The organism is Pleomorphomonas diazotrophica, from assembly GCF_002844595.1.
Classification (GTDB): domain Bacteria; phylum Pseudomonadota; class Alphaproteobacteria; order Rhizobiales; family Pleomorphomonadaceae; genus Pleomorphomonas; species Pleomorphomonas diazotrophica.
In genome coordinates, this window is sequence record NZ_PJNW01000009.1 from 280,289 (window position 1) to 335,296 (window position 55,008).

At 65.5% G+C, this 55,008-nt stretch carries 54 protein-coding genes, 3 tRNA genes, 1 pseudogene and 1 riboswitch (2 of these 59 only partly in view); of the genes and pseudogenes, 38 read left to right on the top strand and 20 right to left on the bottom strand.

Annotated elements, in window-relative coordinates; all coding sequences use genetic code 11:
• Positions 1–821 carry the 5' portion of a glycine--tRNA ligase subunit beta gene (gene glyS / locus CXZ10_RS12845; RefSeq protein ID WP_101289735.1) on the bottom strand. The gene continues 1,219 nt to the left of window position 1, outside the view, so only the first 821 of its 2,040 coding nucleotides appear in the window; it begins with the start codon at positions 819–821; its stop codon lies off the left edge, out of view.
• Between the two features lie 153 nt (positions 822–974).
• Positions 975–2,210: a cell wall hydrolase gene (locus CXZ10_RS21555; protein WP_180335977.1), complete on the bottom strand. Its 1,236-nt coding sequence runs from the start codon at positions 2,208–2,210 to the stop codon at positions 975–977.
• Between the two features lie 228 nt (positions 2,211–2,438).
• On the opposite strand from CXZ10_RS21555, the gene CXZ10_RS12855 reads away from it, so the two are divergent.
• Positions 2,439–3,434, top strand: a complete 996-nt coding sequence (locus tag CXZ10_RS12855) for an MDR family oxidoreductase (protein WP_101289736.1) — start codon at positions 2,439–2,441, stop codon at positions 3,432–3,434.
• Between the two features lie 103 nt (positions 3,435–3,537).
• Positions 3,538–4,437 (top strand): DMT family transporter, encoded by a 900-nt coding sequence (locus CXZ10_RS12860; RefSeq protein ID WP_188129111.1) that lies wholly within the window; start codon positions 3,538–3,540, stop codon positions 4,435–4,437.
• 62 nt (positions 4,438–4,499) lie between these two features.
• Here CXZ10_RS12860 and apbC read toward each other — a convergent pair whose 3' ends face one another.
• Positions 4,500–5,618 (bottom strand): iron-sulfur cluster carrier protein ApbC, encoded by a 1,119-nt coding sequence (apbC, locus tag CXZ10_RS12865; protein ID WP_101289738.1) that lies wholly within the window; start codon positions 5,616–5,618, stop codon positions 4,500–4,502.
• Between the two features lie 114 nt (positions 5,619–5,732).
• Between apbC and mobA the strand changes: the two genes are divergently transcribed.
• The 4 genes from mobA (at position 5,733) to CXZ10_RS12885 (ending at position 9,133) form a co-directional block, all read left to right on the top strand.
• The gene (gene mobA / locus CXZ10_RS12870; protein WP_101289739.1) at positions 5,733–6,380 is read left to right on the top strand and encodes a molybdenum cofactor guanylyltransferase MobA; all 648 of its coding nucleotides are present in this window, start codon (positions 5,733–5,735) and stop codon (positions 6,378–6,380) included.
• 285 nt (positions 6,381–6,665) lie between these two features.
• On the top strand, positions 6,666–7,445 hold the full coding sequence (locus tag CXZ10_RS12875; protein WP_101289740.1) for an ABC transporter substrate-binding protein: 780 nt from the start codon (positions 6,666–6,668) through the stop codon (positions 7,443–7,445).
• Positions 7,446–7,595: 150 nt separating this feature from the next.
• Entirely contained in the window at positions 7,596–8,306 is a 711-nt protein-coding gene (locus tag CXZ10_RS12880) for an ABC transporter permease (protein WP_101289741.1), read from the top strand.
• On the top strand, positions 8,306–9,133 hold the full coding sequence (locus tag CXZ10_RS12885) for an ABC transporter permease (protein WP_101289742.1): 828 nt from the start codon (positions 8,306–8,308) through the stop codon (positions 9,131–9,133). The genes CXZ10_RS12880 and CXZ10_RS12885 overlap by 1 nt, the downstream gene beginning before the upstream one ends.
• Positions 9,134–9,215: 82 nt before the next feature.
• On the opposite strand, the gene CXZ10_RS12890 is transcribed toward CXZ10_RS12885, so the two are convergent.
• Entirely contained in the window at positions 9,216–9,491 is a 276-nt protein-coding gene (locus CXZ10_RS12890) for a glycine zipper domain-containing protein (protein WP_101289743.1), read from the bottom strand.
• Positions 9,492–9,666: 175 nt separating this feature from the next.
• On the opposite strand from CXZ10_RS12890, the gene CXZ10_RS12895 reads away from it, so the two are divergent.
• Positions 9,667–10,536: an NAD(P)-dependent oxidoreductase gene (locus CXZ10_RS12895; RefSeq protein WP_101289806.1), complete on the top strand. Its 870-nt coding sequence runs from the start codon at positions 9,667–9,669 to the stop codon at positions 10,534–10,536.
• 345 nt (positions 10,537–10,881) lie between these two features.
• Positions 10,882–11,045, top strand: a riboswitch (yybP-ykoY riboswitch).
• 5 nt (positions 11,046–11,050) lie between these two features.
• Positions 11,051–11,620 (top strand): manganese efflux pump MntP, encoded by a 570-nt coding sequence (locus tag CXZ10_RS12900; protein ID WP_101289744.1) that lies wholly within the window; start codon positions 11,051–11,053, stop codon positions 11,618–11,620.
• Here CXZ10_RS12900 and CXZ10_RS12905 read toward each other — a convergent pair.
• From CXZ10_RS12905 to CXZ10_RS12920, 4 genes are all read right to left on the bottom strand, one after another.
• Positions 11,574–12,809: an MFS transporter gene (locus CXZ10_RS12905; RefSeq protein ID WP_101289745.1), complete on the bottom strand. Its 1,236-nt coding sequence runs from the start codon at positions 12,807–12,809 to the stop codon at positions 11,574–11,576. The genes CXZ10_RS12900 and CXZ10_RS12905 overlap by 47 nt on opposite strands.
• Positions 12,810–12,865: 56 nt before the next feature.
• Positions 12,866–13,411, bottom strand: coding sequence for a helix-turn-helix domain-containing protein (locus CXZ10_RS12910; protein WP_101289746.1), 546 nt, complete (start codon positions 13,409–13,411; stop codon positions 12,866–12,868).
• 42 nt (positions 13,412–13,453) lie between these two features.
• Complete coding sequence (locus tag CXZ10_RS12915) at positions 13,454–16,177, bottom strand: DUF2339 domain-containing protein (protein WP_101289747.1); 2,724 nt, start codon at positions 16,175–16,177, stop codon at positions 13,454–13,456.
• 64 nt (positions 16,178–16,241) lie between these two features.
• On the bottom strand, positions 16,242–17,783 hold the full coding sequence (locus tag CXZ10_RS12920; protein WP_101289748.1) for a sensor histidine kinase: 1,542 nt from the start codon (positions 17,781–17,783) through the stop codon (positions 16,242–16,244).
• A gap of 221 nt (positions 17,784–18,004) precedes the next feature.
• Between CXZ10_RS12920 and CXZ10_RS12925 the strand changes: the two genes are divergently transcribed.
• Positions 18,005–18,487: an Lrp/AsnC family transcriptional regulator gene (locus CXZ10_RS12925; RefSeq protein ID WP_201259491.1), complete on the top strand. Its 483-nt coding sequence runs from the start codon at positions 18,005–18,007 to the stop codon at positions 18,485–18,487.
• A 106-nt stretch (positions 18,488–18,593) separates the two neighbouring features.
• Positions 18,594–19,601, top strand: a complete 1,008-nt coding sequence (moaA, locus tag CXZ10_RS12930; protein ID WP_101289749.1) for a GTP 3',8-cyclase MoaA — start codon at positions 18,594–18,596, stop codon at positions 19,599–19,601.
• Positions 19,602–19,631: 30 nt separating this feature from the next.
• On the opposite strand, the gene CXZ10_RS12935 is transcribed toward moaA, so the two are convergent.
• Positions 19,632–21,236, bottom strand: coding sequence for an ABC transporter substrate-binding protein (locus CXZ10_RS12935; protein ID WP_101289750.1), 1,605 nt, complete (start codon positions 21,234–21,236; stop codon positions 19,632–19,634).
• Here CXZ10_RS12935 and CXZ10_RS21560 point away from each other — a divergent pair.
• The 5 genes from CXZ10_RS21560 to CXZ10_RS12955 all read left to right on the top strand — a co-directional run bounded on the left by CXZ10_RS21560 (position 21,235) and on the right by CXZ10_RS12955 (position 24,113).
• Positions 21,235–21,372, top strand: coding sequence for a hypothetical protein (locus CXZ10_RS21560; protein ID WP_180335979.1), 138 nt, complete (start codon positions 21,235–21,237; stop codon positions 21,370–21,372). The genes CXZ10_RS12935 and CXZ10_RS21560 overlap by 2 nt on opposite strands.
• 152 nt (positions 21,373–21,524) lie before the next feature.
• Entirely contained in the window at positions 21,525–22,202 is a 678-nt protein-coding gene (locus CXZ10_RS12940) for a phosphoribosyltransferase (RefSeq protein ID WP_101289751.1), read from the top strand.
• A 103-nt stretch (positions 22,203–22,305) separates the two neighbouring features.
• Complete coding sequence (locus tag CXZ10_RS12945) at positions 22,306–22,698, top strand: COG4315 family predicted lipoprotein (RefSeq protein ID WP_101289752.1); 393 nt, start codon at positions 22,306–22,308, stop codon at positions 22,696–22,698.
• 132 nt (positions 22,699–22,830) lie between these two features.
• Complete coding sequence (locus CXZ10_RS12950) at positions 22,831–23,337, top strand: sigma-70 family RNA polymerase sigma factor (protein WP_101289807.1); 507 nt, start codon at positions 22,831–22,833, stop codon at positions 23,335–23,337.
• The gene (locus tag CXZ10_RS12955; protein WP_101289753.1) at positions 23,334–24,113 is read left to right on the top strand and encodes an anti-sigma factor family protein; all 780 of its coding nucleotides are present in this window, start codon (positions 23,334–23,336) and stop codon (positions 24,111–24,113) included. The genes CXZ10_RS12950 and CXZ10_RS12955 overlap by 4 nt, the downstream gene beginning before the upstream one ends.
• A 185-nt stretch (positions 24,114–24,298) precedes the next feature.
• Here CXZ10_RS12955 and CXZ10_RS12960 read toward each other — a convergent pair whose 3' ends face one another.
• Positions 24,299–24,538, bottom strand: a complete 240-nt coding sequence (locus CXZ10_RS12960) for a hypothetical protein (protein ID WP_101289754.1) — start codon at positions 24,536–24,538, stop codon at positions 24,299–24,301.
• Positions 24,539–24,635: 97 nt separating this feature from the next.
• Positions 24,636–25,658, bottom strand: a complete 1,023-nt coding sequence (locus CXZ10_RS12965) for a LacI family DNA-binding transcriptional regulator (RefSeq protein WP_101289755.1) — start codon at positions 25,656–25,658, stop codon at positions 24,636–24,638.
• A 177-nt stretch (positions 25,659–25,835) separates the two neighbouring features.
• On the opposite strand from CXZ10_RS12965, the gene CXZ10_RS12970 reads away from it, so the two are divergent.
• The 7 genes from CXZ10_RS12970 to CXZ10_RS13000 all read left to right on the top strand — a co-directional run bounded on the left by CXZ10_RS12970 (position 25,836) and on the right by CXZ10_RS13000 (position 33,136).
• Positions 25,836–27,167: an ABC transporter substrate-binding protein gene (locus CXZ10_RS12970; RefSeq protein ID WP_101289756.1), complete on the top strand. Its 1,332-nt coding sequence runs from the start codon at positions 25,836–25,838 to the stop codon at positions 27,165–27,167.
• A 63-nt stretch (positions 27,168–27,230) separates the two neighbouring features.
• Positions 27,231–28,178: a carbohydrate ABC transporter permease gene (locus CXZ10_RS12975; RefSeq protein ID WP_101289757.1), complete on the top strand. Its 948-nt coding sequence runs from the start codon at positions 27,231–27,233 to the stop codon at positions 28,176–28,178.
• A complete protein-coding gene (locus tag CXZ10_RS12980) occupies positions 28,175–29,113 on the top strand; it encodes a carbohydrate ABC transporter permease (protein ID WP_101289758.1) in 939 nt (312 codons plus the stop codon). The genes CXZ10_RS12975 and CXZ10_RS12980 overlap by 4 nt, the downstream gene beginning before the upstream one ends.
• The gene (locus CXZ10_RS12985; protein WP_101289759.1) at positions 29,110–29,298 is read left to right on the top strand and encodes a hypothetical protein; all 189 of its coding nucleotides are present in this window, start codon (positions 29,110–29,112) and stop codon (positions 29,296–29,298) included. Before CXZ10_RS12980 ends, CXZ10_RS12985 begins: the two co-directional genes overlap by 4 nt.
• Positions 29,299–29,301: 3 nt before the next feature.
• A complete protein-coding gene (locus CXZ10_RS12990) occupies positions 29,302–30,396 on the top strand; it encodes an ABC transporter ATP-binding protein (protein WP_101289760.1) in 1,095 nt (364 codons plus the stop codon).
• Positions 30,389–31,384, top strand: coding sequence for an ABC transporter ATP-binding protein (locus CXZ10_RS12995; protein WP_101289761.1), 996 nt, complete (start codon positions 30,389–30,391; stop codon positions 31,382–31,384). The genes CXZ10_RS12990 and CXZ10_RS12995 overlap by 8 nt, the downstream gene beginning before the upstream one ends.
• A gap of 132 nt (positions 31,385–31,516) precedes the next feature.
• A complete protein-coding gene (locus CXZ10_RS13000; RefSeq protein ID WP_101289808.1) occupies positions 31,517–33,136 on the top strand; it encodes a dihydroxyacetone kinase subunit DhaK in 1,620 nt (539 codons plus the stop codon).
• Positions 33,137–33,476: 340 nt separating this feature from the next.
• On the opposite strand, the gene CXZ10_RS13005 is transcribed toward CXZ10_RS13000, so the two are convergent.
• Positions 33,477–33,956, bottom strand: coding sequence for a transglutaminase-like cysteine peptidase (locus CXZ10_RS13005; RefSeq protein WP_180335980.1), 480 nt, complete (start codon positions 33,954–33,956; stop codon positions 33,477–33,479).
• Between the two features lie 880 nt (positions 33,957–34,836).
• On the opposite strand from CXZ10_RS13005, the gene CXZ10_RS13010 reads away from it, so the two are divergent.
• Both CXZ10_RS13010 and CXZ10_RS13015 read left to right on the top strand, forming a co-directional pair.
• Positions 34,837–35,943, top strand: a complete 1,107-nt coding sequence (locus CXZ10_RS13010) for a helix-turn-helix transcriptional regulator (RefSeq protein ID WP_101289763.1) — start codon at positions 34,837–34,839, stop codon at positions 35,941–35,943.
• 688 nt (positions 35,944–36,631) lie between these two features.
• A complete protein-coding gene (locus tag CXZ10_RS13015) occupies positions 36,632–37,759 on the top strand; it encodes a helix-turn-helix transcriptional regulator (RefSeq protein WP_143741529.1) in 1,128 nt (375 codons plus the stop codon).
• Between the two features lie 59 nt (positions 37,760–37,818).
• On the opposite strand, the gene CXZ10_RS13020 is transcribed toward CXZ10_RS13015, so the two are convergent.
• Positions 37,819–37,903 (bottom strand) — tRNA-Tyr (locus tag CXZ10_RS13020).
• A 211-nt stretch (positions 37,904–38,114) separates the two neighbouring features.
• Here CXZ10_RS13020 and CXZ10_RS13025 point away from each other — a divergent pair.
• Both CXZ10_RS13025 and CXZ10_RS13030 read left to right on the top strand, forming a co-directional pair.
• Positions 38,115–38,951: a TrmH family RNA methyltransferase gene (locus CXZ10_RS13025; protein WP_244617283.1), complete on the top strand. Its 837-nt coding sequence runs from the start codon at positions 38,115–38,117 to the stop codon at positions 38,949–38,951.
• A 66-nt stretch (positions 38,952–39,017) separates the two neighbouring features.
• Positions 39,018–39,092: transfer RNA gene (locus tag CXZ10_RS13030), tRNA-Thr, on the top strand.
• 30 nt (positions 39,093–39,122) lie between these two features.
• Here CXZ10_RS13030 and CXZ10_RS13035 read toward each other — a convergent pair.
• A complete protein-coding gene (locus CXZ10_RS13035) occupies positions 39,123–39,539 on the bottom strand; it encodes a GNAT family N-acetyltransferase (protein WP_342212729.1) in 417 nt (138 codons plus the stop codon).
• A gap of 182 nt (positions 39,540–39,721) precedes the next feature.
• Between CXZ10_RS13035 and CXZ10_RS13040 the strand changes: the two genes are divergently transcribed.
• From CXZ10_RS13040 to CXZ10_RS13065, 6 genes are all read left to right on the top strand, one after another.
• Positions 39,722–40,711 carry an ABC transporter permease gene (locus CXZ10_RS13040; protein ID WP_101289766.1) on the top strand — a complete coding sequence of 330 codons (990 nt, stop codon included), beginning with the start codon at positions 39,722–39,724 and terminating at the stop codon, positions 40,709–40,711.
• The gene (locus CXZ10_RS13045) at positions 40,708–41,535 is read left to right on the top strand and encodes an ABC transporter permease (RefSeq protein WP_101289767.1); all 828 of its coding nucleotides are present in this window, start codon (positions 40,708–40,710) and stop codon (positions 41,533–41,535) included. Before CXZ10_RS13040 ends, CXZ10_RS13045 begins: the two co-directional genes overlap by 4 nt.
• Positions 41,532–42,314: an ABC transporter ATP-binding protein gene (locus CXZ10_RS13050; protein ID WP_101289768.1), complete on the top strand. Its 783-nt coding sequence runs from the start codon at positions 41,532–41,534 to the stop codon at positions 42,312–42,314. Before CXZ10_RS13045 ends, CXZ10_RS13050 begins: the two co-directional genes overlap by 4 nt.
• Positions 42,311–43,096: an ATP-binding cassette domain-containing protein gene (locus tag CXZ10_RS13055; protein ID WP_101289769.1), complete on the top strand. Its 786-nt coding sequence runs from the start codon at positions 42,311–42,313 to the stop codon at positions 43,094–43,096. Before CXZ10_RS13050 ends, CXZ10_RS13055 begins: the two co-directional genes overlap by 4 nt.
• A complete protein-coding gene (locus CXZ10_RS13060; protein WP_101289770.1) occupies positions 43,093–44,130 on the top strand; it encodes a pyridoxal-phosphate-dependent aminotransferase family protein in 1,038 nt (345 codons plus the stop codon). The genes CXZ10_RS13055 and CXZ10_RS13060 overlap by 4 nt, the downstream gene beginning before the upstream one ends.
• Before the next feature lie 44 nt (positions 44,131–44,174).
• Positions 44,175–44,248 (top strand) — tRNA-Gly (locus tag CXZ10_RS13065).
• 402 nt (positions 44,249–44,650) lie between these two features.
• Here CXZ10_RS13065 and CXZ10_RS13070 read toward each other — a convergent pair.
• Together CXZ10_RS13070 and CXZ10_RS13075 are read right to left on the bottom strand one after the other, a co-directional pair.
• Positions 44,651–45,061: a type II toxin-antitoxin system HicB family antitoxin gene (locus CXZ10_RS13070; RefSeq protein ID WP_101289771.1), complete on the bottom strand. Its 411-nt coding sequence runs from the start codon at positions 45,059–45,061 to the stop codon at positions 44,651–44,653.
• An 11-nt stretch (positions 45,062–45,072) separates the two neighbouring features.
• Positions 45,073–45,255 (bottom strand): type II toxin-antitoxin system HicA family toxin, encoded by a 183-nt coding sequence (locus CXZ10_RS13075; RefSeq protein WP_101289772.1) that lies wholly within the window; start codon positions 45,253–45,255, stop codon positions 45,073–45,075.
• Between the two features lie 207 nt (positions 45,256–45,462).
• Here CXZ10_RS13075 and CXZ10_RS13080 point away from each other — a divergent pair, with 207 nt between their 5' ends.
• Together CXZ10_RS13080 and CXZ10_RS13085 are read left to right on the top strand one after the other, a co-directional pair.
• Positions 45,463–46,275: a hypothetical protein gene (locus CXZ10_RS13080; RefSeq protein WP_101289773.1), complete on the top strand. Its 813-nt coding sequence runs from the start codon at positions 45,463–45,465 to the stop codon at positions 46,273–46,275.
• Between the two features lie 576 nt (positions 46,276–46,851).
• On the top strand, positions 46,852–47,010 hold the full coding sequence (locus CXZ10_RS13085; protein ID WP_101289774.1) for a DUF3563 domain-containing protein: 159 nt from the start codon (positions 46,852–46,854) through the stop codon (positions 47,008–47,010).
• 120 nt (positions 47,011–47,130) lie between these two features.
• Here CXZ10_RS13085 and CXZ10_RS13090 read toward each other — a convergent pair whose 3' ends face one another.
• Positions 47,131–47,442, bottom strand: a complete 312-nt coding sequence (locus CXZ10_RS13090) for a VHL beta domain-containing protein (RefSeq protein WP_180335981.1) — start codon at positions 47,440–47,442, stop codon at positions 47,131–47,133.
• 402 nt (positions 47,443–47,844) lie between these two features.
• On the opposite strand from CXZ10_RS13090, the gene CXZ10_RS13095 reads away from it, so the two are divergent.
• A complete protein-coding gene (locus CXZ10_RS13095; protein WP_101289776.1) occupies positions 47,845–47,997 on the top strand; it encodes a DUF3563 domain-containing protein in 153 nt (50 codons plus the stop codon).
• A gap of 307 nt (positions 47,998–48,304) precedes the next feature.
• On the opposite strand, the gene CXZ10_RS13100 is transcribed toward CXZ10_RS13095, so the two are convergent.
• The gene (locus CXZ10_RS13100) at positions 48,305–48,721 is read right to left on the bottom strand and encodes a hypothetical protein (RefSeq protein WP_101289777.1); all 417 of its coding nucleotides are present in this window, start codon (positions 48,719–48,721) and stop codon (positions 48,305–48,307) included.
• Positions 48,722–49,175: 454 nt separating this feature from the next.
• On the opposite strand from CXZ10_RS13100, the gene CXZ10_RS13105 reads away from it, so the two are divergent.
• Positions 49,176–50,789: a sensor domain-containing diguanylate cyclase gene (locus CXZ10_RS13105; protein WP_210199918.1), complete on the top strand. Its 1,614-nt coding sequence runs from the start codon at positions 49,176–49,178 to the stop codon at positions 50,787–50,789.
• A gap of 81 nt (positions 50,790–50,870) precedes the next feature.
• Positions 50,871–51,542 (top strand): annotated as a pseudogene (locus CXZ10_RS13110) (TIGR02117 family protein).
• A 20-nt stretch (positions 51,543–51,562) separates the two neighbouring features.
• Here the strand turns inward: CXZ10_RS13110 and zwf are convergent.
• On the bottom strand, positions 51,563–52,963 hold the full coding sequence (gene zwf / locus CXZ10_RS13115) for a glucose-6-phosphate dehydrogenase (protein ID WP_101289778.1): 1,401 nt from the start codon (positions 52,961–52,963) through the stop codon (positions 51,563–51,565).
• Between the two features lies 1 nt (position 52,964).
• On the bottom strand, positions 52,965–53,966 hold the full coding sequence (gene gnd, locus CXZ10_RS13120; RefSeq protein WP_101289779.1) for a phosphogluconate dehydrogenase (NAD(+)-dependent, decarboxylating): 1,002 nt from the start codon (positions 53,964–53,966) through the stop codon (positions 52,965–52,967).
• 679 nt (positions 53,967–54,645) lie between these two features.
• On the opposite strand from gnd, the gene CXZ10_RS13125 reads away from it, so the two are divergent.
• Positions 54,646–55,008, top strand: the 5' end (the start) of a protein-coding gene (locus tag CXZ10_RS13125; protein WP_101289780.1) for an ABC transporter ATP-binding protein. It continues 825 nt past the right edge of the window; the window shows 363 of its 1,188 coding nt (coding positions 1–363); its start codon is at positions 54,646–54,648; its stop codon lies beyond the right edge, outside the window.

Genomic DNA, 55,008 nt, shown 5'->3' on the forward strand with positions numbered 1-55,008 from the left:
ATCACCTCGTCGGGCACGTCGAGGAAGGCGGCGTCGAAGGTGCCCATCAGCACGACGGGCCATTCGACGAGGCCGGCCACCTCATGCAGCAGCCCCTCGTCCTCGACCAGCTCCAGGCCGGCGGCGAAGGCGAGGTCGCGCGCGTCATGCAGGATGATGTCGCGCCGGCGGGCCGGATCGAGCACCACCTTGGCCTTTTCGAGCTTCTCGACGTAATCGGCGAAGCGCCTGACCTTGATCGCCTCCGGCGCCAGGAAGCGGTGGCCGTAGGTGGTGTTGCCGGAGCGGATGCCGTCCACCTCGAAGTCGATGACGACGGGCTCCTCGGTCTCGGGGCCGAAGGTGCAGACGATCGAATGCAGCGGCCGCACCCAGCGGAGCGTGCCCGAGCCCCAGCGCTGCGACTTCGGCCAGGGGAAGCTGCGGATGACCTGCGGGATCAGCTCGGCGATGATTTCCTCGGCGGCGCGGCCCGGCTTGACGAGGTCGGCGACGTAGAAGTCGCCCTTCTTCGGGTCGGACACGACGCGCGCCTTGGCGATGTCGTCGAGCCCGGCGCCGCGCAGGAAGCCCTGGATGGCGCCGGCCGGCGCGTCGGTACGCGGCCCCTTCTTCTCTTCGCGGATGTCCGGCGAGCGGGTGTTGAGCCCGTGAATGGTCAGTGCCAGACGGCGCGGCGTCGCGAAGGCGCCGGCGCTTTCATAGGTGAGGCCGGCTTCCACCAGACCGTTCGTCACCAGACCCTTGAGATCGTCGGCGGCCTTCGCCTGCATGCGAGCGGGGATCTCTTCGGAGAAGAGTTCGATGAAAAGATCGGGCATGGTGGTCCTCGGGTCCTCCCGGCCTGTTGCCGGTCGTCTTGGAATGCTGCGTCTGATTAGTCGGTTCGGGGAAAAATGTCATCCCCGAATAGACGCGCGCCAGGACGGAAGACCACGAGGGATCGCGGCGGAAAGCGCCACAAGGCCCGTCGCTCAGCTCCAGCCGCCGTTGATGGTCTGATAGAAGACGTGCAGCCCTATCTTCGCCCGCTTCTTGAACACGCTGGCCCAGTTCGGCCGCACGTAGGTGGCGTGATAGTGGGTGGACGTGCCGACGTCGTCGAGCCAGGCGGCGCCGCTCGTCACCTCGCCGGCCAGTTGCTTGGCCTGCCGCCAGGATGCCTGATCGAACACCACGTCGCGCCGGCCGTCGCAGGCAAACGAGAACTGGCATTCGTTGTACTTGTCGCGGTTCTGGTAGACGACCTTGCAGATGGTGTCGGGATAGGCCGGGTTCTTGACGCGGTTGAGCACCACCTGAGCCACGGCGAGCTGGCCTTTGCGTGGCTCGGAACGGGCCTCGAAGTAGATCGCCTCGGCAAGGCATTTCTGCTGCGCATCGTCCCAGACGCTGGCCGGCAGCGGGTTGGCGGACCACCAGTGATCGCCGGGGCGAACCACCGGCGCCGGCGGCGCCGGCTTGTCGCCGGGCATGGCGAACAACGGCGCGAACATGTCCTGGCTCACCACCGAGCTGTCGGGCGCATAGGCGGCGAGCAGGGCCGAGGCGGCGGCGCCGGTCTCGGCCGGGGCATAGGCGCGCGACGGATAGCTGGCGGCCACCAGCATCGTCCGGTCGGGCTTGTGCTGGGGGATGGGGATCGGCGCGAGGTCGGCGACGGCGGTGGTCGGTTTCGGACCGATGAAGCGCGACACCGCCAGAACGGACAGCGGCGCCGACGACGCCTCGAAGGCCATGGTCGGCAGCACGGCGGGCGGCGTCAGGCGGCTGGCGTCGCCGAGGGTGAGGGAGCCGGCGGAAAAGCCGCGTTCGGTCGGCGGCGTGGTGATGGTCATCGGAAGGTCGCCCTTCCAGCTGCGGTCGATGCGGTCTTCATCGGGCACGAAGGCGGAGCTTCCCACCGCGCCGGTGACCACGTCGCCCATGCCCTCAATGACGATGGAGCCGCCGTTCATCTCGAGGCGGGCCGAGCCGTCCTTGACATCGGGAAGGCGCGGGCCGACCACCGTGCTCTCGCCGCCCGGACCGACGCCGAGCGTCATCGCCCAGCGGGTTGCCGGGCTGATGGAATCGACGACAAGGCTGGCAATGTCCTGATAGGCGATGCTGGTGGGGAAGGTGGCGGCGGCGACGAACAGCACGCCTGCGGCGGCAAGTCCGACGCGCCCGTGTCCGGGCCGGACTTTGGTACGAGGAACGCGACGCATGGACTGACGGCCTCCGGCGGGAACAGGACTGAGACAGACGTGACGGAGACGAAGACTGCTCCCCACCAGCCAAGCTGCCGGATTAACCTTGAAAAGCCGTTAATGACGCTGGCCGCCGCTGCCCCGGTTGGCGCGTTTCCGCGAAAAACGACAATCCACCAGCAGTTTGAAGATGCTGACGCAGGCGCCATCGTGGTAAATGGCGAGGACGAAACGGAAGGAAGAGCAATGACGGATTTCGCTGCGGTGCTGCTCGAACGGGACGAGGAGGGGCGGACAGGAGCCCGATTGACCCGCCTTGCCGACAGCGACCTGATGGCGGGCGAGGTCACGCTTGCCGTCCGCGCCTCGGCGGTGAACTTCAAGGACGGTCTTGCCGTGACCGGCCGCCTGCCGGTGGTGCGGCGCTGGCCGATGGTGCCCGGCATCGACGCCGCCGGCGTCGTCATCGCCTCGGAAGACGCGCGCTGGCAGCCCGGCGACGAAGTGATCCTGACCGGTTGGGGCGTCGGCGAAACCCATCTCGGCGGCTGGAGCGAGAAAATGCGCGTCTCCGGCGACTGGCTGGTGCGCCGCCCGGCGGCACTGTCACCGGTCGAGGCGATGGCACTCGGCACGGCAGGCGTTACCGTGGCGGAAGGGCTCGACAGGTTGGCTCGCCTTGGCGTGACGCCGGCCGACGGATCCATCGTGGTGACCGGCGCGGCCGGCGGCGTCGGCTCGCTCGCCGTCATGCTGCTGGCGCGGGAAGGATGGAGCGTCACCGCCGTCACCGGCCGCCCCGAGGAGGCGGAGCGGCTGCGGCGGCTCGGCGCCGTCGAGGTGATCGGCCGCGATCTGTTCATGGGGCCGGTGAAGCCGCTTGGCCGCGAGCGCTGGGCGGCCGCCTTCGACATGGTGGGATCGGCGATGCTGGCCCATGTCCTGTCGATGCTGAAGCCGGGCGGCGCGGCGATCGCCTGCGGCAATGCCGCCGGCATGGATCTGCCGGCCAGCCTCGCACCCTTCATCCTGCGCGGCGTCAGCCTGATCGGCGTCGACAGCGTGCGGGTGCCGAAGGCGCGCCGCGAGGCGATATGGAGCCGCCTTGCCGACATCGTCGATCGCCAGCGCCTCGCTGCCATGACGGCGGTGGTTGACTTGACCGAAGCGATCGATGCCGGCCACCGGATCGTCGAAGGGGGCATAGCCGGCCGGATGGTGGTGGCGATCGGCGATCTCTAGGGGAATGCCAGCGCGAGCCGGATCGGCCTTCGTCCTTGCCGTGAATCGTTCCATGCAGCATAGTGCGCGTCGGATCGACCGCTTTGAAGGCATTTCCCATTCCATGACCGATTTCCGAGAGACGCTGCGCGGCATCGTTGCGATGCTGCTTTGTTGCCTGTTTTTTCTGATCAACGACACCATCGTCAAAGCCGTGGCCGCCGACCTGCCGATCGGCGAAATTCTATTCATCCGATCGCTGATCGCCACGGTGGTGGTGATCGTTGTCGTCTGGCGGATGGGTCTTCTGCCCAGCGTGTTGCCGCAGACCTCGCGCTTCGTCTTGACGCGCTCGATCTGCGAGGGCATCGCGACGGTGGTCTATCTCACTGGCCTGGTGCATCTGCCGATCGCCAACGCGTCGGCCATCTCGCAGGGCGCGCCGCTCGCCATCACGGCAGCCGGCGCCTTCGTGCTCGGCGAGATCGTCGGCTGGCGGCGCTGGATGTCGGTCGCCGTCGGCTTCCTCGGCATCCTGATCATCGTCCGGCCGGGACCGGACGGCTTCAACAGCTGGGCCCTGCTGCCCCTGGCCTCGGTCGGTATCGTGACGGTGCGCGAGCTCTCGACCCGCTTCATCGCGCCGGCCACCAATTCGGCAGTGGTGACGCTGGTGACCCAGGTGATGGTGACGGTGGCCTGCGGCCTCCTGTCGGCCACCGAGGTCTGGCTGCCGATGACAGCCATGCAGTTCGGTCTGATCGTCGTCGCCGGCCTCAGTTGCATCTTCGGCGTCCAGTTCTCGATCGACGCCATGCGGCACGGCGACATCTCCCTGGTCGCCCAGTTCCGCTATTCCACCATTCCCTTCGCCATCCTGCTCGGCTGGGTCATCTGGGGCGACGTGCCGGACCTTCTGACCCTCGTCGGCATCGCCATCGTCGTCGGGTCCGGCATCTACATCTTCTACCGCGAGCGGGTCCGGCACCAGACGCTCGCCAGCCGGGCGGACCCGTCGGTCTAGAAAGCAATGGGCGCTCCCACCGTTTGGCGAAGCGCCCTGACGCTTGGTTGCTCCAGAGAGCCTTACTCGATGACGATGCGGGGGGCTACCCGCTCGGGCTTGCCGGCCAGCGTGTCGAGAACGCGGTCGGCAATGGCGAGATAGGATTCGGCATGCGGGCCGTTCGGCTCGGTGGCCACCACCGGCAGGCCGGCGTCCGACGTCTCGCGGATGCGCATCTCCAGCGGCACTTCGCCGAGGAAGGGAACGCCGATGCGGCGGGCTTCCTGCGCCGCGCCGCCATGGCCGAAGATGTCGTGATGGGTGCCGCAGTTGGGGCAGATGAAATAGGCCATGTTCTCGACGATGCCCAGGACCGGCACCTCGACCTTTTGGAACATGGCAACGCCGCGCCGGGCGTCGAGCAGGGCCAGATCCTGCGGCGTCGAGACGATGACGGCGCCGGTGAGCGGCACCTGCTGCGCCATGGTCAGCTGCACGTCGCCGGTGCCGGGCGGCATGTCGACCACCAGCACGTCGAGATCGTCCCAGGCGCTTTCGCGCAGCATCTGCGTCAGGGCGGAGACGGCCATTGGCGCCCGCCAGATCATCGGCGTCTCCTCCTCGACGAGGAAGCCGATCGACATCACCTTGAGGCCGTAGTTCTCGAGCGGCACCAGCGTGCGGTCTTCGTTGACCTCCGGCTTCTCGCCGGAGAGGCCCATCAGGCGCGGTACCGACGGGCCGTAGATGTCGGCGTCGAGGATGCCGACCTTGAGGCCGCGCGCGGCGAGGGCGAGCGCGAAGTTGACGGCCGTGGTCGACTTGCCGACGCCGCCCTTGCCGGAGGCGACGGCGATGATCGACTTGACGCCGGGAATGCCGTTCTTGGCCGGTGCGCCATGGCTGTGGGCGTGGCCCTGGGCGGGCGGCGCCTTGGGCGCACTGCCGGGTGCCACCTCGGCGGTCAGCGCCACCGTTGCCTTGGTGACGCCGGGAATGGACTTCACCGCCGCCTCTGCCGCCGCGCGGATCGGCTCGAATCGCGAGGCCTTGTCGGCGGGCACGGAGATCGACAGCATCACCTTGCCGTCCTTCTCGTAGATGTCCGACACGGCGCCGGCCGCGACGATGTCCTTGCCGGTACCGGGCATGGTGATCTTGCTGAGGGCGGCGGCGACCTGGTCCTTGAGGCTTGGCATGGCGGGCTCCGATTGGCTTTTGCTCTACCTAATCCATAATGCCGGCGATCGGGAGTGAATTTGCGGCAGGGCAATCATGCGGACGAACAGGGAGGGGTTGTCCGGTTCTGCCGAATGCCGTTCAATCGCCGCATGACGAAACTGGCTGGTCTCATTCTCGCCGGAGGGCGTTCGAGCCGCATGGGCGGCGGAGTGCCCAAGGCGCTGATCGAGCTCGCGGGCACGACGCTGCTCGCGCGGACGATAGCCGTGCTTGCGCCCGAGGTGGATGACCTCGCCGTCAACCTGCCGCCCGGCGTCGATGTTCCGGATCTGGGGCTGCCGGTGGTGCGCGACGAGGCGCCCACTTTCGAGGGGCCGCTCGCCGGCGTTCTTGCCGGCCTCGTCCGCGCGTCGGCGCTGCCGGTTCGGCCGACCCACCTGCTGACCGCGCCGGTGGACCTGCCCTTCCTGCCCGCCGGACTGGCCGAGCGCTTTGCGACGGCAGCCGGCGATCCCGACGCCATCATCCTTGCCGAAGGGCCGAGCGGACGGGCACCGCTCTCGGCGCTCTGGCCGCTTTCGGTGGCGCCGCGACTGTCGGCTTTTCTATCCGATGGAACGGAGCGGCGGGTCGGAGCCTTCCTCTCCAGAGAGCGGACCGTTAGCGTTGCCTTCGCGCCTGCCATCATCGGGGGGAGGGCGGTCGATCCCTTCTTCAACATCAATACCCCCGACGACCTTGCCGAGGCGGCCGAGCTGATAGCTCAAGGCGATCCGTGATCCTCCCGGCGTGCAGAATCCGACCCCGCGACATAATGTCCCCCGTTGCATCCGGTCGCGGAATAAGATGAAGATGCGGGCGGATCGGCGTCAGCACAAGGTTTAGGCAGTGCGTCGGTTCGCCGGAAGGTTCGGGCGCGCTAGGCTGCTTCAACGAAGGATCTCAACTCCTCGGACGGCTGCGCCAAAACGAACAGGGGGCCGCCCTTCGGTCGCGTTGATCGCCTGAGGCGAAGGCGCGCGCCGGAAGCGGTGGCCGGTCAAACAGGTTCAGAGGGGACAGTCATGAAGTTCGCTAGGACAATCGCTACCGCCGCCGCCTTGATCGCTCTGTCGCTCGGCGGCGCGGCGGCCAAGGAGTGGAAGAAGGTCATCATCGGCACCGAGGGCGCCTATCCGCCGTTCAACTATGTCGACACCGACGGCAAGATGAAGGGCTTCGACGTCGACATCGCGCTCGCGCTCTGCGAGGAGATGAAGGTGGAGTGCGAGATCGTCGCCCAGGACTGGGACGGCATGATCCCGGCGCTGCTCGCCGGCAAGTTCGACGCCATCATCGCCTCCATGTCGGCCACCGACGAGCGCAAGAAGGTCATCGACTTCTCCGAGAAGTATTACAACACGCCGCCGGCCATCGTCGCCCCCAAGGACACCGACATCAAGGGCGTCACGCCGGAAGATCTCGCCGGCAAGGTCATCGGTGCGCAGGTATCGACCATGCATGCCGACTATGTCGAGAAGAAGCTGACCGAGAGCGAGCTCAAGACCTATCCGACCGCCGACGAATACAAGCTCGACCTCGCCAACGGCCGCCTCGACGCCGCCAATGACGACATCGTTGTTCTCTCCGAGTGGCTGAAGACCGAAGCCGGCGCCTGCTGCAAGGTGGTGGGTACGGTGACGCCGGTCCTCGAGATCCACGGCCCCGGCGCTGCCATCGGCGTCCGCAAGGAGGACACCGACCTGCGCGACATGTTCTCGGCGGCGATCAAGGCGATCCGCGCCAACGGCAAGTATCAGGAAGTCAACAAGAAGTACTTCGACTTCGACGTCTACGGCGGCTGAGCCGGGGCGCTGAAAGCAACGAAACGAACCGGCGCGGGTTTTGCTTATTGAAGCAGGCCCGCGCTTGTTGCAAGTGAAAGGCCCGCGAACAGCGGGACGGCGAATGGCGGACCGCCATCGCGACAAGACGTGGTCAGGGGGACCGGCCGGATGGCCAACTATATGGAACTGCTGTCTTTCGGGGACAGCGGCTGGGGTGACGAGTTGGCTCGGGGTGTGCTGGTGACGGTGACGCTGGCGATCGCCACTTTGCCTCTCGGCTTGCTCATCGGCTTTCTGATCGCCCTCGCCAAGAACTCCAGCGAACCGCTGCTGCGCAACGCTGCCCACGTCTACACGACGATCTTCCGCGGCCTTCCCGAGCTCCTGACGCTGTTCCTGATCTACTATGGCGGCCAGATCGCCATGTCGGCGCTGTGGCGCCTGCTGTTCGGCTACCCCTTCGAGATCAACAGCTACCTCGCCGGCATGATCGCGCTGGCCCTGGTCTTCTCCTCCTACGCCAGCGAGGTGTTCCTGTCGGCCTTCAAGGGCATCACGCTCGGCCAGTATGAGGGCGCCTATGCCCTGGGGCTGTCGCGCTCCCGCACCATGCTCCTGGTCATCCTGCCGCAACTCGTCCGTCTGGCTCTGCCGGGCCTCTCCAATCTCTGGCTCAACCTCCTGAAGGACACGTCGCTGGTGTCGGTGATCGGCCTCACCGACCTCCTCAGGAACACCAACATCGCCGTCGGCGTCACCAAGCAGGCCTTCTTCTTCTTCTTCGTGGCCTGTTCGCTCTATCTCGTCATGTCGATCATCTCGTCCTTCGGTCTGCGCCGCGTGTCGGCCTGGGCCGAGCGCGGGCAGGGGAGGCACTGATGAGCTATATCGACGCCCCCTCGACCGAACGGCCGCCCGCCGCCCTCCGCCGCCGCTGGACGGCCGCCCGCTTCACCGGCCTCGCGCTGATGGCGCTCTGGGCGCTGCTCGGTCTCTCCATCGTCTACATCCTCGTCGTCGGCTACGATCCCGAGAAGCTCGCCAAATATGGCCCGCGCATCCTGAGCGGCATCGGGGTGACCCTGAAGCTCGTGGTGATGTCGGTCCTGCTCGGCGCGCTGATCTCGATCCCGGTCGCTGCCGGCCGTCTGTCGAGCAATCCCATCATCGGCGGCATCGCCTTCGGCTATTCCTATTTCTTCCGCGGTACGCCGCTGCTGGCCCAGACCTTCCTCGTCTATTACGGCGCCGGCCAGTTCACCGACACCCTGAAGGCGGTCGGCCTCTGGGTGTTCTTTCGCGACGCCTATTTCTGCGCGGTACTGACCTTCTCGCTCAACACCGCCGCCTATCAGGCGGAAATCCTGGCGGGTGCCATACGGGCCGTGCCGTCGGGTCAGTGGCAGGCCGCCGATTCGCTCGGTCTGCGCCCCTTCACCACCATGTTCAAGATCGTCTTGCCGCAGGCCCTGATCACCGCCTTGAGGCCCTATGGCAACGAGGTGATTCTGATGATCAAGGCGTCGGCCATCGCCTCGATCATCACCGTGCTCGATCTGATGGGGCAGACCCGCTACGCCTTCTCCAAGACCTACGACCTGCAGATCTACATCTGGGCGGCGGTGATCTACCTCGTCACGGTCGAGGTGCTGCGGCGTCTGTGGGAGCTGATGGAACGCCGGCTGACGCGGCATCTCCGGCGCTGAAGACCCGCCAAAAGAACAAGGCCCGAAGCGGTGCTCCGGGCCCTGAAGAGAGATACGCGGCTCAGCGATGGTCGCTATGCGATCAATTGCAGGCGACGCGGTAGGGGCGACCGTAACGATCGTAGGCGACACAGTCTTCGCGGGGCGCCGTTGCGCCGGCCACCGCTGCGCCGCCGATGCCGCCCACCGTGGCGCCGATCAGGGCGCCCTTGCCGCCGCCGGCGATGCCGCCGATCGCCGCGCCGCCGAGCGCGCCAACGGCCGCGCCAGTGGTGACACGCTGCTGGGTCGGCGTCTGGTTGGCACAGGCGCCGAGGCCAAGGGCCAGCGCGGTGACTGCGACTGCGAGAACTTTCATGATTGCCTCCAAAATCTGGTCCTGTCGGTGACTTCAACGCGCCAGCGGTGAAAGGGTTCCCCGCGCCGCGGCATCGCCGCCATCTGGTTCGTCTCCGTGCCTTCTGCTAATGCGGCTAGGACAAGCGCCTGTGACAATAAGCGAAAACACTGCAATTGGATAGATGAGGTTGATGATGGCAAAGGTCGTATTCCTCGGACTCGGCGTGATGGGCTATCCGATGGCCGGCCACCTCCGGACGCGGGGCGGTCACGAGGTCACGGTCTACAACCGGACCGGCGCCAAGGCGGACGCCTGGGTGAAGGCCTTTGGCGGACGCGCCGCGCCGACGCCGCGCGAGGCGGCGGCGGGTGCCGACTTCGTCTTCGCCTGCGTCGGCAACGACGATGATCTTCGCTCGGTCGTGCTGGGTCCCGATGGCGCCTTCGTCGGCATGAAGCCGGGAGCGGTCTTCATAGATCACACCACCGCCTCGGCGGACGTTGCCCGCGAACTCCAGGAAAAGGCCGTCGCCCTCGGTCTCGATTTCCTGGACGCGCCGGTATCCGGCGGCCAGGCCGGCGCCGAAAACGGCGCGCTGACCATCATGGTCGGCGGCGATGACAAGAGCTTTGCCGCCGCCGAGCCGGTGATGCAGGCCTACGCCAAGATGATCGTCCATCTGGGGCCGTCCGGCTCCGGGCAGCTCGCCAAGATGGTCAACCAGATCTGCATCGCCGGTGTCGTGCAGGGGCTCGCCGAGGCCATCCATTTCGCCAAGTCGGCCGGTCTCGACGTCGAGAAGACCATCGCCGCCATCTCCAAGGGCGCGGCCCAGAGCTGGCAGATGGAGAATCGCTGGAAGACCATGACCGCCGGCAAGTTCGACTTCGGCTTTGCCGTCGACTGGATGCGCAAGGATCTCGGCATCGTCTTGGACGAGGCGCGGCGGACTGGCGCCCGCCTGCCGCTGACGGCGCTGGTCGACCAGTTCTACGCCGACGTCCAGGCGTCCGGCGGCAACAGGTGGGACACCTCGAGCCTGATCTCCCGTCTGGAGAAATGATCTGCAAACTGTCGAGTGGTCGGCGGCGCCCCCAGCATCGGACCGAAAAGTGGAATCCGGTTTTCGGAACATCCGATGCACGACAGAAATCCAGAGCGGTGGCCCGGATACATCCGGGCATCTGCCGCTCTAGCGCCCGCCGGGTGGGGCATGGGAGCCATTCGCCTTCCGCAAGGCTCGATAGCGTCCGTGCAAGCAGGCCGATAACTGAACCGAGAAGGGTAGTTTTCTCAGGCGACTAGCTGTTTTGCCTCGGCAAAAGCGTTGCCCTGGCTAACATGCAAATGACTTGCATTTTCAGCTAAGTATTTGAAGTTGCTTGATAATATATCTCGTTTCGGGTATCGAACTCGCATCGGGGAGTAGCCACCGTCGCCTGAGACGGGACCGCGTCAACATGCTCGCACTCATTGCGTGGCGCGGTCGGCCGAAAGGTCCGGCAAGACCGTGGTGACGCCATCTTCGAGCGAGGTGTGCCGACGTCATCCGGTTTTGCGCTCGACTGGTACCGCCGATGTCTCCGATCTCCATCGCCGTGCTCGCCGTGGGCATGTCCATCGACAGCCTGCTTGCCTCGGTCGGCGGCGGCGCCAGCCTCCGGCGCCAGTGCCGGCTCTGCGATGCGATCCTGGTCGGCATTGTCTTCGCGGTCGTGCAGATGATCACGCCCTTGCTCGGCTGGGCGGCCGGTGCGGCCGCCAGCTCCTATGTGGCGAGCTTCGATCACTGGCTGGCCTTCGGCCTCCTGACGCTGGTGGGCGGCCGCATGGTTCTCCTGGCCTTCCGCGCCGAGGAGGAGGGCGCTCCGGAGGCAAGCTTCATCGGCACGCCGGTGACGCTGCTGCTCACCGCCGTGGGCACGTCGATCGACGCCATGGCCGTCGGCGTGTCGCTCGCCTTCGTCAAGGCCAACATCGTCGTCATCGTGGCGGCGATCGGCGCGACGACATTCCTGATGTCGGCCGGCGGCGTGATGATGGGCCGGCTGATCGGCAACAGATTCGGCCGGTCGGCCGAAGTGGTCGGCGGCCTCGTGCTCATCGGCCTCGGCTGCCTGATCCTGCGCGAGCATCTGATCGGCTGACCCCGTCCCCGGCCGCATGGGCAAGCCGCTCGCCGAGCGCAAATCCGGCGAGGGAGATGAGCGACAGTCCGGCCACCACCGGCGCCACCACCGACCAGCCCCAGCGGCTCGCCACGTAGCCGACGAGCGGCGGGCCGATCAGCGACCCCGCCGCGCCGAACTGGGCGAACACGCCGTTCGAGGCGGTGACCAGCGACAGCGCCGCGCCGCTCCGGCGCAACAGCACCGGCAGTCGCGCGAAGGCGATGGCGGCGACGAGGCCGGAGACGGCGTTGGCCGCGATCACCGCCGCGGCGACGATCGTTCCGGACAGGCGCGTCGCAAGCTCCCCATTTGGAAACCCCGCGAAGAACAGCGCCGCCGGCAGCGCGAGGCCCACGGCGACGAGCACCAGCGGACGGCTTGCGCCCTCGCCGGTGCCGATGAGACGCGCGGCGGCGAAACTGCCGGCGATGGTCGCGGCCGACGTCACGCCGGTCACCACGCCGGCGCTGGCGATCGAAAAGCCCCAGGCTTCCGAAAGATAGGCAGGCAGCATGCCGAGAACGCCGACCTCCAGCGTGGTGTAGAAGCCGAAGCCGAGGGCGAGCGCCCATATGGCGGGCGGCGGAACGGCAAACCCGGTCTGCCGGTGTTCGGCCATGGCCGGCAGGCGGAAGGTTCTTGGCAGCGTCACCAGCACGGCCAGCGCCCAGAACACCAGGATCAGGCGCCAGTCGATCAGGCTGGCGGCAAGGCCCGAGAGGATCGTACCCCCGGCGATGCCCACGGGGACGAAGGTGCTCCAGAGCGCCAGTGCGGCGGCGCTGTCGCGGCCAGCCGCCATGGCAATCAAGCTCGGCGCGGCGATGACCACCATCAGGTAGCCGATGCTTTCGACGAGACGGGCGAGATAGAGCAGCGTCGCGTCGGGCGCCGCAGCCGCCGCGAGGCCGGCTGCGGCCACGAGGACGGTGCCTGTCGCCAACACGGCGCGGGCGGAAAAGCGGGCGGCCAGGATGCCGGCAATGGCGCCGAGGCTGGCTCCGCCCGCCTCGATCAGCGACACCATCAGCCCGGCACCAGCCAGCGTCAGGTCAAGGTCGGCGCGTATGGCCGGCATCAGCGCCGCCATCTTGCCGAGCTGGGCGGCGGCCAGCACCCCGGCGAGCCAGAGAAGAAAAATGGTCGGCCAGCGCTTGGTCATCATCGTCAGTCCTTTCGGACGACGGCTAGCAACGCCTCGCGTCACATTCCACGCATGAATTATGCGGGCCGGCCATAGAAGGACGTGGCGAGCCGACCGGCCGAACCGTCCGAAAGGCGCACCCGCTCCCACAGCATCGGGCCGGGCCGGATGGGAATGTCGGGGTCGCCGTTGGCGCCGGTGTCGAAGGCCAGCGATCCAATCTGGCCGTCATGCCAGCCGAGATCCTTGAGCCGGGCTTCGGCGGCCAGGATCTCCTCGGAGGCGTAGACCAGCATCGACCGCCCCAGGTAATCGGCAAGATCCACCCGCCAGTCGGCGGCGCGGGCCGGCGAGGCGGCGAGCAGGCGATGGGTTCGGTCGCAGATGAGGTGGACCGGGCTGGTCGACGTCTCGACCAGCCGCTTCAGCGCCGCGTCCTGGGCCGGGTCGGGGCGGGATGCGAAGATGGCCTGCAAGGCGCGCGCCTGCTCCACCGTGAGCGGCAGGCTGCCGTTCTCCCAGCGCGATACGGTGGGCTGGGTGACGCCCATCAGGTCGGCAAGATGCGACTGCTTCATGCCGGCGAGGCGGCGCAGGTGCCGGAGCGGCAGTGTGGGAACCATGGCAAGGTGTCTCGGTGGCCGAACCGACAGGGTACGTCCGCTTCAGCCTCCCGACAAGCCGCTCCGACGACGCCTGAGCACCGTCTGGTAGGCAAGGCCGATCGCCACCAGCACGCCGCCGAGGCCGATGAAGGACAGGGCCCTGAGCGCGCCGGTGAGGCCGGCCGTGTCGATCAGGAACACCTTGGCCACCACGCCGGCGACGATCACCGCCGCCACCGTGCGCACCGTCCGGCTGGCGGTTGCAAAGCCGATGCCGAGCACCACGAGGCCGAGCGTGAGCCAGACGGCCGAGTAGGCGTAGAGCTCGCCTTCCTCCACTCCGCCCCAGCCGAGGTTGCCCGTGTGCCAGCCGGCGCGCACGGCCAGCGTCGCCCACATGGCAGCGAGCAGGCCGCCAACCGTGGCGGCGATGGTGACGGCATAGGGCGGCAGATCCTTGCGACGGCGGGCCAGTCCGGCGATCAGCAGGGCCATGACGGCCGGCCCGAAATAGCCGAGAAGAAGCGTGCCGTCGAAGGCGCCGCCATCGATCGGCTCGCCGCTGAAGATCGGGTTGTTGACGATGAGAAGGCCGATGGCCGCCATGACCAAGCCGAAACCGCCGAACAGCGGAACACCCCAGATCATGACCGGCGATGGCCGGCGGGCGCCGACCCAGTTGAGGCCGAGCGAGATGGCCATCATCACCATGCTGAGAAGGCTCTGCTCGGCAAGGCTGGAGACAGGCGCGAACATGTCGCCGCCGTTCATGGCATGGTGGACTTCCACCGTCGCCGTCAGCGCCGTGAAGATGACGGCCAGCGCCTCGAACACCGGCACATAGCGCGGATCGCCCGGCGTGCGGCCGAAGCGCCATGCGGCATAGGCGAAGGCCAGCGTCGGCACGCCATAGCCATAGAGCAGCGGGTTGAACAGCACGGTGGTGCCGAGATCGTCGCCGACGATGCGCGGGTCCCAGGCGACGCGAGCGATCACCACGGCGGCGACCGCCAGCGCGGTGGGCCGCAGCGCGACGACCGGCCGCCGCGCCTCCACCCAGGCGATGGCGGCGACCAGCAGGGCGAGCGAGACGGTCAGCATGCCCCGCTCCAGAGCGATGGTCAGGGCGGCGCCGAGTGCGGCGACGCAGCCCACCGCATAGGCGGCAATGGCGCCATCGCGCCCCCTGGCGTCGGAAGCGAGGCGGCGGCCGAGATACTCGGTGACCGAGCCAAGATAGATGGCCGCCACCAGCGCCGCGACGGCGAAGGCCGGCGAGGCCGCGAGGTCAAGACTAGTATTGAGATAGGCGATGGCGATCAGCCCGGTTGGCGCGAAGGCGCCGGCGATGGCGAGCTGCGGCCGGCCGCGCGAGGCGATGGTGCCGGCAAGGCCGGCCACCGTCAGGATCACGCCGAGCAGGATGCCGATGCCGAGATAGTCGCTGCCGGCCGGCGAGGCCAGGAGATCGGCAAAGCCCGGCACGGTGGGCTGGCCGGTCACCGGATCGATGACGACGTTGGAAACCGTCACGTTGAGGAGGCCATAGGCGAGGAGCGTGGTGACGAGCGCCGTCACCGCGAGGCCGCGCGCCGCCGGCCATTCCGAGGCGAGCGCCATCAGGAGCGCCGCGAAGATCACGATGAGGCCGACCGTCAGCGGCTGCGTGCCGGCGGCCGCCACGAAGGCGAGAAGCGGCAGCGTAAACAGGCTGAGGACGCCGGCCGCCGTCCGGTCGAAGGCGGCATCCGCCGTGCGGTCGCGCGGCGCGTGGCTGGTGACGAAGACCACCGCGGCGAGCAGCAGCGAAATCAGGAAATGTGCGGCGATGTAGAGCTGGTCGGCTCCGTGCCCGACGGTTCCGACGGTGGCCGAAAGCAGCAGTGACCAGAGTATGTTGGCGACCGTCGCCGATATGGCGAGCCAGCGCCACAGGCGGAGGCGGGCGACGCCATAGGTGGCGGCGGTGACCACGGCGAGATAGAGGATGAGCGGCAACAGCGCCGGCTCGGTGCTGGAGACGAGGAGCGGCGTGACATAGGCGGCAAGCAGGCCGAGCGCCGCCAGCGCCGGCCCGTGCCTGAGCGCCAGCACCAGGGTGGCGACGCCGACGGCGCCGAGCGCCACGAAGGCGAAGGCCGGCCCGATCAGCCCATAGAGACCATAGGCGGCATAGACCGAGGCGAAGGCCGATACCGCGCCGGCGGCGGCCAGCACGCCGGGAATATAGGCGCGGCGCGCCGGACCGTCCGCTTCGGCAAAGCCGGAGCGGCGCAGCCACTCGCCGCCGGCGAGCAGCAGGGCCGAAAAGACGAGGCCGAGGAGCACCCGCGCCGCCGGGCCGAGCAGCCCTGCTTCAATCGAATAGCGGACGAGGAAGATGCCGCCGAGGCCGAGCGCCAGCCCGCCGACCCAGACGGCCCAGCGGCTGCCGATCTTCTCTTCCAGCGAGTCCCGGGCGGCGAGCGGCGGCTGTTCCGGCTCCGGCTGAGCGGGGTCGTCGGCGCTCTCCGCTTCGTCCAGCGGCTCCGGCGCGGCCTCGGACGCGGCGACCTCTTCCTCGGCTTCGACGATCTCCTCGTCAGGCGCGCTGGCGGCGGGGCGCGCTTCGGTGAGTGGCGGCTCCGCCATGGGCTCGATCCGCCGTGGCGCGCGCAATGCCGCTTCCAACTGCTCGATGCGCCGCCGCAACTCCTGGGTTCGCGAGAAGGCGACGATGCCGAGCACCGAGCCGGCGAGGATCGTCAGAACAATGAGGGCGGCAAAAAGCAGAAGCTCATCCATGGCGCAACCGGCTCCCGTTCGGAAGGCAGTGATAGCCTATTGCGGGAGCTTGCGAAATGGGAGGTCAGGCGTAACGGCGCTGGCCCGCACGTCGTCCCTTTGCCGATGCGCCGTCCTCGATGGGCGGCATCACTTCCATGACGCGCGACGGCGGGAAGGTGATTGTCACTTCCGTCCCCTCGCGCAGCTTCGACTGCAGGTCGAGGGTGCCATCGTGCATCTGCATCAGCGCCACGCAGATGGGCAGGCCGAGGCCGGTGCCCTGTTCGGCGGTCTGGATGGCGAGCGAGCCCTGACCGAAGGCCTGCAGCACGATGGGGATCTCGTTCTCGGGAATGCCGGGGCCGTTGTCGCGCACCGACACATACTGGCCGCCGCCGGCCGTCCAGCCGAGACGGATGCGGATCTCGCCGCCCGGCTGGGTGAACTTCACCGCATTGGACAGGAGGTTGAGGATGATCTGCCGCACCGCCCGCTCGTCGGCCCAGATCTTCGGCAGGTTGGGCTCGAACTGCTCGACGATGGTCAGGTTCTTCGACTTGGCCTTCAGCTTCAGGAGGTGATGGCATTCCTCGGCCAGGAAGGACAGCGTCACCGCCTCCTCGTTGATCTGGTAGCGGCCGGCCTCGATGCGCGACAGGTCGAGAATCTCGTTGATCAGCTTGAGAAGATGCTGGCCCGACGTGTGAATGTCCGAGGCATATCCCTTGTAATGCTGGTTGCCGACCGGCCCGAACACCTCGTTCATCATGATCTCGGAGAAGCCGAGGATGGCGTTGAGTGGGGTGCGGAGCTCGTGGCTCATGGTGGCGAGGAAGCGCGACTTGGCGAGGTTGGCCTCCTCGGCCCGGCGGCGGCTGTCGTCGGAAATGACCTTGGCCTGTTCGAGCTCGGCGATCAGCGCGTCCTTCTCGACGCGGAACTCCATCATGGTCAGCGTCGACTCGTAAAGACGGTAGGCGAGCAGCACGAAGAAGACTTCCGCCAGCACCAGGAAGCTCGCCATCGAATAGTCGACGAAGCCTCGGCCCATGGCGAGCTTCAGGGCGCCGCCGATGGCGATCGGCAGCGTGCTGAACACCACGGCGCGCGGCAGGTTGCTCGCCACCATGGCCAGCACGGCGATGGCGGTGAGCAGTGCGCCGAAGGCGAAGGTGCCGGTGCCGCCGAAGATGGCGCCGGGCAGGAAGAACAGGGCCGAGAAGACGAGGCCGAACATCGCCTCGGCGATCAGGAACTGGCGGCGCCAGTATTTGAGGTTGACCGTCCCCGCCGGCGTCTGGCTGAAGCGCCGGGCAGTGAGGCCGATCAGCGTGTGGGCGATGAACACCGCCCCGGCCCAGACGGCCACATACTGATAGGTCATCCAGTAGGCGGCGGTGCCGCCGAGCGCCAGGATGAGCAGACCGACCGGCAGCCAGCTCGACAGCCGGTTGCGGGCGTATTCCAGCAGGATTTCATAGTCGAAGGCCGGCCGCGTGCCGGACTCCGACGACAGGCGCTCACGAACGTCCCGGACCGCGCGCGTCACGTCGCGGCGGCGCATGGAACGTTGCCTGTTCTGCTCCAGGCGGGCGGTCTGCGACTGGTCCGAGCCCAGGATCATGCTTGATGCCAACTTCCAGCCAATGGTTTGGCCACACTTAAGCCCGATTTTCCCTAACGGCCGGTTCGCTCGTATGGTTAACATACGGTGTTCAACGCATGCGGGGCCTTGGTCGGTCGGACCCGGGGCTTGACAAAATGGAGAAAAAATTTCTTATTCCAGGCTAGATAATCGTCGAAAATAGAATGTCATTTCGAGCTACGGGTGGGCGCAAGATCATGCTGGACCGGCTGGATAGGAAAATTCTCTCGATCCTTCAGGAGGATGCCACCATTCCCGTGGCCGAAGTGGCCAAAAGGGTGGGCCTGTCGACGACGCCCTGCTGGCGACGCATCCAGAAGTTGGAGGAGGATGGCGTCATCCTGCGCCGGGTGGCCTTGCTCGATCCCAAGTCGGTCAACACCAAGGTGACGGTCTTCGTGTCCATCGTCACCAACCAGCATTCGGAGGAATGGTTGCGCCGTTTCGCCGAACTGATCCGCGAGTTTCCCGAGGTGGTCGAGTTCTACCGCATGAGCGGCCAGGTCGACTATCTCCTGCGCGTGGTGGTGCCGGACATCGAGGCCTACGACGCCTTCTACAAGCGCCTGATCGCCAAGATCGACATCTCCGACGTCTCCTCGGCCTTCGCCATGGAGCAGATCAAATACACGACCGCGCTGCCGCTCTCCTACATACAGCTCGACAAGGACAAGCAGCTCTAGGCCCGAAAGCGTTTAAAGATGAGCGTCGGTTGGAGGTTTCCTCCGCCGACCGGTTGGGCTATCGTCACCATTCCGGCAAGTCCGGCCCCGAGGTGAGCGCAACCGCATGCAGCACGTTTCCAACCTGGTCGATCCCTTTGGCCGGCGCGTTGATTATCTTCGCGTCTCGGTGACCGATCGCTGCGACTTCCGCTGCGTCTACTGCATGTCCTCGGACATGACCTTCCTGCCGCATGGCGACCTTCTGACGCTGGAGGAGCTCGACCGCCTCTGCGGCGCCTTTATCCGGCGGGGTGTCAGGCGCATTCGCGTCTCCGGCGGTGAGCCGCTGGTGCGGCGCGGCATCATGGCGCTGTTCCGTTCGCTGAAAAGCTATCTCGACGACGGCAGCCTCGACGAGGTGACGCTGACCACCAACGGCTCGCAGCTGACCCGCTTCGCCGACGAACTCGCCGACTGCGGCGTGCGCCGCATCAACGTGTCGCTCGACAGTCTCGACGCCGACAAGTTCAAGGCGATCACCCGCACCGGCAGCCTCGACAAGGTGCTCGCCGGCATCGACGCCGCCGTGCGCGCCGGCCTCAAGGTGAAGATCAACACGGTGGCGCTGCGCGACATCAACGAGTTCGAGCTCGCCGACATGCTCGCCTGGGCGCATGGGCGCGGCTTCGACATGACGGTGATCGAGACCATGCCGCTCGGCGAGATCGACGGCGACCGGCTCGCCCAGTACCTGCCGCTCAACGAGGTGCGGGCCAATCTCGCCCGCCGCTTCACGCTCGACGACACCAACTACCGCACGAGCGGCCCGGCCCGCTACGTGACCGTCCGCGAGACCGGCGGCCGGCTCGGCTTCATCACGCCGATGACCCATAATTTCTGCGAGAGCTGCAACCGGGTGCGCGTCACCTGCACCGGCACCGTCTACATGTGCCTCGGGCAGGAGGACAAGGTCGACCTCAGGGCACCGCTCCGCGCCTCGGAAGCCGACGATCTGCTCGATCAGGCCATCCTCAAGGCCATCGCCCACAAGCCACGCGGCCACGACTTCGTCATCGACCGCACCGGCATCCCCTCGGTCAAGGGGCGCCACATGAACACGACTGGGGGGTAGGGGACGCACGCTCGCGCGTCCCCGGATCACTCAGCTCTTCAAAGCGACGTCTGCCCAGTTGGACACTGCCCAGCGCGGATTGCTGGCGACGTTCTCGACGCTGTCGCGCGCCACTGTGATGAAGCCCCATTCGGCGACGTTGATCAGCGGCAGGTCGGCGGTCACCTTTTTCTGGAACTCCTTGTAAAGCTCGGTGCGGGCGGCGGTGTCCACCGTCGCGGCGGCCTTGTCGATCAGTGCGTCGAGGTCGGCATTGGCATAGCCGCCCTGGTTGGAGAAGGGCACGCCGTCGGGCGTTCCCGAGCGGACCAGGATGGTGGTGGAGATGGCCGGGTCGCCGCGGAACACCGGCGGCGCCACCGCGAGGTCGAAGGCGTGGTCGGTGTAGACCGCCTTCTGGTGGCCGGCCGCGTCGTTGTTGACGATCACCGCGTCGATGCCGACGGCGGCCAGCGCCTGCCGGAGATAGTCGCCGAACTGGCGCGTCTCGTTGAAATAGGGCGCCGGCAAGAGCTTGAGCTGGAAGCGCGTGCCCTCGGCGCCGCGCTTGTAGCCGGCCTCGTCGAGCAGCGCGTTGGCCTTGTCGACGCTGAAGTCGTAGGTCGGCACATCCGCCGTGTAGAACTCCGGCGCGTTCTTCGGCACGGGGCCGGTGGCCGTCGCCGCGTAGCCGAGGAAGATGGTCTTGACCACGAAATCCCTGTCGATGGCGTGGGCGATGGCCTGGCGCACCTTGAGGTTGGCGAGTTCCTTGCGGCGGTGATTGATCTCGACGACGAGCTGATAGGTGAGGGCCTCGTACCCCTTGGATATCACCTTGATGCCCGGCACCTTGGAGATGCGGTCGAGATCGGCCAGCGGCACCGCCGAGAAGGCGGCGAGATGCACTTCCTCGGCCTCCAGCGCCGCCCCGGCGCCGGCCCGGTCGGGCAGCACGCGGAAGACGATCTCGTCCACCTTCGGCTCGCCCTTCTCCCAGTAATTTTCGTTCTTGGAGAGCAGGTAATATTCGCCCGGCCTGTATTCGGTGAACTTGAAGGGACCGGTGCCGATCAGCTTGTCGATGGTCGGCGCCGCCTTGAGGTCGCTGCCGGCGAAGACATGCTTGGGCAGCACGGCGGTGACGGCCGGCAGCGCGTTGCGGATGAGCTGGATCGGCGTCGGCTTTGCGAACTTGAAGACGGCGGTGTGCGCATCCGGCGTGTCGACGGCGTCGAGGTTGGCGAATACCGAACGGCCGAGGTTCTGCAGCGGCTTCCACAGCTCCAGCGCCGAGAAGGCGACGTCTTCGGAGGTGAACGGCTTGCCGTCGTGCCAGGTGACGCCCTCGCGCAGCTTGAAGGTGACCGAAAGTCCGTCCTCGGCGCCCTCCCAGGAGAGGGCGAGGCGCGGCGCAAGGCCGTTCTCGCCGTCGAAGGATGCCTCGGCCAAGGGCTCGATCACCTTGCTCGACAGGAAGAACACGCCGTTCGAGGCGACCACCGCCGGATTGAGGTTCTTCGGCTCGCTGTCGGCGGCCACCACGAGGCGCGTCTTCTCCTGCGCCATCAGGCGGGTGGTCGACAGCGCGGTCGAGGCGGCGAGGATGAGGGAAGCCTTGAGGAGGCCACGGCGGGAAAGGGCGGCAAGGGTCATGATGAGCTCCGGCGAAAGCTTCGGCGATCGGACGGTCGCGGATGCGATCCTGCTGTCACTGTCGATCCGCTGGGGCGGATGTTACAGGGATGGATTTGCGGGCGGCAACGGCCCGGAGAACTATTTTTCGCGCTGAGCCGATTTGAGATGGCAACGCCCGCCAAAGCATTGGGATTTGCCGGTGCCGGCGCGAATTCATTCCAGAGTGCTTCCGCCATCCTGCCGAAACAAGATGCTTTCCCTGAGGTCGGCTTGTCACTACACCCTAGGTACCAACCGGGATTTCCCATGCAGCCGCACGACTTCTGGCAGACCATCCATCCGGCCGGCGGCCATGCCGACGAAGGTCCCTTCGCGGACGCCTATCCAGCCCGTCTCGCCGACGGCCGGCAGCTTCTCCTGCCCATCCGGGCGCACCCCGACGGCAAGCATGGGCTGGCCTCGCTGATCGTCAATCAGGCGAGCTTCGCCGTGCTCTCCGCGCTGGCCGACGATCTCGTCGCCCGCCTGCGGCCTTATTCGCCCGACGTGGTGGTTGGCCTGCCGACGCTGGGCCTGACGTTGGCCGCCGCCGTCGCCGAGCGGCTCGGCCACTCCCGCTATGTCCCCTGCGGCACCTCGCGCAAGTTCTGGTACCTGGACGAGCTGTCGGTGCCGATGAGCTCGGTCACCACCCACCACGTCAAGCGCCTCTACATCGACCCGCGCATGCTGCCGCTCCTGCAAGGGCGGCGGGTGGCTCTCGTCGACGACGTCATCTCCTCCGGCGCTTCCATCGTCGCCGGCCTCGGCCTGATGGCGGCCGTTGCCGTCGAACCGGTGGCGATCGGCGCTGCCATGCTCCAGACCGGCCGCTGGCGGCCAGCGCTCGCGGATCTGTCGCCGATCTGGCCCGACCGCGTCGTCGGCTCGCTCACGACGCCTCTGCTCGAACGGACCGAAGGCGGCTGGAAGCGCGCGGGATAGTGTCCATTCAGAAAAAAGATTGGGGTCTACGGAATAAAACGTATCGGGCGGTGTTGTTGCCTTCGGGAGCTGGAAAACCCCGCGTCTCCCAAGGAGGGATATCATGAACCGTTTGATCGTTTCCGCATTGCTCGCCGGCCTTGCCGCCGCCGCCACTCCGGCTTTTGCCGAGGACTATGCCTCCGGAGCCATCAAGACGATGGATAGCTCCAAGGGCGAGATCCTGACCGATGCCAAGGGTATGGCGCTTTATACCTTCGACAAGGATGCCCAGGGCGTCTCCAACTGCTATGGCGATTGCGCGGTGAAATGGCCGCCGGTGACGGCCGCGGCCGGCGCCATGGCCGACGGCGACTTCTCGCTGGTGACCCGCAAGGACGGCGCGCAACAGTGGGCCTTCAAGGGCATGCCGCTCTATCTCTGGCAGGGCGACAAGAAGGCGGGCGACATCACCGGCGACGGAATGGGCGGCGTCTGGCACCTCGCTAAGGAGTGATACCAAGCCGCGTTGAAAATGCGGCTTGGTATTCCGCTTGCGGATTTCTCATCGCCTGATGCAAATGAGAAATCCGTAATCCTCAATGAGCGGATGCGTCAGCATCTTCGCGAGTTGCTACAAGATCGGATCATGCCGGGCTTCCTGGACGACATCGAAACGCTGGTGCCGGCCTTGCGACGCTACGCAAGGGCGCTCACCCGCAACATCGACCGGGCCGACGATCTGGTCCAGGACTGTCTCGAACGCGCGATTGCCAAGCAGAGCCTGTGGCGGCCGACCGGCCCGCTCCGCCCCTGGCTTTTCAAGATCATGATCAATCTCTACCGCAACGACCGCCGCCGCCAGCGCAATTCCCTTGAACAGGAAACGCTGGACATCATGCCCTTCGAGCCGGCCACACCGGCACCGCAGGGCGCGCGGCTGGCCCTGGCTGAAACGGCCGCCGCGCTTCAGCGGCTTCCGGGCGAACAGCGCGAGGCGCTGCTGCTGGTCGCCCTCGAAGGCATGAGCTATGCCGAGGCGGCTGCCGCCCTCGACATACCCCAGGGCACGCTGATGTCGCGGATATCAAGGGCGCGCGAAGCCCTGCGCGGCATGGTGGACGGAACAGGACCGAAACTGAGGTCGGTGAAATGAACCAGAGGACCACCATCACCGAGGCCGATCTCAACGCCTATGTCGACGGCGAGCTGACGCCGGAGCGGCGGGCGGTGGTCGAGGCGCATCTTGCCGACCACCCGGTCGACCGCGAGCGCGTGGCCGCCTGGCGCGAGCAGACCGCGACGTTGCGGTCGCTGTACGGCCATGTGGCCGAGGAAACGCCGCCGGCGCGCCTGACGCCCTGGCGCCTCGCGGCCGAACGGCGTCGTAATCTCAGTCGATTTGCCATGGCCACGGCGGCAGCCATGGTGCTCGTGGTGTCGGGCGCTGTTGGTGGCTGGGTCGGTCGCGGCCTCATCCTGCCCGCTCAGTCGGAAATGACCCTGGTGAGCGAAGCCGAGGCCGCCCATACGCTCTATGTGCCGGAGGTGCTACATCCGGTGGAGGTGACGGGGGAGGAGGGCTCGCATCTCACCAAATGGCTCTCGAAGCGCCTCGACCGCACCCTGATTATCCCCGACCTCTCATCGGAAGGCTTCTCGCTGGTCGGCGGTCGGCTGCTGCCGGCGGCCCGCAGCGCCGCCGCGCTCCTGATGTATGAGAACCGCGATGGCGCCCGCGTCACGCTCTACGTCGTGCCGAAGGACGGCGGCGAAACGGCCATGCGCTTCAGCTCCGTCGGAGATCTGACGGCGGTATCCTGGCAGGCCGAGGCGCTCGGCTGCGTGCTGGTCGGCAGCCTGCCGCGCGAAACGCTGACGAAGCTCGCCAAGGCGAGCTACGGCACCCTCGACGCCGGGTCGGACATCTGAGATCGCCGTCGGCCGGAGCGCTAGTGGAGCGAATTTGACATTTGAGTCCCGCCCGACATAAGGCTCCAGATCAAATGTCAAATTCAAAAGCTCCACTAGAAACAAAAACTTGCTAGTGGTTCTTTTGATTCCGACATTTGCTCCGAGGTTGGTATCAGGCGGAGGCAAATGTCGGAATCGAACCACTAGATCCTCGGCTCTTCCGTCCGCCGGCGGCTGCGCAACTCGCGCCAGGCCTCCATACGCGGCGCGATGCCGAGCGCCACGGGCACCGCGATGATGAAGGTCAGGCCGACCACCCAGGGCACGAAAACCTCGGCCTGCTCTTCAAGAGGCGTCGCCATCACGATGACCATGCCGATGCCGAACAGGACGCCCTGCACGATCAGGTAGATCAGCAACGTGAGCATGATGCGGAGTCTCATCGCCATCTCTCCTTGAAGGTCACTTCTCCCTTCAACGCAGAGACGGCCCGCTCGGTTGCCAAGGAAGGCCAGAAGCGATCCTCGCCCAACCGATAAGCTACAGGTTTTCCTTGATCAGCACTTCGATCCGGATCTTTTCCTGGGAGGCCAGGATTTCGCGCCGGTCCTTGCGGGCTCTGAGGATGCGGATGGCGCTTCGCACCAGATGACCCGGATCCTGGGTGATCAGGGCGTCGACATGATGGGAACGCAGGGCAGCCTCGGTGAAGGGCGTTCGCTCGTGCGCGATGATCACCGGTTTCTCCTTGGTGAAAGCCTTGGTGACGACTTCGAGCGGAACCCGCGCCTCGGAGCTCACGATGTAGACGCCGGCGATATTGGGCTGGCTCAGAAGACTGTTGTGAATGATGCGCGCCGTGCGCTCGGCATCGCCATAGGTCTCCAGCGAGGGCAGCACCGCGAGGTTGGGATAGTCGGCGTTGATGATTTCATCAAAACCCAGCCGCCGCTCCAGGCTGTCGCGGGCCAGCATCGTCTCGGCGATCACCAGGATCGCGCCCTCCGAATGCTTGAGGAAGCGCCCCATCAGCCGGCCTGCCGTGGCTCCCGCCGCATGATTGTCGATGCCGACGAAGTCATGCCGGCCGCTGGCCATCTGGCCGGCGATGAAGCTGATGGCGTCGATGCCCTTTTCGACCAGCCGTGCCTTGGCGTCGCGCACCTGGGGCGATTCCGGCGCCATGATGGCCACGCCGTCCGCCTGTTCCAGTTCGAGCGAGCCAAGCGCGTTGGCGATTTGGTGCGGATCGCTTTCGTGAATGTGCATGACATCCGCATGGATCATTTCCGCCGCGAAGATCTGGTTGGCCTCGTGGATGCGCTCGACCAGTCCGGCGCGAAACTGGTCGCCGGTTCGGGGCAGCAGAAACAGGAAACGATAGCTTTTTCCTCGGGCCAGATTGGCAGCGACGACGTTGCGGATGAATCCAAGTTTTTGAATGGCTTGGTTCACCTTGAGGACGGTGTCCTCCCGGACGCCGGGCCGATTGTTCAGGACGCGGTCCACCGTCGCAAGGCTGACTCCCGCCTCGATCGCCAAATCCTTGGTTGTCGGTCGCATCCGGCCTCCCGCTCAGCGCACCCGTCTCTTTTCATTGAAATTCGGATCGAGCGCAACAGGCTTTGAGGTACGTACCTAAAAGTCTGATTGCCGTGAGGCACGTACCTCATGTACGGTCAAACCCGTAAGTGTTGTGGCGAGGAGGCTGCTGCGCTTGCTATGGGGAGGACCAATCACATGAACGCGAAACGATTGCTGACGCGGGCCTTCACGGCCGCGGTCGTCGCCCTTGGCTTCAGCGCCGGCGCCGCACGGGCGACGGATCTGACGCTGTGCTGGGCGGCCTGGGATCCTGCCAACGCCCTGGTGGAACTCAGCAAGGAATATGAGGCCCAGTCGGGCAACACCATGCATTTCGAGTTCGTGCCGTGGACCAGCTTTGCCGATCGCATGCTGAACGAGCTGAACTCGGGCGGCAAACTCTGCGACCTGATGATCGGCGACAGCCAGTGGATCGGCGGCGCTGCCGAGAACGGCCAGTACATCAAGCTCAACGACTTCTTCGACGCCAACGCCATCAAGATGGACGACTTCATCCCGGCGACGGTGGTGGGCTATTCCGAATGGCCCAAGAACACGCCGAACTACTGGGCGCTTCCCGCCTTCGGCGACGTGGTCGGCTGGACCTATCGCAAGGACTGGTTCGCACGCCCCGAGTTGCAGGCCGAGTTCAAGGCGAAATACGGCCATGACCTCGCCGTGCCCGCCACCTTCGACGAGCTGAAGCAGATCGCCGAGTTCTTCCAGAACCGCGACATCGACGGCAAGAAGGTCTATGGCGTGTCGATCTACACCGAGCGCGGCTCGGAAGGCATCACCATGGGGGTGATGGACGTCCTCTACAGTTACGGCTTCAAATACGACAATCCCGACAAGCCCTACGACATGGAAGGCTTCGTCAACTCCGACAATGCCGTCAAGGGATTGGAGTTCTACAAGTCGCTCTATGACTGCTGCGTGCCGCCGGGATCGTCCAACGGCTACATGACCGAGGGCGTCGATGCCTTCAAGTCGGGCCAGGTGGCCCTGCAGATGAACTTCGCCTTCACCTGGCCGGGCTTCAACACCGATGCCAACGTGGGCGGCGACCGCACCGGCTATTTCGCCAACCCGGCCGGGCCGAACGGCGACAAGTTCGCGCAGTTGGGCGGGCAGGGCATTTCGGTCGTCTCGGCCTCGGACAAGCAGGAGGCGGCGCTCACCTACATCAAGTGGTTTGCCCAGCCGAGCGTCCAGGCCAAGTGGTGGAAACTCGGCGGCTACTCGGCCTTGCGCGCCGTGGTGGAAGACCCCGGCTTTGCCACCAGCCAGCCCTATGCCCAGACCTTCCTCGACAGCATGGCTATCGTGAAGGACTTCTGGGCGGAGCCGAGCTACGCCACGCTGATGCAATCGTCGCAGAAGTGGTTCCACGACTATGTGGTGGCCGGCCACGGCACGGCCAAGCAAGCCCTCGACGGACTGGTGGCCGATTGGCACGCCACCTTCGAGGAAGAAGGCAAGTACTGACCAAGCTCATGCGGGCCGAAGGCCGTCCGCGCCTTCGGCTCGCCGCTCCAGGAACGCACCATCATGTCCGATCATCTCATCCAACGCGTCGCGTCAGCCACGCCACCCCGGCTTGCGCGCCGGATCCGGGGTGTTTCCGACCGGACGATCGCCTGGCTGTTCGTGACGCCGACCATCCTGCTGCTCTTGGCGGTGAACATCTTCCCGCTGATCTGGACGATCCGCCTGAGCATGACGAATTTCCGTACCAACCGGCCGAACAACCCGGTCGAGTTCGTCGGCCTGGAGAACTACCGCAAGATCCTGAGCAATCCCGATACCTGGGCCTCGTTGCAGGCGACCGCCCACTTCCTGATCTCCACCATCGTCCTGCAGGTCGTGCTCGGCTTCACGCTGGCCTATCTCATCAACAAGAAGTTCCGCGGCAACGATCTCTGGACCACGCTGATCGTGCTGCCGATGATGCTGTCGCCGGCGGTCGTCGGCAACTTCTGGACCTTCCTCTATCAGCCACAGATCGGATTGTTCAACTATTTCATAGAGTTCCTGTCCGGGATCGATCCCGCCAGCTTCTCGATGATCGGCGACGTCTCGCTCGCTCCCTGGACGATCGTCCTCGTCGACACCTGGATGTGGACGCCCTTCGTGATGCTGATCTGCCTCGCCGGTCTCCGGTCGATACCGCCCAGCATCTATGAGGCGGCCGAATGCGACCGCGCCAGCAAGTGGCGGCAGTTCTGGACCATCACGCTGCCGATGGCGCTGCCCTTTTTGATGCTGGCGGTGCTGTTCCGCGGCATCGAGAACTTCAAGATGTTCGACCTCGTGGTGCAGCTCACCGGCGGCGGCCCAGGCGCCACCACGCAGCTCACCTCGATCGATCTCAAGCGCGAAGCCTTCGAGAAATGGCGCACCGGCTTTGCCTCGGCCTATGCGGTCATCCTGTTCGTCACCGTCTTCGGCCTGGCCTCGATCTACGTGAAGGCGCTCAACAAGGTGAAAGACAGATGAGCTATTCGATCACCGAGCCGTCAAGCCGCCAGAAATGGTTCGCCGGAATCCTGGTTGTCGGCTACGCGCTGCTGACCTTGCTGCCGCTCATCTGGATCATCGCCACCGGCTTCAAGACGCCGGCCGACGCCATCGCCTATCCGCCCAAGGTGATTTTCACCCCATCGCTCGAGGGCTACGTCAACCTCTTCACCTCGCGCAGCCGGGTGACGCCGGAGGATCTCGCCGCGCTCGGCCCGCCCACCACATGGTACGACGCGATCGTGCGGCAATACGACATGGTCATCAACGGCCCCTCGCGCTACGGCGAGCGGTTCATGAACTCGGTGATCATCGGCTTCGGCTCGACCTTCCTGTCGGTGTTCCTCGGCACGATCGCTGCCTATGCCTTCAGCCGCTTCAAGGTGCCGCTCAAGGACGACCTCCTGTTCTTCATCCTGTCGACCCGGATGATGCCACCGATCGCCGTCGCCATCCCGATCTTCCTGATGTACCGGCAGCTCGGCCTGAGCGACACGCACCTCGGCATGATCCTGCTCTACACCGCGGTGAACCTGTCGCTGTCGGTCTGGCTGCTGAAGGGCTTCATCGACGAGATACCGATCGAATACGAGGAAGCGGCGCTGATCGACGGCTACACGCGCTTCCAGGCCTTCTACAAGGTGGTCCTGCCGCAGGCCGCCACCGGCATCGCCTCGACGGCCATCTTCTGCCTGATCTTCTCCTGGAACGAATACGCCTTCGCCGTGCTGCTCACCTCCGGCGAGGCGCAGACGGCGCCACCCTTCATTCCCACCATCATCGGATCGGGCGGCAAGGACTGGCCCGCCGTGGCCGCCGGCGCGACGCTGTTCCTCATGCCGATCATGATCTTCACCATCCTGCTCCGCAAACACCTGCTGCGCGGCATCACCTTCGGAGCGGTCCGCAAATGAACGCCTTCCTCCACGGCCTCTTGCGCCTGCGCCGAGGCCCCTGGGAAATGGTCGCCACGGTGTTGATCGCCCTGGGAGTGGTCATGCTGATGCAGCCCATCGCGTTGGTTCTCTTCACCTATTCCTTCGTCGTGACCTTGGTGGGAACGGTTCTGTTCATCATCGTCAGCCATTTCCCGGAGTGATCGATGGCACAGATCGTCATCAAGAACCTGCGCAAGGAATTTGGCGCCTTCACTGCCGTGCAGTCGTCGAGCTTCACCATCGAAGACGGCGAGTTCTTCATGCTGCTGGGCCCGTCGGGCTGCGGCAAGACCACGACGCTCCGGATGATCGCCGGGCTGGAGCTGCCGACGGCCGGCGAGATCTACATCAACGGCACCGAAGTCAGCCAGAAGCCGGCCTCCAAGCGCGATATCGCCTTCGTCTTCCAGATGTTCGCCCTCTATCCGCACATGAACGTGCGCCGGAACATCTCCTATCCGCTCGTCAGCCAGGGCATGCCGAGGGATCAGGTGCGCGCCAAGGTCGACGAGGTGGCCAGGATTCTGGGCATCACCGCCTTGCTCGACAAGCCGGTGGGCGGTCTCTCCGGCGGCGACCGGCAGCGCGTGGCGCTCGGGCGCGCCGTGGTGCGCGATCCCGCCTGCTTTCTGATGGACGAGCCGCTCGGCGCCCTCGATGCCGAGTTTCGAGAGCATATGGCGCAGGAGCTGCGCGCCCTTCACGACCGCATGCACGCCACCACGGTCTACGTGACGCACGACCAGCTCGAAGCGATGCAGATGGGCGACAAGATCGTGGTGATGAACCACGGTGTCATCGAGCAGTTCGGCCGCCCGCAGGAGATCTACGACTGGCCGGCGACCACCTTCGTCGCCACCTTCATCGGCTCCCCGGCCATGAACCTGTTGCCCTTCGAGGGCATGGTCGGCAATGGCGCGACCTCGGTCACGCTGGCCGGGGCGGAGGTGCATATCCCCAAGATGATCAGCGGCGGCGATGGTACGCTGACCCTCGGCGTCAGGCCCGAGCACGTGCACCTCGACGATGCCGCCACCTATCGCGGGCGCATCGTCACCGCCGAATACCTCGGCACCACGCAGATCGTCACGCTCGATACGCCGCTCGGTCAGGTCAAGGCCCGCCTCAGCTCCAACAAGGTGGTGACACCAGGCGAAACCGTCGGTCTGAGGTTCGACGCCCGCTCGATCTCGCTCTTCGGGTCCGATGGCCGCGCACTGACCTCAACGGCCAATCAGAGGGTGCTGCACCATGGCTGAAGTCCGCTTGCAGAACGTCTCGAAATCCTTCGGCCGGCAGACGGCCCTCGAGGACGTTTCCCTGAGGGTGCCCAATGGCTCCTTCGTGGTGCTGCTGGGGCCGACCGGCGCCGGGAAGACCACGCTGCTGCGCATAGTCTCGGGGTTGGATACCCCCAACGAGGGCGATGTGTTCATTGCCGGCCGCTCCATGGCAGGGTTGCCGCCGGCCGAGCGCAACGTGGCGATGGTGTTCCAGCAATATTCGCTCTACCCGCATCTGACGGTGCGCGAGAACATGGAATTTCCGCTGAAATCGCCCCTACTCAGGACGCCCAAGGCGGAGATCGCCCGCAAGGTGGGGGAGGTGGCCGAGATCCTTCAGATCTCCCACAAGCTCGACAACAAGGCGACGGCTCTCTCCGGCGGCGAAATGCAGCGTGTCTCGATCGGCCGTGCCCTCGTGCGCAGCCCCAACGTCTATCTGATGGACGAGCCGCTCTCCTCGCTGGACGCCAAGCTGCGTGCCGACCTGCGCGTCGAGCTCAAGAACATCCAGGCCAATCTGGGCGCCACCTTCCTCTACGTCACCCACGACCAGATCGAGGCGATGACCATGGCCACCCATGTCGGCGTCCTCGATCACGGCCGGCTGGTGCAGTTCGGCACGCCACGCGAGATCTACGAGCAGCCGGTCAGCATCTACGCCGCCGGGCGCCTGGGACAGCCGCATATCAACATCCTGCCGGCCGACCTGTTCGGCCCGGCGCCCTCCGGCGCCGCCTACATCGGCATGCGTCCCGAGCAGATCCTTCAGGGCGAGGGGCAGGACAGCCTGGTCAAGCGCGTCGAGCATCTCGGCGACCAGACCCGCCTGCACCTTGCTTTCAGGAATCACGACCTGACGACGGTCATCGACGCGCACACGCCGCTGCGGGCAGGCGACATCGTCAAGATCCAGCCGTTGAAGCCATTCTATTTCGACGCCGCCGGCGCTCGCATCGTCTGATACCAAGATGCATTGAAAATGCCTCTTGGTATTCCGTTTGCCGATTTCTCATGCCCCTGACGCAACTGAGAAATCGGCAGTTCAATGAGCGGATGCGCCAGCATCTTCGCGAATTGGCATGAGGGGGACAACATGACGCAGTTCATGAACAAGCGCGAGAACATCGTCACCGAGGCGATCGAGGGGGCGGTGCTGGCCTCGGGCGGGCGCCTCGTCAGGCTGGACGGCTTCCCGCATATCCGCGTGGTGATGCGGGCCGACTGGGACAAGAGCCGCGTCGCCATCGTCTCCGGCGGCGGTTCGGGCCACGAGCCCGCCCATGTCGGCTTCGTCGGGCCGGGCATGCTGACCGCCGCCGTCTGCGGCGACGTGTTCGCCTCTCCCTCCGTCGATGCCGTCCTTGCCGGAATCCTGGCGGCGACCGGGCCGGCGGGCTGCCTCCTGGTGGTCAAGAACTACACCGGCGACCGGCTCAACTTCGGCCTCGCTGCCGAACGGGCGCGCGCCTTCGGTCTCAAGGTCAGCATGGTCATCGTCGATGACGACATCGCCTTGCCCAACTTGCCGCAATCGCGCGGCCTCGCCGGCACGCTGTTCGTGCACAAGGTGGCCGGCGATCTCGCCGAGAAGGGTTGCGACCTCGCCACCGTCACCGCCGCCGCCGAGCGGATCATTGCCGGCACAAGGTCGATCGGCATGTCGCTCGACACCTGCACCGTGCCCGGCTCGGCCAAGGAGAGCCGCATCGCGCCCGGCAAGGCGGAACTCGGCCTCGGCATCCACGGCGAGCCGGGCGTCGAGCAGATCGACTTTCTCGGCGCCGAACAGGCCATGGCCGCAATGATCGACAAGCTCTCAGCCGAGGCCGACGACAGGGAATACGTGGCCCTGCTCAACAACCTCGGCGGCGCCTCCGTTCTCGAAATGTCGGTGCTGGCCTACGAGCTGCTGCGCTCGGAGCTCGGCAGGAAGATCAAGTTCATCGTCGGACCGGCCGCCATGATGACGTCGCTCGACATGCGCGGCGCCTCGGTGTCGATCTGCCCCCTGACGCCCGAAGACGAAGCATCGCTCACCAGTCCCGTCGCCATGTCGGCATGGCCCGGCTGCCATCGGATCGCCGCCTCCGCTCCCCTGGTGCTTCCCGATGGCCTGAGGCCGATCCTGCCGATCCCCTCGCAGCATCAGGCGACGCGCGATTTCCTCATGAAGTGCTGCAACATCCTGATATCCCTGGAAGCCGAACTGAACGCGCTGGACGCCAAATCGGGCGATGGCGATACCGGCTCCACGCTCGCCGGTGCGGCCAGAGACTTGATCGGGGCGCTGGATCACCTGCCGCTCGCCGATCACACGCAGCTCTATCGGGCGATCGGGCTCGAGTTCAGCCAGACCATGGGCGGCTCGTCGGGCGTGCTTCTCGCCATCTTCTTCGCGGCGGCCGGCGACGCGGCCTCCAGCGGCCTCACCATGCGCGACGCGCTGATGGCCGGGCTGATCCGCATGCAGGAAATCGGCGGGGCGAGACCGGGCGACCGCACCATGATCGACGCACTTCATCCGGCGCTCCTGGCCCTCAACGACGGCATCGCCGCCGCCGCGGCCGCAGCGCGCAAAGGCGCCGACCACACCGCCACCCTGAGCGTCGCCAAGGCCGGCCGCGCCGCCTACGTGAACGCCGAAAAGCTCAGCGGCCACCCGGATCCCGGGGCAGAGGCCGTGGCGCGATTGTTCGAGGCGCTGAGCGGTTAGCTGCAGCGGGACGACTGACCGCGACAATGATGAAGGGGTGAAATGACGATGGGCTTGGCGCGATGATCGGGATCGGAAGATCGTAACGGTCGGAGCATTGTGCGGACGTTTGAATCGGTTCTCCGCAGAATGCCGTTCGTGCCTCCCGATCGACTGACAAAACCGAGTCCCGTTACCTGGTCTCCTTGCGGTGGGCGCCCACGGCCACGCCGAACAGGAAGCCCAGCGAGAAAACGGCGGTCACGCTGATGATGCCAATGATCGTCATGTCAGTTCCTTCCACCGCAAAGCGTCCCGCAGGCCTTAGAACTGCGACGCGAGAGCGGACAAATCCTCGGACTCACTTGGCTTTCAGCCACATGCGCGGGTCGTAGGCCGACTGGATCGTCTTGATCCTCACGGCCGACCGGTCTGCGGGCAGAAGGGCGTTGGTCAGGTTGTCGAGGACATAGGCGCGGCCGGAAAGGGTGAGAACGAGAACGGCGTGCTCATCCCCCCTGAACTCGCCGGTGGCGAGGCGGGCATTGGCGCTGCCGATGCCCCTGGCGATGAGGCGGTGCCGCTTGGTGATCGCGTAGTCTTCGCAGTCGCCCGCCCTCGGTTCCACACGCCACTCGTCCTTTCCGGGGAACTCGGCCACGGGGCGGATCGCGGCGTTGACGCTGCTGTTGATCTCACGGACCTCCTCGACGGGCACCACGCGGGTTTGTGCCACCCGCCGGCAATCGGACGGATTGTCCAGGCACATGCGGTAGAACCCCGTGGGGCCGGTTGTGTAAACAGCCATGACTCCAGCGATCAGCGCAGTTACCGCACTCATGATCATCCCTTCGTACGTGACGGCGGTGGCAGGTTCGGGAGATTGCGCCGAGGCAGGCGCAGCTTCGCCCTCATCTTGCAAGTCGGGACTCTTCCTGCGGATCTGCACCACCAAGATCAAAGCTTCTGAAGTTACTATCGTCGCTCGCCGAGCATCATGAGAGGACGCTGCGGTTCTTCACCCAGAAATAGGGTACGACAATGCTGCTCCTACCAGGAAAATGGCAGGTGGCATTGGTCGCACGTGATGCGAATACTCGACAGAACAGCGGACGATGTGCTTCTTGCCCGCGTATTGTTCCCCTCCTCGCAATGGCTGGCACTTTTTACTAAGACGCGTTGTGCAGCACATCCCCCAAACGGGGGATGTTTTCAGTCTTCGCACATTCTAATGGAGCGGTGCTGCGGCAACTTGGAAGCGATCGGAACCGTTTCGGCGGTTTGGATGGGTCGGAACTCGTCTTGAGCGCTGGTGTCGTTTAGCCGCCATCTCCCGCGCTTAACGCCGTACGAAAGTAATTCCGTAGGACATGGAAGTGAAGCCGTGGTTGTGGAAATGGTCTATATTTGATGGAAACCTGGGCTGTGATAGGTCTACATGGGTGCGAGCTCGATAACTAATCCATATAAAGACGAGGCTCCTGAAGCCTTGATGTCGACCTGTGACAGTCTGATCGACGCTGTTCAGTGAACTGCCGGCATTTGATTAAGCTGTCGGTATATTGGGAGTATTTATCAGGTTTGATGGTTCATCGGGATTTCAAAAGTATACATTTCCTGTAGTCCTTTCCTCTTGCTTCAATCTGCATCGATTAATGAACAGATTATACATGGTGTGGGTGAGGCCTGCGTGTGCGTGGAGCAGACTGGGGCGGTGACTGATGGAACAAGATAGAATTATCGACAAACTTTATGAAGCCGCACTTATACCTGAAAAATGGAATGATTTACTGGTCACCATTAACCGGGAGGTTGGGACCTTTGCCGGAGTGATATTCACCCAATCTGAGATTGGGCGAGCGTTCATCGCGACCCCCGAAGCGGAAGAGATATTCCAGAAGTTCATAGAGGGCGGATGGGACAAGAAGAATTCTCGCATGGAAAGGGCCAACAAGCTCGACCATGCCGGCTTTCTCTGTGATCTCGATGTCTTCAAGGAAAGCGAACTTGCCTCCGAGCCGCTGTACAGGGACTTTCTCTATCCCCATGGGCTTGGGTGGTCGGTTGGAACGCATATAGCCGTACCCAACGGAGACGTGCTGGCGGCAAGCTTCGACGGCAAGCTGAGAGATGGGCCGATCCCGCGCGAGAAGATTGCCTGGCTCGACGCCATCCGGCCCCACCTTGCACGAGCATTGAGCATGATGGCGAGGTTGCAGATCGCAACGATCGCCAGGATTGCCGATGGCTTGGGGGCTTTTGGTCTTCCGGCCTGTGTCGTGAACGCCTCCGGCAAACTGTTGTCGGCCAATTCGCTGATGGAACCGCTGATACCCTCGGTGTTGGTCGACAGTAGGGCTCGGATCGCCTTGAGAAACCCCGGCGGCGATGCGCTTCTCAAGCAGGTTCTTGGCCGCGAACCCACGCGGGACGGATGGAGCGACGTCATGTCCATTCCTGTTCCGGCCACCGAAGACCAGCCGGCCTGCGTCGTGCATCTGCTTCCGATCCGCGGAAACGGCAGGGATCTTCTGCCACGAGGTATCTTCATTCTGGCGGTGAGCATCCTTGCCTCGTCCGCGCTTCCGGACGCATCTTTGCTGAGGGGATTGTTCGACCTGACACCCATGGAGGCAAAGGTGGCGAGACTGGTGGCGCTCGGCACCTCCACGGAGGAGATTTGCCGCCTATCCAGGATCTCGAGAAACACCCTGAAAAGCCACCTGAAGGCGATATACGCCAAGACAGGCACCGATCATCAGGCATATCTCGTCAGACTGTTGTCTGGTGCTCCCATGCCACAAAGCTGGTTGGCTCACGAAAGCTGAGCCGGAAAATCTGTGGTCTCAGAACACAGGTCTTCCTTGGCACTCGTACCCTTGCGAGGAGATAGGCGCAGCTTCGCCCTCGCCTTGACGCGTCAGGACCCTTCCGACGAGTCTTCACTGTCAAGACCGAAGTTGCTGCAAATTCTCTCCGGGCTTTGTCGAGCATCGTGAGAGTGGCTGCGGCTGTTCATGCAGAAAACAGGCATGACGATGCCACTCCTGCCGGGAAGAGGGCAGATGGAATCGGTCATGGAGATCTGGAAATACACAGCATAGCAACCTGCGCTGTGCTTATCACCCGGACATTGCTTCCCCCATCGCAATGACTAACACTTTTTACTAAGCCAGTCGGAGCAGTGCATCTCTCAAACGGGGGATGCTTTCAGTCTTCGCATATTCTAGTCGAGCGGAGCTGCAGCCTCTCGGCGGCGAGCCACCTGTCGCAGCCGTCTCGGTTTCGACGGTTTTGGACAAGTGAAGCTCATGTCGAGAGCAGTCGGGAGGGGCGATTGCAAAGCAAAACTTGCAGGCGGTGCCCCTGCACATAGGGGAAAGTCGAATTTACTCGAAGTACTCTTCGTGTCTTCCGTGTGAAGGTGAAGGCGAATTGCGCATCTTGTCTGCCATCTGACGCCGTTGAACTGAAAAGTGAGAACAAGGAATCCAGTTAACCCGGGATGTTGATCAAATGAAACAAGTCGATGCCGACAGGGCTCTGGCTATCGTTTCGGAGGAAATAGAAAGGGCAGCATTTGGTCTTTCGACGTGGACTGATGTGGCATCGCGTCTTGTTGACGTATTTCCAGGCTCATCCTGCGTTGTATTGAGTGAGGATCGCCTGATGAAAGAGCTCAGGCTTTTTGATTCAGTGAATATAGAGAAGCATCATATAGAAAGTTACACGAAGTATTTTGCTTTCAGGAATCCATGGATAAAAGTGATGGACTTTCTTCCTGATGGGGCCTGCGTCGTGACGGAAAGAGATTTTCCAGTCAAGAAAATTGAGAATACAGAATACTATAGCGATTTTGTCAGGCATGTTCCGAACTTTGACGCGGCTACCGGAATAACCCTAGATATTGATCCCAGCGCGACATTCAGAATTCCGCTTCATTACTCGCGGGCCTATGCCGAACGCTACGATCCTTGGGCGGAGTGGATACTGAGCAGGCTGAGAGGTGTCCTGAGACGAACCGCAAATGGCCTCCTCATCAGGGAAGAGCAGAATGATCTGCAGCTTGCCCATGCGGCGCTGACCAACAGGGCGAATGATCTGGCGCTCGTAGTGAATAGCGAGATGAAGATCATCGATGCCAATGGGGCTGCGATAAAAGCGCTGGTGAGGTCGGATGTCCTATGGGAGAGACAGGGCAAACTTACGTTCCGTGACCGGAGGCTGGTCGAAGCGGTCCCGGCCGCCGTCAGGAGCATCGCGGCGTCGGCGAGCTCTGAAGTCACCTCCGTGGGAGCCCACTTGGAAAGCGGACACTGGATCGTCCATTTCTCCCTCGTGGCCGGGTCGAGATCGAACGCCCTCCGGTTTTCAAGGCCGCTCGTTCTGCTCCAGGCGCGAAACCTGTCGGCGATGCAGCCGCTTCAGCCGCTGACCGACTTCGCGCGCATGTTCATGCTGACACCCGCCGAGGAGCTGTTCTGCCGCCACCTGATGGCGGGCATCTCCCTGAAAGACATCGCCATCGCGACCGGCGTCACCTTCGAGACGGCGCGCTTCCGGCTTCGGGCGATCTTTCAGAAGGCAGGGGTCCACAGGCAGGGCGAGCTGGTTTCGCTGCTCTACCGAAGCGTCGGACACTGAAAAACGGTCAGCCCGGAGCGAGCCTAACTACTGCCGCAATGCAGAAAAGCTGGAGGGAATGGTGGGAGAAGTAGGACTCGAACCTACGAAGGCCTAGCCAGCGGATTTACAGTCCGCCCCCTTTGCCGCTCGGGACATTCTCCCATCCCGCTCCGCCGCTGCCCGAAGGCGTCGGCTGAACGGGCGCTCTTATGGCGGCCACACCGGGCGCTGTCAACCCCGTGGCCGGATTGTTTTGTCGACAATGCGATTGGCCGGAAGCGGAAGGCGGAAACCGGCGGGCTGGCGGGCGAGGGGGACGGAAGAAAAAGCCGCGCCACTGGCGTCGAAAGGGCGTCGCGGCTATAAGCGCCGCATGTCCGACGATACTTCCTCTTCCAAGCGCCCGTTCAAGCGGGCAGGGCGGCCTCAGGGCCGGCCAGACGGCAAATCCGGTCCACGCGAGTTCCGCCCCCGTCCCAAGCGCGAGCGCGAGGCCGGCGAGGCCCTGTGGCTCTACGGCCTCCACACCGTGGAATTTGCGCTGAAGAATCCCCGCCGCGTCGCCCTGCGCCTCCTCGCCACGCGCAACGCCCAGGCCCGCCTCGCCGAGCGCTTCCCCGACGGCAAGCTGCCGATCGCCGCCGAGGAGGCCTCTCCCTATGTGCTCGACCGGCTGCTTGGGTCCGAGGCGGTGCATCAGGGCTGCGCGCTGGAAGTCCAGCCGCTCAAGCCGCAGACGACGCTGGAGCTGTCCGGTGCCCGTATCGTGCTGGCGCTCGATCAGGTCACCGATCCGCACAACGTCGGCGCCATCCTGCGCTCGGCCACCGCCTTCGGCGCCGATGCCGTGCTGACCACGACGCGCCACAGCGCCGCCGAATCCGGCGTGCTGGCGAAATCGGCCTCCGGCGCGCTGGACGTGGTGCCCGTGACCTCCGTCCGCAATCTCGGCGACACGCTGGAGGAGATGAAGGCGGCCGGCTTCACCGTGGTCGGCCTCGATTCGGAGGCGCCCGAGCCGCTCGACGAGGTGCGCCTCATCGCGCCGGTCTGCCTGGTGCTCGGCGCCGAGGGCAAGGGCCTGCGCCAGCGGACGCGCGAACTCTGCGACGTGCTCGCCCGCATCGACATGCCCGGCGAGATCAAGAGCCTCAACGTCTCCAACGCCGCCGTGCTGTCGCTCTACATGGTGCGCAAGGCCCTAGCTTGAGACTGTGCCAATAGGGTGCGGGGCAGGGTTGCACCTGACCGTGCCTTCGGATATTCGGAAACCCGCGCCGGCGTAGCACAGCGGTAGTGCAGCGGTTTTGTAAACCGAAGGTCGGGAGTTCGATCCTCTCCGCCGGCACCACTTTTCCACAGCTACTGACAAGCCTGTCGGTTACCTCCCTATCCACTGCGCCATGCCGATGGACTTGGGCGCGGTGGGCTCGAAGCCGTATTGGGCGTAGAGGTGCTTGGCGTCGCCGTCGGCGATCAGGCTGACGTAGGCTTCCGCCGGGGCGATCTGCCGCAACTCGGCCATCAGGGCCGACATGATCGCCTTGCCGAGGCCGCGAGCCTGATGATCGGGCTCCACGGCGATGTCGACGACCTGATAGCAGAGCCCGTCTCCCATGACGCGGCCCATGCCCACGACCTCGGCGCCGTGCCTGATCACCACTCCGATCACCGTGTTCGGCAGGCCGGCGGTGGCGGCTTTCTCGCTTCTGGGCGTCAGGCCGGCCACCCGGCGAAGGCGACAGTAGTCGTCGACGGCCGGAACCTCGACGCTGATTGTGTACTCGCCGGTCATCATTGAATCGTTCTCCTCATGTCGGCCTGCAACATGTCTGCTTGCCTGGGAGTGCGCAACGTCGCCGCGCTCAGGCGCGTTCAAGGAGAATGTTTTTCCTTGCCTTCACGTGGGCGGATGCTTTTCAACAATGCTGTTCCAGGTGTCTGGATATCCGGGCCGGATCGAGCCGGGAGACTTGAAGCTTGCGTCGCGCCCTGATCCTCGTCAGGCGGCGGGCCATCAGCGCCGTTCCCGTGCTGCTGATCGTCGTGGTCGCCACCTTTCTGCTGCTGGAAGCAGCGCCGGGCGATGCCGTCGATGCGTATCTGCTGTCGGCCGGTGGCGGCGACGCGGCGCTGGCGGCCGGTCTCAGGGCGCAATACGGGCTCGACCAGTCGCTTCTCTCCCGCCTCCTTCTCTACATGGCCGCCTTGGGCCGGCTCGATCTCGGCTGGTCCGTCGCCTTCGAGCGGCCGGTGCTGGCGCTCATCGCCGAGCGCCTGCCGACCACGCTTCTGCTGATGGGATCGGCCACCGCCTTGTCCTTCGGGCTCGGCTCGCTCTTCGGCGTTGTCGCCGGCAGCCGTCCCGGCTCCTTTCGCGACCGGGCGCTCTCCATCGGCGCGCTGACGCTCTACGCCATCCCCGGCTTCTGGCTGGGGCTCGTGCTGGTGCTGGTATTCTCGGTGTCGCTGAGGTGGTTGCCGATCGCCGGCATCGAGACCATCGCCTCCGGCAAGCACGGCCTTGCCCGCGCCGCCGATATCGCCCGCCATCTGGCGCTGCCGGTGGTGGCGCTCGGCGTCATCTATCTCGCCCTGTTCCTTCGGGTGATGCGCTCCGCCATGGCCGAAGTCTGGCGGCAGGATTTCGTGCTGGCGGCCCGCGCCAAGGGGCTGACGCGCCGCCGCATCGTCTGGCGGCACGTTGTCAGGGCGGCGCTGCTGCCGCTCGTCACCGTGCTCGGCCTGCAATCGGCCGGCATGCTGGGCGGATCGGTGGTGATCGAGAGCGTGTTCGCCATTCCCGGCTTCGGGCGCCTCGCGCAGGAGGCGGTGGCCGGCCGCGACGCGCCGCTCTTGATCGGCATCATCCTGACCTCGGCGGTTCTGGTGATCCTGGTCAACCTTGCCGTCGATCTGCTCTATGCCGTGCTCGATCCGCGCATCGGCGCCTCGGAGGCCTCGTCATGAGCTTCCTCCGCCGATTGGTCTTGAGCCCCACCGGCGCCGCCGGCCTTGCGCTGCTCGCCGTCATTGCGGCCGCCGCGCTGCTCGCCCCCTGGATCTCGCCCGGTGACCCCTTGCGCATCGCCGGCCCGGCGCTGCTGCCGCCGTTTTCCGACCCGATGCTGCCCCTCGGCACCGACCGCCTCGGCCGCGACGTGCTGGCCGGCCTTCTCCATGGCGCCCGCACCTCGTTGATCGTCGGCCTCGCCGCCGCCGCCGCCGCCGTGCTGATCGGCTCGATCGTCGGCACCATCGCCGGCTTCGCCGGCAAGCTCATCGACGAGGTCCTGATGCGCATCGTCGATGCCTTCCAGATCGTGCCGGGCTTCCTCCTCGCGCTGGCCTTCGTGTCGGTGGCCGGTGGCTCGCTCGAAACGGTGATCCTCGCCATCGCGCTCGGCGCCTGGGCGCAGCCGGCCCGCCTGGTGCGCGCCGAGGTGCTCTCCATCCGCGAGCGCGACTATGTGGCGGCCGCCCGCGTCATCGGCATGCATCCGCTGGAGATCGCCTTCAAGGAGATCCTGCCCAACGCGCTGCCGCCGGTGCTGGCGCTCGCCGCCGTCATCGTCGCCGCCGCCATCCTCACCGAGGCCGCCCTGTCCTTCCTCGGCCTCGGCGACCCCAACGTCGTCACCTGGGGCTCGATGATCGCGGAGGGGCGCAACGTGCTGCGCGCCGCGCCCTTCCTGTCGGTGATCCCCGGCATCGGCCTCGTCGCCGCCGTGCTCGGCGTCTACCTCGTCAGCGAGGCGGCCGGCGAGGCGCTGGGGCGGGGAGGGCGGCCATGACGACGCTTGCCGCCATCGACGGCCTCACCGTCACCTATCGCCGCGCCCCGGCGCCGGCCCTCTCCGGCCTGTCGCTCGATATCGAGGCCGGCGAAATCCTGGCGATCATCGGCGAAAGCGGCTCGGGCAAGTCGACGCTGGCCCGCGCCATCGCCGGCCTTCTGCCGGAGAAAACGACCATCGCCGGTCGCCTCACGTGGCCCGGCCTCGACGGCGCCCCACGCGCAGGCCGCGACATCGGCTACGTGTTCCAGGACCCCGGCTCCAGCCTCAACCCAGTGCTCACCATCGGCGAGCAGGTGGGGGAGGGCGCGCGCCGCCACCTCGGCCTCGACCGTCGCGCCGCCGTCGCTGAAGCCGTGCGCCTCCTCGCCCGCGTTCACCTGCCGGAGCCCCAGCGCATCGCCCGCGCCTATCCGCACCAACTTTCGGGCGGTCAGCGCCAACGGGTGGCGATCGCCGCGGCCATCGCCGCCCGGCCGCGCCTTCTCATCGCCGACGAGGTCACCTCGGCGCTGGACGTGCTGGTGCAGGCGGCCATCGTCGATCTGCTGGTCGAGCTGGTCCGGGCCGACGGCATGACGCTGGTCTTTGTCACCCATGATCTGGCGCTCGCCTCCGGCATCGCCGACCGCGTGGCCGTGATGGCCGAGGGGCGCCTCGTCGAGCTCGGCCCCACCGCCGAGGTGGTCGGCGCGCCCAGGGCGGTGGAGACGGCGGCGCTTGTTGCCGCCCATATCGATCTCTCGTCGCCGCCGCTGGTCGGGGAGGCGTCATGACCGCGCCCCTTCTCGTCGCCCGCGACCTCCGCTGCAGCTTCACGAGCGGCGGCCGCCACGTCGCCGCCCTCGACGGCGTGTCGCTGACCATCGCCCCCGGCGAGACGCTGGGCCTCGTTGGCGGCTCCGGCTGCGGCAAGTCGACGCTGGCGCGCGTGCTCACCCGCCTGATCGCGCCGGAGGGCGGCTCCGTCACCTTCATGAGCGACGACTGGTTGGCGCTTGGTGGCAACCGCCTGCGCGCCGCCCGGCGGCACATGCAGATGGTATTCCAGGATCCGCTCGCCGCCTTCAACCCGCGCGCCACGGTGGGCGGCGTCATCGCCGACGCGCTGCGCATTCACGCCGTGGTGCCCGGGGCCGTGCGCTCCAAGGAAGTCGCCCGCCTGATCGATCGCGTCGGCCTGCCGTCCGCTCTCCTGGGGCGATCGATCCGCGACATCTCCGGCGGCCAGCGCCAGCGGGTGGCCATCGCCCGCGCCATCGCCGTCCGGCCGCGCCTAATCATTCTGGACGAAGCGGTTTCGGCGCTCGACGTTTCGGTGCGCGGCCGTATACTGGATCTCTTGGTCGGCCTTCAAAGGGAGACCGGCGTTGCCTATCTCTTCATTTCGCACGACCTCGCGGTGGTGCGGGCCGTCTCGCAGCGCATCGCCGTGATGGCGGCGGGCCGCATCGTCGAGGAAGGACCGGCAGCCGGCGTCATTGCCGCGCCATCGTCAAGCGTTCTCGTGGATCTGATCGGCGCCGTGCCGCGCCTCAACGGGATTCCGCCATCATGAGCGAGTTCAACCCCGCCGTCCTTCTCGATCCGCCGCCCTTCCCGGCCGGGCGCGTCGCCGGCCTTGCCGACCGGCTCGCCCTGCTGATGGGTACGTCGGCCGACGTGCTGCTGGTGCAGGCCGAGGCGGTGGTGGCGCTCGAAGCGGTGGCGGCCAGCCTCGGCCGTCCGGGGTTCAAGGCGATCAACATCGTCACCGGCCCCTATGGCCTCTGGTTCGGCCGCTGGCTGCGGCGGACCGGCGCCGGCGTCGTCGAGGTTCGCGCCGAGGCAGCGCGGCCGGTCAGCGCGCGGGCGGTGGCGGCGACGCTCGACGCCCATCCCGACGCCAACCTTCTGGCGGTGGTGCATGCGGAATCGGCCAGCGGCATTCGCAACCCCATCGAGGCGATCCTGCGCCTTGCCCGCGAGCGCGACATTCTCACCATGGTCGATGCCGTCGCCTCGCTGGGCGGCCACGCCTTCGCCGCAGACGCGCGCGGGGCGGACATCGTCGTTGCCGGGCCGCAGAAGGCGCTGGCCGGGCCGGCCGGCATCTCCTGGGTCTCCGTGTCCAAACGCGCCTGGGCGGAAATCGACCGGCCGGACGCGCCGGCGACCTCGACCCTGTCGCTGTGCGATCTCAAGCGCCTCTGGCTCGACGCCGGGCGCGGCGCGCTGCCGGGCACGCCGGCCCCGCTGGAACTCTGGGCGCTCGCCGCCGCGCTCGATCGCGTCGAGGCCGAGGGCATCGCTCGCGTCGTCCACCGCCACGCCGAGGCGGCCATCGCCGCGCGAGATGGCCTCAAGGCTTTGGGCCTCTCGCCCTGGGCCGGGCCGGAGGAGGCCTCCCACCTCGTCACCGCCTTCGCCCCGCCCGCCGGCGTCGATCCGGCTTCCCTGCTCGACCGCCTCAAGGCGGCCGATCCCGAGTTCTCACTCGGCATCGGTGCCGGTGCCGACCGTCTCATCCGCCTCAACCACACCGGTCGCCGGGCCGATCTCCAGGTGGTCCACGGCATGATCGCGGCGCTGGCGGCGGCCCTGCGTCCCTGACGTTGACAAGCCGCCCGCGCCTCCCTAAACATCCGGTCCTCGAAGCGGGTGTAGCTCAATGGTAGAGCAGCAGCCTTCCAAGCTGAATACGAGGGTTCGATTCCCTTCACCCGCTCCAGATTTTTCTAGGATTTAGCTGGTGCGCCAATAGCTGGACGAGTTCCGGACACGCGGACATGCCTGTCACGCAGCCATCGGCGAGCGCATTGCCCCCAAGGATCGCCATCCTCGTGCAGGCCGCTTGAATTCACACATTAATTCAAGGTGGACCTCAGGACGAGTAGGTGACGATGGTCTGTATCAGGCTCTCTTACCTTGCAGGAGCGCTATATCTACCTTGAGTTTTGTTCTGCCTAAGGTCCTGGCCTGCGCCAGGATGACAGCAGGATAGGACCGGGCGCCAACCTGACCGCTTGGTCCATATCAATCTCCTGTCATCCTGGAGCAGGCCAGGATCTCGGGCAGAATGGAGCAAGCGGCCGATATCGGGCTCTATACAAGGTGGGCGACCATGTCCCCGTCACGCAGCGGAGGCGTGCTTGCCTTCGATTTCCCGACGGGCCAGATCGGCGAGGAAGGCCGAGCGGGTCAGTCCGCGCGACTTGGCGATCTGGTCGATGGCGGCGAGCAGGCCAGCATCCATGGTGATGTTCGCCTTTGTCGTCCGGCCGGTCAGGCTGATCAGCGGAACGGCCAGCAGAAAGGCGCCTGTGGCCAAATCTTTCTTGACCTCTTCGTCCTCGCGGACTGCCTCCAGCGGGCGGGCCTCGGGCAGGGGCTCTCCCTCAAGGTGCAGCGACAACGCTTCGCTGGCATTGCTCAGGAGATCGTCCATCTCGTCGGCAGCCGAGAAGCAGCCGGGAACGTCGGGGAAGTGAATGCCGAAGGCGCTGTCCGTGTCCTTGTGCACGACACCGATGTAGTAGCGCATAGGGGGGCCTCCTACAGCCATCCGGCTTGCTTGTAGATGTTCCGGACCGTGCCGAGGGGCAGATCCTTCTTGGGGTGCGGAACGGTGACGATCTTGTCGCCTTTCCTGAACTTGTGATGGGAGCCAGTGACCTTCACCAGTTCAAAGCCGTCTTTCTCAAGACGTCTGATGATGTCTCTGCTGCTGGTTTCCACCGAAAGCACTCCCGATGCGCATATAAATACGCCCTGCCGTCGCACTTCTCAAGTCGCGGCCTCCGTCCCGTACCCCTCATTCGAGCACGCCAACCGTCTTCCCGTATGAATCGACCACACCGCAAGCGCGCTTAGGCCCTTGCGACGTCGTGCAAATCCATTCGGAACGGGAGGCGGCATGCAGATACGGCCAAGCGAGGGCGATCGATGAGCATCGCCCGCCTCATCGAAGAACTGGTCGCCACCGGCGCCCCGATCGATGCCATCGTCATCGCCGTTCGGGCGGTTGAGGAAGGGCAGGCGGTCGAGGCGGAGCGGCGCGCCAGGGCGACCGAGCGCAAGCGCCAGCAGCGTGAGAGGGAGCGTGACAGGACGCGTGACGGTCACGCGACGGTCGCGGGACAGTCGTCCGACACCCCCCGTCCCCCCTCTTTCCCCCACACCCCCAAACACCCCCCTATATCCCCCCAGACCACACCGGACGAGGCGCATGACGCGGCTTTTGAACCGATGTCGGCCTCGATGCCGACTTCTGGGCCGACTCGTGAGCCGACCTCGGAGCCGGATGGCGCAACGCTGGCTCGGGAGCTCAACGATGCCGGGGGGAGGGCGCTGGCGCAGCCTGCCTCGTCGCCGGGGCTGCTCGTGCTGTCCGAGCCGATCAACTGGCTCCGCAACGGCTGCGACCTCAGGGCCGACATCCTGCCAACCATTCAGGCCCGATGTAGTCGGGCAAAGCCGTCGAGCATCCGGTCCTGGAGCTATTTCACCGAAGCCGTCTACCAGGCCCGCGACAACCGCCTGAAACCTGCACCGGAGCCAAACATTGCCCAATCCGCCCGCGCTTCCCGCAGCACTGGCCGCCCTGCAGCAGCCCGCCCTCACGACGCTCTCCTTGCCGCCTTCGCTCGCCGAGCTGGAGCGCACCTTGCGGCCCGAGGAGGCAGCGAGCCGGAGCCCGACCCTGAGCCGGGCGTTGACCCCGGCCGAACGATCGATCTTGTCGCAACTGGTCGATGATATCGCCCCGCTTGCCGAGGCCAGGCCCGACGCGTTCAGGTCCCTGAAGCAGGTCGCCAAGCTCCTTGCGGTGTTTCCTGCGGGCGACCTCAGCGAAGCGGTTATCGATGCCCGCTCGGAAGCCTACGAGATCGCCCTCGAGGATGTGCCCGCCTGGGCGGTCGAGGCGGCCGCCAAGCGTTGGATCAAGGGCGACGTGTCCGCCCTCATCGACAAGCCGAACCTCTCCTTCCCGCCATCCCCGCCCCAGCTCCGTGCGCTGGCGCTGGACGAGTGGGCAAAAGGCGCGCGCCGCTCTGTGGCGCTATCGGCGGCTGATGGCCGGGAAGGTGGAGCGCGTGGTGGCGCTGGAGGATCGGAGGCCGCTACCGGAGGAGATGTTTCAGTGCCTGAAGAGGATGACCTGATGGCGATCAGTCATCCACTCCTGCTGAAGACCATGATCCAAAGAGAATCTGAAAGCTTCCTTCAGAACTTGCGATTAGGTCGCAGATGGTTCCGCGCTTATATTGAGGGCGTCAAAGAGAGAAGAGAAAGAGGCCGGAAACCTCCGGTCAGGAAAGAAGGAAAACCGAGATGTTCGCCACCCTCAAGCGTACCGCCAAGCTCCTCCGCGTTCCCACCCAGGCTGAGCGCGATCTGGCCTACCTCAACGAAGCCGGCGACCGTTATGACCTGGAAGCCCGCGAGCGGAACCTCAGCCGCCGCAACCGCAACCGGACCCTCGGCCTCTGAGGGGCAGACGGCAGCCAAAAAGCCTGACCACGACGTCGAGCGCTCGATACCTGACCGGTTCGGGCGCTTTGTCGTTCTGCGAAGCTTCATGAACGGACCAGAGACGAAGGAACCGGCCGGTCAGTAATCGCAGTAGCCGCCGTCCATGTCGATCATCCCTCGTTCTCCATCGAACATCAGGCGCATGTCGCAGGTTTCCGTGTCGGGCGCCGAGATCGGGCCGGCGCAGAGGGCCTCGTCCGACATGTAGAGCTCCGCATACCAGCGATGATGCACATAGGTCTTGAAGCCGACGGTTTCTTCCGGCTGGACCAGACCGTAGTCCTTCAGTTGTCCGTCGAAGTCCGACCAATAGATGCGAATGATGGAGTTGGTGTCATTGGTGAAGCGGACGCCGGTTGGAATGTTCGTCTCGAGCGATGGCGGCTTCATGTCCCCGCACCCGCCGGCAGACGCAAGGGATGCCTGAAAGGCAACTATCGAGACAACAACGGCACCAAGCAAATATCGCTTCATGATCGGCCTTCCCCAGGGCTCTTGTCGACACCTCATCATCTGCACAGAAAGCTCAACAATGGCAATGGGTATCTAGGCAGATTTACGCATGTCGCGCTCTCGTTCGGCGGGAGAGCGGCCAGTCGACGATCGCGTCCAGCAGGCGGGAAGGGAGGTCGGCGGTGTTGCCCGATCCGTCGCCGCAGGTCGACAGAGAATCTGAAGACCGCTTTCAGAAGTTGCGATTAGGTCGCAGGGGCATTCGGGCCTATATTGAGGGCGTCAAGAGATGAGAGAAAGAGGCCGGAAACCTCCGGTCAGGAAAGAAGGAAAACCGAAATGTTCGCCACCCTGAAGCGTGCTGCCAAGGCCCTCCGCGTTCCCACCAAGGAAGAGATGGAACTGGCCTACATCTACGAAGCCGGCGACCGTTACGACCTGGAAGCCCGCGAGCGCAACCTCGCCCGTCGTAACCGCAACCTCGGTTTCTGATGGCCCGGCGGCCCTGCCGCCGCCCATGATCGCCACGACGTCGAGCGCTCGATACCTGCCGGTTCGGGCGCTTTGTCGTATCCGGGCCATGGCTTGACGCCGGACGATAGGTCCGCGCCCCCTCAAATGCGAAATCGGCCGCCCTTTGAGGGCAGCCGATTTGCTTGACTCCATGTTTTGTCTCAGGAAGTTCGGGGGATGGCCGGCCGCTGGAGTCGACGGCCGGCCCCTCCCCACCGGGCGATCTCATTATCGCATCGGATGATCCGAAAACCGGATTCCACTTTTCGGTCCGATGCCCGTGAGATCAGCCGCGGATCTTGGCAGCCTCTTCATCGCTGGCGCTGCCGTAGAACACCGGCGCCGGATGGCGGGCGGCGTCGGCCTTGGCGGCGGCGGCGTTGGCCGGGTTCTCGATCACCACCTTCTCGACGAAGACCGACGAGGCATTGTCGGAGCTGGGCGTCACCTCGGTGACGATCCGGGCGCCGGTGTCGCCATGGGTGGAGATCAGGGCGCCAGACGTGTTGGCGTCGACGGCATAGCGGGCGGCGTCGGCCTTGGCGGCGGCGGCATTGGCCGGGTTGGCGTCGGCGGGAACGACGACGAAGTGCGACTGGCCGTTATCCTTGTCGGCCGGGTCATACTGCAGGCTGCCGGCCGAAGCGACGGCGGGGATGGCGAACAGGGCGACGGCAACGGCGGCGGCGAAAGAGGTCTTCATTTTCTAAACTCCAAATCGGTAAGCGGTTGTTTCAGGATTGGCAGCGGGGAGGTTCATCGCTGCCGATGACCGTCATTTAGGTCGCTTCCGATCACGCTCAAACGCGCGCCGGATGACACTTGCAGGCGGCCGATTTGATCGGTGATCGCAAACGCGTGTCAGGAAAGTTGAACGGTTCAACCCTGACGCCGTGCGTGCGGTGGGCGGGAGTTCGGTGCCCTGCGGCACGGAAGCGCGAGCTTGTGCCTGCCCGAAATGATGGGCGAGATGATCTGCAACATATGGAAATTTAACGGATCTTGGCTAAGATGGGTCAGTTGCAAATGACAATCAGCCGCGGCGCGGCTTGCTGACCGGCACTGCGAGGTCTGCATTGGAAGAGCAGTTCACATCACCGGCCGACACAGGAGCCTCGGCCTCTTCCTGCGCCGCGGGGGCCTGCAGCAGTTTGCTGTTGCATTGCCCGACCAAGAACGAAACCCGCTGCGTTCTGTTCGACACGCTGTTCGGCACCAACTCGGCGCCCATTCTGCTGATCGATCCCGAAACCGAGGGATCGGTCGTCGACGCCAACAGGAAGGCCTCGGAGTTCTACGGCTATAGCCGGGAAGAATTCAGAAAGCTCCATGTGTGGGACATCAACACGCTCGGCCGAGCCGTGTTGCCCGTCATGCGTGAGATATCCTCATGGTCCGGCGGCCACTATCCTCAGCGCTTTCGCCACAGGCTGGCCGACGGAACGGTGCGCGACGTGCAGGTTTACGCCGGTCCCATCGACCTCGTCGGGCAGAAGCTGCTGCTGTGCGTCATCCAGGACATCACCCAGGTGATCGAGGCCGAGCAGTTCAACCGCCTTCTCCTTGAAAGCGTCAATGTCGGCGTGTGCGGCATCGACAATACCGGGGCGTTCACGTTCGTGAATCCCGAGGCCGTGAGGGCCTTCGGCTTCCTTCACGAAAGCGAAGTCATCAAGCTCGGCGTTCACCGTTTCCTCGACGGCGCTTTCCAGACGACGGACGGCGTGGTCGATCGCATTCTTCACATGGCCACGGCGGGTGCTTCGGCTGAGGGGCTCGATTGCCTGATGCGCCGGGAGGACGGCACGCCGTTTCCGGTGCGCCTTGTCGCCAGCCCGATACGGGTCGGCGACCGCGTTCAGGGTGCGGTTCTGAGCTTCAACGACCTGACGCGGGAGCGCGAGCGCGAGGACCAGGTCGCCGACCTGATCGACGCCATTCCCGGCGTGGTGTTTCAGGCCGTGATGACCCCGAACGGGCAGTTGAGGGTCACCTACTTCAACGCTGCCGCCAAGGGCTTCCTCGGCATCGCCGACAGCGACGATCCGATGTCCCTCGAGGCACTCTCTCCGTTGCTGACCAGAGCCGATCGGGTGGGCGTGTTGCGCAGCCTCAGGCGATCGGCGTCCGAGCTTCAGTCGTGGGAGCGGGAGTTCCAGATCCGGAGCGGGGACACCGGCAAGTGGCTTCTCGGCCGGGCAAGGACGCGCCGCCAGGCCAACGGCGCTGTCGTGTTCAACGGCGTGCTTCTGGACATCACCGATCGGAAGCTTCTGGAGGCCCGCCTGGAGGATGACGCCCTCACGGACCCTCTGACCGGCCTCAGGAACCGGCGGCATTTCGAGATTGCCCTGAAAGCTTCGGAGAAACTGCAATCCGCCGCTGGCCGGCCCTATTCGCTTCTGGTGATCGACATCGATCACTTCAAGCAGCTCAATGACCGCTATGGCCATGGTGCGGGCGACGACATGTTGCGCCATGTCGCCGACATCCTGCGGCTTCGATCCCGTCAGACCGATTGCCTTGCCCGATGGGGCGGCGAAGAGTTCGCGCTTCTGCTGCCGGGAACGGCGCTGGCTCTGGCCTCGGCTCTCGCGAGCGACATCCGCAGCGCGGTCGCCGAGGCCAGGCTGGTCGCGGATGGGCTCACGGTCAGCATCGGCGTTGGCGAAGTCGCCCACGGCGAAGATGCCGGCGCGCTTTTCAGGCGCGTCGACGCCGCGCTCTATCGCGCCAAGGAGAACGGCCGCAACCGGGTCGAGCTCGCCTGAAGACTTGGCGTCATCCAGCTTTCACGTGCACCCCGCGGCGTGGCAGAGTAGCCCGCCACCAGGAGCCCAAGACGAGACATCATGAGGTCAGCACGTTTTGCCTTGGGCGCCCTGCTGCTGCTTGTGCTGGCGCTGGTCGCCGGGGGCGTCATCCCGCGGCCGTTGCTTGCGCCGGTGGAGGCCTCATCCGGTGCCGCCGACCTCAGGCGCATCCTCGTACTGTCAGGGCCTATTCATACCGACATCGCCATTCCGCTCGACGAGACGACGCGCGCGGCCTTTCCCTTTCTCGACGCGGCGGGCGTTCCCGTCGGCCATCCTGCCGCGCGCTGGCTGATCGTCGGCTAGGGCGGCCGTGCCTTCTATCTGGAAACGCCGACCTGGGCGGACCTGAAGCCGCTGCCGGTGCTGCGCGCCCTGACCGTCGATCGCTCGGTGATGCATGTGGATGTCGCTGGAGAGGCCCTTGCGTCCCAGTCCGGCGTCGCGGCTTTCGACATCGATGAGCGGCGTTTCTCCAAGCTGATCGCCTTCGTGGCCGGCAGTTTCGTCTCGGAGGCCGGCGCGGTGGCGGCGATCCCCGGCGCCGGTTACGGAGCCTATGACCGCTTCTTCGAGGCCAAAGGGTTCTTCAATGCCCTCGTGGGCTGCAACACCTGGACCGCGGCCGCCCTGCGCGAGGCGGGCCTGCGGTCGGGGGCCTGGACCCCCTTGCCGCAGTCCCTGCGTCTGTCACTCAAGCTCTACAACTGACCGAGCCGGAGGCCCGAGTGTCACGTCCGGGGATCGACCCAGCCGCCCACCGGCTCGAAGCCGGCCATGGCCTCCCTGGGGCCCCAGGTCAGCGGCTTGTAGAGGGCGGGCGCGCTGCTCGCCTCCAGCACCGGCTCGACGATCTGCCAGGCGAGCTCGGCCATGTCCTCGCGGGTGAACAGCTGGCGGCGGCCGTTCATGGCATCGCCGATCAGCCGCTCGTAGGGCAGCATGTTGTCGATGCCGTCGCTGACGGCGCTGAGCTCCACCGCCTCGCCGATCATGCCGCCGCCGTTGGCCTTGCGGCGGGCGCCGAGGCCGATCGCCACCTCCGGGCCGAGGCGGAAGCGCATGTAGTTGGCCTCGCCCGGCCGGATCGGGTCGAACACTTCGAGCGGCGGCTGCTTGAAGCGGACCACCACCTCGGTGGCGCGCACCGGCAGGTTCTTGCCGGCCCTGATGTAGAAGGGCACGCCCTGCCAGCGCCAGGTGTCGACGAAGAGGCGCACCGCCACGAAGGTCTCGACGCGCGAGTTGGGGGCGACGCCCGGCTCGTTGCGATAGCCCTCGAACTGGCCCCGGACCACGTCGCGCTCCTCGAGCGGCCGGATGGCTTTCAGCACCTGCACCTTCTCGTCGATCAGGTCGTCGGAGAGGGCGTTGACCGGCGGCTCGGTGGCCAGCAGCAGCAGCACGTTGACGAGGTGGTTCTGCACCACGTCACGCAGCGCGCCCACCTCCTCATAGAAGCGGCCGCGCCCCTCGACGCCGAAATTCTCGGCCATGGTGATCTGGACGCTGTCGATGTAGTTGCGGTTCCAGAGCGGCTCGAGGAAGGAGTTGGCAAAGCGGAAATAGAGGAGGTTCTGGATCGCTTCCTTGCCGAGATAGTGGTCGATGCGGAAGATCTCGTCTTCCCTGAACACGGTGTGCAGGACGCGGTTGAGTTCCTGCGCCGACTTGAGGTCACGGCCGAAGGGCTTCTCCACCATCAGCCGGGCGCCGGCGGAGAGGTTGGCCTGCTTGAGGCCGGCCGTCACCGAGGTGAACATCGATGGGGGTATGGCGAGGTAGTAGAGCACGCGCTTCCGGTCCGACAGCGCCTCTCCGAGGCGGGCGAAGGTGGCCGGGTCCTGATAGTCGCCGGAGACCAGCCGCATCAGGCCGGCAAAGCGTGTGAACACCGCTTCGTCGATGGTGCCGCAACTGGCGGCAATGCTGTCGCGGGCCCGCTCCAGGAGCTTCTCCACCGTCCAGCCGTCGCGGGCGACGCCGACGATCGGTTCGCTGAGGTTGCCGCGCCGCACCATCTCGTAGAGCGAGGGGTAGATCATCTTGCGAGCGAGGTCGCCGGTGGCCCCGAAGATCACGAGGGCGTCCGAACGGCCGTTGCGGCCGCCTTCCTTGATGGTCTTGGGCATGTCAGTGGCTTTCTTCCTGAGGCTTGCGTTCGATGTGGCCGCCAAAGGCTTGGCGCATGGCCGAGAGCACCTTGTTGGCGAACTCGTCGTTGCCGCGCGAGGTGAAGCGGCCGAACAGGGCCGACGAGAGAACCGGCACCGGCACGCTGGTGTCGATGGCGGCCTTCAGCGTCCAGCGTCCCTCGCCGGAATCGGAGACATGGCCCTGGTAGTTGGCAAGGTTGGGATCGGCGGCCAGCGCCGCGGCCGTCAGATCGAGCAACCACGAACTGATGACGCTGGCATGTCGCCACACCTCGGTGATGCCGGCCACGTCGAAGTCGTAGCGGTAATACTGCGGCTCATCGAGCGGGCTGGTCTCGGCGTCGGCCTTGCGGGCCACCGAGCCGGCGTTCGCCGATTTCAGGACGTTCAACCCTTCGGCAAAGGCGGCCATCATGCCGTATTCGATGCCGTTGTGGATCATCTTGACGAAATGGCCGGCGCCGGGCGGGCCGCAGTGGAAATAGCCGCGCTCGGCCGTGCTGAGCGCGGGATCGCCGCCGGGGGAGAGCGTCGCGAAGATCGGGTCGAGCCGGGCCACGGCCGCCTCGTCGCCGCCGATCATCAGGCAATAGCCGCGCTCCTTGCCCCAGACGCCGCCGGATGTGCCGACGTCGACGAAATGGATACTCGCCGTGGACAGTTCGCCGGCGAGATCGACCGCCTTGCGGTAGTTGGAGTTGCCGCCGTCGATGATGATGTCGTCGGGCGAAAGGCGGGTCGAGAGGTCGCGCACGGCGCCTTCGGTCACGGCGGCCGGCAGCATCAGCCAGATGGCGCGCGGCGGCTTCAGCTTCGCTACCAGATCGTCGACCGAGGACGCCGGCACGGCGCCCTGGGCTTCGAGCGCGGCGACACTGTCGCGGTTGACGTCATAGGCCACCACCTCATGGCCGCCGGCCATCAGCCGGAGCGCCATGTTGTAGCCCATCCGGCCCAGTCCCATCATTCCGATCTGCATGGTCAATCTCCGGCAAGCCTTCACGCACTTCGGTGGTCCGAGACGTGGGTCCAAAGGGCAGGGTGCCGCCCGGCACCCGCCCGAACTATCAGTCCAGGAGCCTTCGCCGACCAAATTGAAGCATTTGGTCGTCCAGAGAAGGCTCCAGGTCACTTGCTGGAGCAGCCGCTTTTCGATCAGGTTGAGAAACCTGACCGGCGGATGCTCTCGCATTCACCTAGGTATATTACCTAGGCCCCGAGTAAAGGCCACTGCGATCACGTTCGGAGGAGCACCCAGTGAAAGGGCGTCTCGGCGCGCTCGGGGATGGTGCTCCGAAAGGGAGGAGCGATCCTCGCCGGTCCGCCGGCAGCGGCGGGTCGCGAAACCAACCCGGCTGAGGCGCCGCCGGCTAGGGCCCGACGGTCTCGCGAGCTGATTGTTGATCACGTCGGGCTCATCACGTTGCGGGCGTTCTTTGCGGTCTAATTTAAGCGGCTATTCGGATAATCTATGCGATAGAAGTAAATACGCGGCGAAACTGGCAATATGCGGCGTAGTAATTTCATGTGTTGTTTGCATATGCAGTGATTGTTAGCCAAATATACTTAATTCTGTCATCGGCGTGCCTTCACGATGTCATGCGAGGCCATCTAGATGCCGGTATCTCGACGGTCTTGACGACATCCGGGAGGGACAGATGGCCTCACTCAGCATCGACAGGGTCACCAAGACCTTCGGCCATCAGGCCGTTCTGAAGGACGTGTCGCTCGACGTGCGCGACGGCGAGTTCCTGACGCTGGTCGGCGCCTCCGGGTGCGGCAAGTCGACGGTGCTGCGCGTCATCGCCGGCCTCGAACCGCAGGACTCCGGCTCGATCCTGATTGGCGGCGGCAGCGTCGATCACCTCCGGCCCAAGCAGCGCAACGTGGCGATGGTGTTCCAATCCTACGCGCTCTACCCGCACATGACCGTCGCCGACAACATCGCCATGCCCCTGGTCATGCAGCGCCTTCGCCTTGCAGAACGCCTGCCGCTCTTGGGCCGCCTGTCGCCGCGGCGC

Coding starts and splice junctions, on each gene's coding strand:
- CXZ10_RS21555 (WP_180335977.1), bottom strand. CDS start 2,210: ATGCGTCGCGTTCCTCGTACCAAAGTCCGGCCCGGACACGGGCGCGTC.
- CXZ10_RS12855 (WP_101289736.1), top strand. CDS start 2,439: ATGACGGATTTCGCTGCGGTGCTGCTCGAACGGGACGAGGAGGGGCGG.
- CXZ10_RS12860 (WP_188129111.1), top strand. CDS start 3,538: ATGACCGATTTCCGAGAGACGCTGCGCGGCATCGTTGCGATGCTGCTT.
- apbC (WP_101289738.1), bottom strand. CDS start 5,618: ATGCCAAGCCTCAAGGACCAGGTCGCCGCCGCCCTCAGCAAGATCACC.
- mobA (WP_101289739.1), top strand. CDS start 5,733: ATGCCGTTCAATCGCCGCATGACGAAACTGGCTGGTCTCATTCTCGCC.
- CXZ10_RS12875 (WP_101289740.1), top strand. CDS start 6,666: ATGAAGTTCGCTAGGACAATCGCTACCGCCGCCGCCTTGATCGCTCTG.
- CXZ10_RS12880 (WP_101289741.1), top strand. CDS start 7,596: ATGGCCAACTATATGGAACTGCTGTCTTTCGGGGACAGCGGCTGGGGT.
- CXZ10_RS12885 (WP_101289742.1), top strand. CDS start 8,306: ATGAGCTATATCGACGCCCCCTCGACCGAACGGCCGCCCGCCGCCCTC.
- CXZ10_RS12890 (WP_101289743.1), bottom strand. CDS start 9,491: ATGAAAGTTCTCGCAGTCGCAGTCACCGCGCTGGCCCTTGGCCTCGGC.
- CXZ10_RS12895 (WP_101289806.1), top strand. CDS start 9,667: ATGGCAAAGGTCGTATTCCTCGGACTCGGCGTGATGGGCTATCCGATG.
- CXZ10_RS12900 (WP_101289744.1), top strand. CDS start 11,051: ATGTCTCCGATCTCCATCGCCGTGCTCGCCGTGGGCATGTCCATCGAC.
- CXZ10_RS12905 (WP_101289745.1), bottom strand. CDS start 12,809: ATGATGACCAAGCGCTGGCCGACCATTTTTCTTCTCTGGCTCGCCGGG.
- CXZ10_RS12910 (WP_101289746.1), bottom strand. CDS start 13,411: ATGGTTCCCACACTGCCGCTCCGGCACCTGCGCCGCCTCGCCGGCATG.
- CXZ10_RS12915 (WP_101289747.1), bottom strand. CDS start 16,177: ATGGATGAGCTTCTGCTTTTTGCCGCCCTCATTGTTCTGACGATCCTC.
- CXZ10_RS12920 (WP_101289748.1), bottom strand. CDS start 17,783: ATGATCCTGGGCTCGGACCAGTCGCAGACCGCCCGCCTGGAGCAGAAC.
- moaA (WP_101289749.1), top strand. CDS start 18,594: ATGCAGCACGTTTCCAACCTGGTCGATCCCTTTGGCCGGCGCGTTGAT.
- CXZ10_RS21560 (WP_180335979.1), top strand. CDS start 21,235: ATGATGAGCTCCGGCGAAAGCTTCGGCGATCGGACGGTCGCGGATGCG.
- CXZ10_RS12935 (WP_101289750.1), bottom strand. CDS start 21,236: ATGACCCTTGCCGCCCTTTCCCGCCGTGGCCTCCTCAAGGCTTCCCTC.
- CXZ10_RS12940 (WP_101289751.1), top strand. CDS start 21,525: ATGCAGCCGCACGACTTCTGGCAGACCATCCATCCGGCCGGCGGCCAT.
- CXZ10_RS12945 (WP_101289752.1), top strand. CDS start 22,306: ATGAACCGTTTGATCGTTTCCGCATTGCTCGCCGGCCTTGCCGCCGCC.
- CXZ10_RS12950 (WP_101289807.1), top strand. CDS start 22,831: ATGCCGGGCTTCCTGGACGACATCGAAACGCTGGTGCCGGCCTTGCGA.
- CXZ10_RS12955 (WP_101289753.1), top strand. CDS start 23,334: ATGAACCAGAGGACCACCATCACCGAGGCCGATCTCAACGCCTATGTC.
- CXZ10_RS12960 (WP_101289754.1), bottom strand. CDS start 24,538: ATGAGACTCCGCATCATGCTCACGTTGCTGATCTACCTGATCGTGCAG.
- CXZ10_RS12965 (WP_101289755.1), bottom strand. CDS start 25,658: ATGCGACCGACAACCAAGGATTTGGCGATCGAGGCGGGAGTCAGCCTT.
- CXZ10_RS12970 (WP_101289756.1), top strand. CDS start 25,836: ATGAACGCGAAACGATTGCTGACGCGGGCCTTCACGGCCGCGGTCGTC.
- CXZ10_RS12975 (WP_101289757.1), top strand. CDS start 27,231: ATGTCCGATCATCTCATCCAACGCGTCGCGTCAGCCACGCCACCCCGG.
- CXZ10_RS12980 (WP_101289758.1), top strand. CDS start 28,175: ATGAGCTATTCGATCACCGAGCCGTCAAGCCGCCAGAAATGGTTCGCC.
- CXZ10_RS12985 (WP_101289759.1), top strand. CDS start 29,110: ATGAACGCCTTCCTCCACGGCCTCTTGCGCCTGCGCCGAGGCCCCTGG.
- CXZ10_RS12990 (WP_101289760.1), top strand. CDS start 29,302: ATGGCACAGATCGTCATCAAGAACCTGCGCAAGGAATTTGGCGCCTTC.
- CXZ10_RS12995 (WP_101289761.1), top strand. CDS start 30,389: ATGGCTGAAGTCCGCTTGCAGAACGTCTCGAAATCCTTCGGCCGGCAG.
- CXZ10_RS13000 (WP_101289808.1), top strand. CDS start 31,517: ATGACGCAGTTCATGAACAAGCGCGAGAACATCGTCACCGAGGCGATC.
- CXZ10_RS13005 (WP_180335980.1), bottom strand. CDS start 33,956: ATGAGTGCGGTAACTGCGCTGATCGCTGGAGTCATGGCTGTTTACACA.
- CXZ10_RS13010 (WP_101289763.1), top strand. CDS start 34,837: ATGGAACAAGATAGAATTATCGACAAACTTTATGAAGCCGCACTTATA.
- CXZ10_RS13015 (WP_143741529.1), top strand. CDS start 36,632: ATGAAACAAGTCGATGCCGACAGGGCTCTGGCTATCGTTTCGGAGGAA.
- CXZ10_RS13025 (WP_244617283.1), top strand. CDS start 38,115: ATGTCCGACGATACTTCCTCTTCCAAGCGCCCGTTCAAGCGGGCAGGG.
- CXZ10_RS13035 (WP_342212729.1), bottom strand. CDS start 39,539: ATGATGACCGGCGAGTACACAATCAGCGTCGAGGTTCCGGCCGTCGAC.
- CXZ10_RS13045 (WP_101289767.1), top strand. CDS start 40,708: ATGAGCTTCCTCCGCCGATTGGTCTTGAGCCCCACCGGCGCCGCCGGC.
- CXZ10_RS13050 (WP_101289768.1), top strand. CDS start 41,532: ATGACGACGCTTGCCGCCATCGACGGCCTCACCGTCACCTATCGCCGC.
- CXZ10_RS13055 (WP_101289769.1), top strand. CDS start 42,311: ATGACCGCGCCCCTTCTCGTCGCCCGCGACCTCCGCTGCAGCTTCACG.
- CXZ10_RS13060 (WP_101289770.1), top strand. CDS start 43,093: ATGAGCGAGTTCAACCCCGCCGTCCTTCTCGATCCGCCGCCCTTCCCG.
- CXZ10_RS13070 (WP_101289771.1), bottom strand. CDS start 45,061: ATGCGCTACTACATCGGTGTCGTGCACAAGGACACGGACAGCGCCTTC.
- CXZ10_RS13080 (WP_101289773.1), top strand. CDS start 45,463: ATGAGCATCGCCCGCCTCATCGAAGAACTGGTCGCCACCGGCGCCCCG.
- CXZ10_RS13085 (WP_101289774.1), top strand. CDS start 46,852: ATGTTCGCCACCCTCAAGCGTACCGCCAAGCTCCTCCGCGTTCCCACC.
- CXZ10_RS13090 (WP_180335981.1), bottom strand. CDS start 47,442: ATGAAGCCGCCATCGCTCGAGACGAACATTCCAACCGGCGTCCGCTTC.
- CXZ10_RS13095 (WP_101289776.1), top strand. CDS start 47,845: ATGTTCGCCACCCTGAAGCGTGCTGCCAAGGCCCTCCGCGTTCCCACC.
- CXZ10_RS13100 (WP_101289777.1), bottom strand. CDS start 48,721: ATGAAGACCTCTTTCGCCGCCGCCGTTGCCGTCGCCCTGTTCGCCATC.
- zwf (WP_101289778.1), bottom strand. CDS start 52,963: ATGCCCAAGACCATCAAGGAAGGCGGCCGCAACGGCCGTTCGGACGCC.
- gnd (WP_101289779.1), bottom strand. CDS start 53,966: ATGCAGATCGGAATGATGGGACTGGGCCGGATGGGCTACAACATGGCG.